The sequence below is a fragment of the Clostridium sp. CS001 genome, from assembly GCF_020443565.1.
GTDB lineage: Bacteria > Bacillota > Clostridia > Clostridiales > Clostridiaceae > Clostridium_AD.
In genome coordinates this window covers 1-43,837 of the sequence record NZ_JAIZZN010000033.1, presented here as the reverse complement: position 1 = coordinate 43,837, position 43,837 = coordinate 1, and the positions used below count along the sequence as shown (strand labels likewise).

General features: G+C 33.1%; 40 protein-coding genes, 3 pseudogenes and 1 other annotated feature. Of the genes and pseudogenes, 22 read left to right on the top strand and 21 right to left on the bottom strand.

The features are described 5' to 3' along the window. Positions 1–108: 108 nt before the first annotated feature. A pseudogene (locus LGK97_RS17095) lies at positions 109–972 on the bottom strand (reverse transcriptase domain-containing protein); the annotation flags it as partial. Positions 973–2,135: 1,163 nt separating this feature from the next. On the opposite strand from LGK97_RS17095, the gene LGK97_RS17090 reads away from it, so the two are divergent. Then, positions 2,136–2,399, top strand: a complete 264-nt coding sequence (locus LGK97_RS17090; protein ID WP_226260996.1) for a hypothetical protein — start codon at positions 2,136–2,138, stop codon at positions 2,397–2,399. An 866-nt stretch (positions 2,400–3,265) separates the two neighbouring features. On the opposite strand, the gene LGK97_RS17085 is transcribed toward LGK97_RS17090, so the two are convergent. From LGK97_RS17085 to LGK97_RS17050, 8 genes are all read right to left on the bottom strand, one after another. Then, positions 3,266–3,622 carry a hypothetical protein gene (locus LGK97_RS17085; protein WP_226260994.1) on the bottom strand — a complete coding sequence of 119 codons (357 nt, stop codon included), beginning with the start codon at positions 3,620–3,622 and terminating at the stop codon, positions 3,266–3,268. Positions 3,623–3,678: 56 nt separating this feature from the next. After that, positions 3,679–4,659, bottom strand: a complete 981-nt coding sequence (locus LGK97_RS17080; protein ID WP_226260992.1) for a hypothetical protein — start codon at positions 4,657–4,659, stop codon at positions 3,679–3,681. 195 nt (positions 4,660–4,854) lie between these two features. After that, the gene (locus LGK97_RS17075; protein ID WP_226260990.1) at positions 4,855–5,388 is read right to left on the bottom strand and encodes a sigma-70 family RNA polymerase sigma factor; all 534 of its coding nucleotides are present in this window, start codon (positions 5,386–5,388) and stop codon (positions 4,855–4,857) included. Positions 5,389–5,699: 311 nt separating this feature from the next. After that, positions 5,700–8,051 (bottom strand): VapE domain-containing protein, encoded by a 2,352-nt coding sequence (locus tag LGK97_RS17070; protein WP_413228446.1) that lies wholly within the window; start codon positions 8,049–8,051, stop codon positions 5,700–5,702. A 99-nt stretch (positions 8,052–8,150) separates the two neighbouring features. Continuing rightward, complete coding sequence (locus LGK97_RS17065; RefSeq protein ID WP_226260988.1) at positions 8,151–10,103, bottom strand: DNA polymerase; 1,953 nt, start codon at positions 10,101–10,103, stop codon at positions 8,151–8,153. Positions 10,104–10,220: 117 nt separating this feature from the next. Next, complete coding sequence (locus LGK97_RS17060) at positions 10,221–10,742, bottom strand: DUF2815 family protein (protein ID WP_226260987.1); 522 nt, start codon at positions 10,740–10,742, stop codon at positions 10,221–10,223. Between the two features lie 14 nt (positions 10,743–10,756). Then, entirely contained in the window at positions 10,757–11,125 is a 369-nt protein-coding gene (locus LGK97_RS17055) for a hypothetical protein (RefSeq protein WP_226260985.1), read from the bottom strand. A 71-nt stretch (positions 11,126–11,196) separates the two neighbouring features. Next, positions 11,197–11,403 carry a helix-turn-helix domain-containing protein gene (locus LGK97_RS17050; protein ID WP_226260983.1) on the bottom strand — a complete coding sequence of 69 codons (207 nt, stop codon included), beginning with the start codon at positions 11,401–11,403 and terminating at the stop codon, positions 11,197–11,199. A gap of 140 nt (positions 11,404–11,543) precedes the next feature. Here LGK97_RS17050 and LGK97_RS17045 point away from each other — a divergent pair, with 140 nt between their 5' ends. The 10 genes from LGK97_RS17045 (at position 11,544) to LGK97_RS17000 (ending at position 17,447) form a co-directional block, all read left to right on the top strand. Next, entirely contained in the window at positions 11,544–11,978 is a 435-nt protein-coding gene (locus tag LGK97_RS17045) for a helix-turn-helix domain-containing protein (protein ID WP_226260981.1), read from the top strand. An 85-nt stretch (positions 11,979–12,063) separates the two neighbouring features. Then, positions 12,064–13,032, top strand: coding sequence for an ImmA/IrrE family metallo-endopeptidase (locus tag LGK97_RS17040; protein ID WP_226260979.1), 969 nt, complete (start codon positions 12,064–12,066; stop codon positions 13,030–13,032). 147 nt (positions 13,033–13,179) lie between these two features. Further along, positions 13,180–13,341: a YvrJ family protein gene (locus LGK97_RS17035; RefSeq protein ID WP_226260977.1), complete on the top strand. Its 162-nt coding sequence runs from the start codon at positions 13,180–13,182 to the stop codon at positions 13,339–13,341. Between the two features lie 107 nt (positions 13,342–13,448). Continuing rightward, positions 13,449–13,670 (top strand): DUF1659 domain-containing protein, encoded by a 222-nt coding sequence (locus tag LGK97_RS17030; protein WP_226260975.1) that lies wholly within the window; start codon positions 13,449–13,451, stop codon positions 13,668–13,670. A 54-nt stretch (positions 13,671–13,724) separates the two neighbouring features. Then, entirely contained in the window at positions 13,725–13,961 is a 237-nt protein-coding gene (locus LGK97_RS17025) for a DUF2922 domain-containing protein (RefSeq protein WP_226260973.1), read from the top strand. A 299-nt stretch (positions 13,962–14,260) separates the two neighbouring features. Next, positions 14,261–14,767, top strand: a complete 507-nt coding sequence (locus tag LGK97_RS17020; RefSeq protein ID WP_226260971.1) for a hypothetical protein — start codon at positions 14,261–14,263, stop codon at positions 14,765–14,767. A gap of 99 nt (positions 14,768–14,866) precedes the next feature. Continuing rightward, positions 14,867–15,121: a hypothetical protein gene (locus tag LGK97_RS17015; RefSeq protein WP_226260969.1), complete on the top strand. Its 255-nt coding sequence runs from the start codon at positions 14,867–14,869 to the stop codon at positions 15,119–15,121. A gap of 159 nt (positions 15,122–15,280) precedes the next feature. Then, positions 15,281–15,865: a hypothetical protein gene (locus tag LGK97_RS17010; RefSeq protein WP_226260967.1), complete on the top strand. Its 585-nt coding sequence runs from the start codon at positions 15,281–15,283 to the stop codon at positions 15,863–15,865. Between the two features lie 159 nt (positions 15,866–16,024). Then, positions 16,025–16,519 (top strand): hypothetical protein, encoded by a 495-nt coding sequence (locus tag LGK97_RS17005; protein WP_226260965.1) that lies wholly within the window; start codon positions 16,025–16,027, stop codon positions 16,517–16,519. A gap of 439 nt (positions 16,520–16,958) precedes the next feature. Beyond that, the gene (locus LGK97_RS17000; protein WP_226260963.1) at positions 16,959–17,447 is read left to right on the top strand and encodes a hypothetical protein; all 489 of its coding nucleotides are present in this window, start codon (positions 16,959–16,961) and stop codon (positions 17,445–17,447) included. Positions 17,448–17,556: 109 nt separating this feature from the next. On the opposite strand, the pseudogene LGK97_RS16995 reads toward LGK97_RS17000, so the two are convergent. The 3 genes and pseudogenes from LGK97_RS16995 to LGK97_RS16985 all read right to left on the bottom strand — a co-directional run. Further along, positions 17,557–17,748 (bottom strand): annotated as a pseudogene (locus tag LGK97_RS16995) (KilA-N domain-containing protein); the annotation flags it as partial. A gap of 341 nt (positions 17,749–18,089) precedes the next feature. Beyond that, positions 18,090–18,341 carry a hypothetical protein gene (locus LGK97_RS16990; RefSeq protein WP_226260961.1) on the bottom strand — a complete coding sequence of 84 codons (252 nt, stop codon included), beginning with the start codon at positions 18,339–18,341 and terminating at the stop codon, positions 18,090–18,092. 2 nt (positions 18,342–18,343) lie between these two features. Further along, complete coding sequence (locus LGK97_RS16985) at positions 18,344–18,487, bottom strand: hypothetical protein (protein WP_226260959.1); 144 nt, start codon at positions 18,485–18,487, stop codon at positions 18,344–18,346. A gap of 256 nt (positions 18,488–18,743) precedes the next feature. On the opposite strand from LGK97_RS16985, the gene LGK97_RS16980 reads away from it, so the two are divergent. After that, positions 18,744–19,226 (top strand): hypothetical protein, encoded by a 483-nt coding sequence (locus tag LGK97_RS16980; RefSeq protein ID WP_226260957.1) that lies wholly within the window; start codon positions 18,744–18,746, stop codon positions 19,224–19,226. A gap of 26 nt (positions 19,227–19,252) precedes the next feature. On the opposite strand, the pseudogene LGK97_RS16975 reads toward LGK97_RS16980, so the two are convergent. Continuing rightward, positions 19,253–19,414, bottom strand: a pseudogene (locus tag LGK97_RS16975) (pirin family protein); the annotation flags it as partial. 378 nt (positions 19,415–19,792) lie between these two features. Between LGK97_RS16975 and LGK97_RS16970 the strand changes: the two are divergent. Both LGK97_RS16970 and LGK97_RS16965 read left to right on the top strand, forming a co-directional pair. Further along, positions 19,793–20,038, top strand: a complete 246-nt coding sequence (locus LGK97_RS16970; protein ID WP_226260955.1) for a hypothetical protein — start codon at positions 19,793–19,795, stop codon at positions 20,036–20,038. Further along, entirely contained in the window at positions 20,038–20,427 is a 390-nt protein-coding gene (locus LGK97_RS16965) for a retropepsin-like aspartic protease (protein WP_226260953.1), read from the top strand. The genes LGK97_RS16970 and LGK97_RS16965 overlap by 1 nt, the downstream gene beginning before the upstream one ends. Positions 20,428–20,850: 423 nt before the next feature. Here LGK97_RS16965 and LGK97_RS16960 read toward each other — a convergent pair whose 3' ends face one another. The 5 genes from LGK97_RS16960 to LGK97_RS16940 all read right to left on the bottom strand — a co-directional run bounded on the left by LGK97_RS16960 (position 20,851) and on the right by LGK97_RS16940 (position 27,521). Beyond that, on the bottom strand, positions 20,851–23,220 hold the full coding sequence (locus tag LGK97_RS16960) for an ABC transporter permease (protein ID WP_226260951.1): 2,370 nt from the start codon (positions 23,218–23,220) through the stop codon (positions 20,851–20,853). Position 23,221: 1 nt separating this feature from the next. Then, the gene (locus LGK97_RS16955) at positions 23,222–23,980 is read right to left on the bottom strand and encodes an ABC transporter ATP-binding protein (RefSeq protein WP_226260949.1); all 759 of its coding nucleotides are present in this window, start codon (positions 23,978–23,980) and stop codon (positions 23,222–23,224) included. Positions 23,981–24,102: 122 nt separating this feature from the next. Beyond that, complete coding sequence (locus LGK97_RS16950) at positions 24,103–25,368, bottom strand: sensor histidine kinase (RefSeq protein ID WP_226260947.1); 1,266 nt, start codon at positions 25,366–25,368, stop codon at positions 24,103–24,105. Positions 25,369–25,377: 9 nt separating this feature from the next. Continuing rightward, entirely contained in the window at positions 25,378–26,052 is a 675-nt protein-coding gene (locus LGK97_RS16945; protein WP_226260945.1) for a response regulator transcription factor, read from the bottom strand. 170 nt (positions 26,053–26,222) lie between these two features. Then, positions 26,223–27,521: an MATE family efflux transporter gene (locus LGK97_RS16940; RefSeq protein ID WP_226260943.1), complete on the bottom strand. Its 1,299-nt coding sequence runs from the start codon at positions 27,519–27,521 to the stop codon at positions 26,223–26,225. A gap of 524 nt (positions 27,522–28,045) precedes the next feature. Between LGK97_RS16940 and LGK97_RS16935 the strand changes: the two genes are divergently transcribed. From LGK97_RS16935 to LGK97_RS16925, 3 genes are all read left to right on the top strand, one after another. After that, positions 28,046–28,843: a TrmB family transcriptional regulator gene (locus LGK97_RS16935; protein WP_226260941.1), complete on the top strand. Its 798-nt coding sequence runs from the start codon at positions 28,046–28,048 to the stop codon at positions 28,841–28,843. 85 nt (positions 28,844–28,928) lie between these two features. Then, a complete protein-coding gene (locus tag LGK97_RS16930; protein WP_226260939.1) occupies positions 28,929–29,801 on the top strand; it encodes a sulfite exporter TauE/SafE family protein in 873 nt (290 codons plus the stop codon). A 25-nt stretch (positions 29,802–29,826) separates the two neighbouring features. Next, a complete protein-coding gene (locus LGK97_RS16925) occupies positions 29,827–30,816 on the top strand; it encodes an ornithine cyclodeaminase family protein (protein WP_226260937.1) in 990 nt (329 codons plus the stop codon). A 195-nt stretch (positions 30,817–31,011) separates the two neighbouring features. Here the strand turns inward: LGK97_RS16925 and LGK97_RS16920 are convergent, their stop codons facing one another. Next, the gene (locus LGK97_RS16920) at positions 31,012–32,928 is read right to left on the bottom strand and encodes an NAD(P)/FAD-dependent oxidoreductase (protein WP_226260935.1); all 1,917 of its coding nucleotides are present in this window, start codon (positions 32,926–32,928) and stop codon (positions 31,012–31,014) included. Positions 32,929–33,305: 377 nt separating this feature from the next. Here LGK97_RS16920 and LGK97_RS16915 point away from each other — a divergent pair, with 377 nt between their 5' ends. Further along, complete coding sequence (locus tag LGK97_RS16915; protein ID WP_226260933.1) at positions 33,306–34,112, top strand: IclR family transcriptional regulator; 807 nt, start codon at positions 33,306–33,308, stop codon at positions 34,110–34,112. A 120-nt stretch (positions 34,113–34,232) separates the two neighbouring features. Here LGK97_RS16915 and katG read toward each other — a convergent pair whose 3' ends face one another. Then, a complete protein-coding gene (gene katG, locus LGK97_RS16910) occupies positions 34,233–36,428 on the bottom strand; it encodes a catalase/peroxidase HPI (RefSeq protein WP_226260931.1) in 2,196 nt (731 codons plus the stop codon). A 440-nt stretch (positions 36,429–36,868) separates the two neighbouring features. On the opposite strand from katG, the gene LGK97_RS16905 reads away from it, so the two are divergent. From LGK97_RS16905 to LGK97_RS20045, 4 genes are all read left to right on the top strand, one after another. Next, on the top strand, positions 36,869–38,371 hold the full coding sequence (locus LGK97_RS16905) for a phytoene desaturase family protein (protein ID WP_226260929.1): 1,503 nt from the start codon (positions 36,869–36,871) through the stop codon (positions 38,369–38,371). 168 nt (positions 38,372–38,539) lie between these two features. After that, positions 38,540–39,796, top strand: a complete 1,257-nt coding sequence (locus LGK97_RS16900) for a hypothetical protein (protein WP_226260928.1) — start codon at positions 38,540–38,542, stop codon at positions 39,794–39,796. 243 nt (positions 39,797–40,039) lie between these two features. Further along, positions 40,040–40,966: a DMT family transporter gene (locus tag LGK97_RS16895; RefSeq protein WP_226260927.1), complete on the top strand. Its 927-nt coding sequence runs from the start codon at positions 40,040–40,042 to the stop codon at positions 40,964–40,966. A gap of 51 nt (positions 40,967–41,017) precedes the next feature. Next, on the top strand, positions 41,018–41,182 hold the full coding sequence (locus LGK97_RS20045; RefSeq protein ID WP_226260926.1) for a DUF2935 domain-containing protein: 165 nt from the start codon (positions 41,018–41,020) through the stop codon (positions 41,180–41,182). Positions 41,183–41,364: 182 nt separating this feature from the next. Here LGK97_RS20045 and LGK97_RS16885 read toward each other — a convergent pair whose 3' ends face one another. Further along, entirely contained in the window at positions 41,365–43,356 is a 1,992-nt protein-coding gene (locus LGK97_RS16885; protein WP_226260925.1) for a methionine--tRNA ligase, read from the bottom strand. Positions 43,357–43,426: 70 nt separating this feature from the next. Then, positions 43,427–43,672, bottom strand: a binding site (T-box leader). Positions 43,673–43,837: the final 165 nt, after the last annotated feature.

Below are 43,837 nucleotides of genomic sequence, written 5' to 3'. Positions count from 1 at the left end.
AAATCTCCACCTGCATGGCGATTTCGGAGGGCCTTCCTCCATCATCTGTATAGCACAGCTATATTAAGCCACTCTTACGAGTTGCTTACCACGCTTTCGTGGCGCACAGTCATCAGCATAACGAACTATGTACATTTCTTTTAATCTACTTTTCTTCAATGCTTTTATTTTGCTACAATAGTTTGAGCTTCCTTTTGTTTTCACACCTCTCCATTGACTATCTATCCACCAATCTAGTTCATTTAACACTATATTAGATAATATCGGAGATAAAATCCCACCTTGAGGGGTTCCCTTATCTGGAATTCCAATACCTTCAATCTCAGCTTTTAGCATTTTTGATATTATACTAATTAATGCTTTATCTTTTATTCCCAAAGTCCACATCTGTTTTAAAAGTTTTCCATGGTTAACATTATTGAAAAAGCCCTTAATATCAATATCTACAGCATAGTGAAGTTTATTTATATTAACCAAACTATTTACTTTTGCGATAGCATTTTCAGCACTTCTATCACACCTAAATCCATAACTTCCATGATAAAATTTTGCTTCTACAATCGGTTCTAGTATCTGCTTAATACATTGCTGCACCATTCGATCTTCTATAGTAGGTATTCCTAGAGGTCTAATTCCACCGTCAGGTTTTGGTATTTCAACTCTTCTCACTGACATAGGAATGTAATTTTTGAATCTTTCTTGTATATACTCTACCCATTCAGATATTTGATAGTTTTCTATATGTTTTATATTAGTTTCGTTAACTCCTGCCGTTTTACTGCCCCTATTATTTTTGATATTTCTATAAGCTAAAAGTATATTTCTTTCAGTGATTATTTCAGAAACCAAATCCTTAAAAACGTAATTTTCTTTGCTCTTTCTATAAAGTATATCTTGTATTTCTTGACTATCATAGTATTCGTTATTTCTTAGTTTTTGCTTCTTTAATAATGGTTCTTCACTTGTCGTCATTAGTCAGCCTCATTTCAAATGAATTTGGCTTCTTTTAGTCTTAATCGAACCTAACGATTATCATATGATTTTATATTTTCTTAACACTGACTTGTGGCTATCCCTCCATTTATTTTCATAAATTTCTTCGGTACTATGCCACTACTTTCACTGATATAAAAACAAGTTATAACTTAAGTCTTTCCTTGCTACCACTTCAAAAGAAGTAAGTCCTCCATGTTATCAGCTTCCCACGTTCCAATAACTTTATCTTTACATATATCTTTAGGTAACTCTTATGAGCCTGTGTGCTTGATACTACCTTTAATAGTATATGGTTTTTCATAATGGGAATTTTTACTAAACCATACACACACTACAACTTTGGTAGTTACATCATTTCTGATGTATCTATATTTAGACCCGTACATTCAGAGTTTCGTCAGTCCACCTTTGGACATTCTTACCATGGGTATTTTACAGACTCCCGGCCTATACCACCCTCGACTACCTCTAGTTCGCATTTCCTCAGCTAATCTGTTAGGAGGTGACCTCAGCCGACTTCACCGAGCTTATAACAAAACTTAACTTACTTATAGCTTCGCTATTCGGAGTATCAGAGAAAGCCCTTTAAGGCGTTACCCTATCATTTGACTTTTCAAGTTATTAGTTCTCTTAACCTTACGGTTAATGGCTAATCGTTTAAATTAGCAACGTGTCGCACTCCCATTATAGACATTATCTGCTGTATCTAATTTTTATTAATTATATAGTACAACTTACTATTTTCTCTAACATTTATCATATATTAATTCAACATTAACCGATCTTTCTCCTGCAATATTTGTAAGAACAGGTAAAACAAAACTCTGAGTTGCCCAGAGCTTCTTTAAATGTTATTTAATTTTATAAATAGCAAATAAAACTTACCAATCTTTGTTAACATCTTTGAGATAATCTCAGAAAATAGTTGATATTAAAACGCCATTTTCTGATTTCTAATACTTACTGATTAATCTTCTAATCTTATTATCCTTGGATTTATCTTTGTAGGAACTTTATACTATATCATTAATTGTTTTTCATATTTCCAATTATTCTAATAAATAGGTTTATATATCATATTAAGGATGATATAATTAAAATATATAATTTTGAAAAAATATTTTTATAGGAGAAAAGAAATGGAACGCATTTTAAAAAACACTAGAGAATATTTCAACGAATTAATAAAAGATTTTGATACTTGGAAAGATCACCTAGACTCTAGCGAATTAGCAATTGTTGAAATGTGGCTAAGTGGAAAGGCAAATACATCTATTGGTTTACAAATAGGATGTAGTACAGAAAGAATTGGCCAAATAATTAGGGGTACAAATAGATTTGGAAAAGGAGGCATTATTGCAAGAATTAAACAAAAAAAGACTTTAGGAAAACTTAATAAGTAGAAAGTAGCAACTTTGTTCCCACTAGGGTGACTTTCACTATCCGATATTTGTAAGAAAATTAGCAACAAATCTTGTCCGTTCCACTTCCAATCTTTGTAATGGGTCAGGTACCTTACAAAAGCTGGAACAGTTTTTATTGCTTTAATCTAAATTTATTTGAATTGCGAGGTATCATTAATGAAAAACAAAGCACAGATGATAACATATTTAATTACTGCAATATTAATAATTATCTCAGGATTATTCTTTCCAAATATAAAGTATTTAAGGCCTATAATTATATTTATTTTTATCATTAGTTTATTAATATTTAATTATAAAAGATTAAGTACTACTAAAAATATTTTTCTTATATTAACATTAATACTTATGGCATCATTCTTTGTATTACGTACTTTATTTATCCAAAATATTTTTAATGATAATACTACGTTAATTATTCTGTTAATTATTAGTATTCTATGTGTAATAGTGGCAATATTTGGAATAATACTACTTATTAAAGAGAAACATCAATAGCGCATATTCAGATAGGGGTGCAGCCGACATACATGCTTTAAGAACCACATGTTGGATATCAGTTCCAGTATGTGGCCGGTTTTTACACGTATGTCAGCTGTACCCGAATCGTTGCCGTACCCCAAAATCACAAATCGAGTAGGAGGTAGATAATTAATTTATCTACCGACCTCTCACACCACCACGCATACCGTTCGGTACGTGGCGGTTCTATAAGAACTAACAAGTTCTAAGATAATATTTTAGCAACAAAGCTTGTCCGTTCAACTTCCAATTTTTGTAAGGGATCAGGCACCTTACAAAAGCTGGAACAGTTTTTGTTGCTAATATATTAAAAAAGACACCAATCATAAGGTGTCTTCAGTAGTAATATCATAAGTCTTTTTAATTCTATCCAATATTCCTTCTATACTAACCGCACGTATACCAAGATTTTTTAAGTCTACCTTCTCTTCAGTAATTTTCTTCAAAAATATAGTAATATCATTCTGTATTTCATCACTTACAGAAACTTTGCTAAAAGGTGATATGTTAATTACCAATCGAAATATATCATTTTTATGCTTGTTTATATCTCTGGAATCTATATGCTCACTATTTTCTTTCCTTTGCAATAAATCAAGCCATGCCTTCATTTTAAAAAGTAGGATATACTCAATAGAAAGTACAGAGTATCCATCTACTATGGTTTTCCCTTGAACCAATAAATCGTAATAGGAATCGTTTAATAAAATAGCTGATAAACTTGCAACACTTTCGCTTAAATGTATTGACGCAAGCCCTGTCTCAAACTTTCTTCTATTGCAATTTCTACTCTTTCATCATTACTTTTATCAATTGACATAATTAAAGAAACTAAGTCAACTACATAATTTTTAGATAAAATCTTAGGATCGTACTCCCATAGTTGAAGTTCTATCAAATCCATATCTGCAATTTTATCCTTGTTCGTAACAATGTGTTCCTTAATATTTTTTATATATTGTTTAGCCATAGCCCTTACAGGTCTTTTAGGTGGATTCAACATTGATTGAGTTGATAACGCTTCTAATCCTGCCACCGGCAAATCATATGCACTATCCTTATCAACATATACAACCTTACTTACTGGATTTTTTAAATATTTACTACCTCTATCATAATAATAAGTATCATCAATGCGTTTATACCTTTTACTTCTTCCAGTTTTTCCACTCACCTCATAAGTTAATAAGCCCAGTAAATATAAGTCGTTTAATGCTCTTGATGCAGTCATTTTTGAAGCACCTATTTTTCCAGCTAATTCAGTTGTATTTATGAGTAAATCCTTATTATACAAAAAGTGTAAAAACACCAATTGAGTTGAAGATGAAAATTTTTCAATAACTTTAACATTTTCATCTTTGGTCATCTTTATATCCATACCTAAAAATGGAAGATACATTTGCCCATTCTCTACAACAAAGGGAATGCGACTTTCGATTAAAGTTTTTCTCCTAAAAGCTGACAGAGTCTTAAAGAAAAACACCAATTTATAATCAACACTCTTGCTTATTTGCTTAATATGTTTTTTTATAAATTCAATTCCCGGAATTTCACTGTTAATTTCTATTAGCAAACAAGACTCACCTAATATATTCATTCTGTAAAATGTATATATTTCTGATAAAAATATTGGTAGATATTCTTTCTCATTCCAAGGCCCGATGATTACATTTGAATCAATCTGTTCCTTTAAATAATACTCAAGTGTGTTTTTCACTTTTAACACCTCTCCAATGTAACATATCATACTTTAAATATAACATGTATTATGTTACATTGTAATTGTATTGTTATATTTTTTTAATTGTTTGCTATTTCATAAAGTTCATTTCCAATTCTTCAAAGGAGCCAGTCATCTCTAGTGTATTAGAAGTAAATTGAGTAATATCTGCTGTTAAGTAAGTATATAAATTCACATAAGCAATCTCAACTTTTCCAAAGCCTTCTTCTTAATCCTTGCAAATTGATAATAACTTTTATCGCTACCACAAGCTATTTCTCCTAAGGGCTGGTTCAGGATATAATATCTTTCTATGACCTCCCGTTCTAAAGGCTCAAGCGTGTCAAGAGCAGCATATACTTTTTTAACTTCTGTATAAGCGATCACTTCATCCTCTAAGGTAAACTCATAATCTCCTGCAGCACCAAGATCTATCATTTCATTGCTTGGAACTTCCCTGAAATGCTTTATCTGCCCTTTTAACAGAGCTTTAAAATTCGTTTTTATAGCTGTAATGCAGTATCCATTAAAACTGTTACTACCAAGCTTGTACATAGAAATGGCTTTGATGACAGAAAGATAGCCATGTTGAATTAGATCTTCTAGCTCATATCCTGGAATATGGTACTTTGTCGCCTCCTTAAATATTAGGTATTTGAATTTTTCTATTATCTGTTCTGTAGCGTTGTCTTCACTCGCTTTAGCCTTTTCAACTAATTTTTCCACAATAAGCACCCCTTTTTATATTTTATAAAATATCTTCACCTGCTGCTTTTGCTGATATGTCCCCTTTGTCCTGCATGAGAATGGCTTATTTACTAGGCTTCATGTATTTTTGGGACAAGTGGACAAGATTTTCTTACGCGCTTATGCGTATTAGGCATACACACTCTTATTATTCTACCTAATTTACATACCTCTATAGGTAATTCTTGTCCAGGCTGTCCCAAAGGTGCTCTAAACCTTGATTGCATAAAGGTTTGTGTGCGGGGACAAGGTACGGGACAAGGTGTGGACAAGCTAAAACTTGTCCCGCACTATACGGGCGATTCTCTTGTAAACATTCTTTGTCTTCCGTAAATAGGTAAGATAACTCTATCATTAATGTTCACCCAACCTTCAATTTTTCTCATTATTCCACCAATCTCATGAGAATCTATTTTTCTTATTGTACTTGCCTCTTTTTCAAAGAGTTCGCACCACACCTCTATTGTAGAAACCTGTTGCCGCATTTCTGTTCCAATGGCATTTGCACCTAATTCACCCTCCCCCCTCAAAAATTCTCTCCTATCATTTAAGCTCATATCCTTCCAACTACTTGGTAGTAGTTTATCTAAATAATCTCTAACTAGGCCCTCCCTTTCATCACTTTCAAAGGCATCAATTTGCGCAAGCTCCGCAGCTTCAGTCAGTGAATTGTCCAATATTAAGGATTCTCCTTTGTGGTACACCATTAGAGCCTCTGCCCAGATTTGATCTATATCTTTTAAATCCCAAGGTTTAAATTCAGACCTGCCATTAACTCTTACAGGCCAAAATCTTCTACCACCCGTGGTGTCTCTTAAAAAGCCCGCTTCCTGATTAGTAGTTCCCACAATAATGCACTGCCTTGGGTGTTCCTCCACTACTCGTCCATAGCTTGCTCTAAATTTATCATCTTGTCTTGTTAAAAAGGATTTTAATGTATCCTCATCAACCTTTCTAATCCCCGCTAATTCCCCGATTTCTAGAATCCAGCTCCCTTGCAATTTTTCTGCTGCAGTCTTATCATGCATATCAGCTATGCTTAAAGCATCACTAAAAAACTTTCCAGCAAGCTTTGAAAATATAGTACTTTTACCTATTCCCTGTGGTCCATTTAAAATAAGGGTGGTATCAAATTTAATTCCAGGCTGCATAACTCTAGCTATGGCGCCACATAAGGTCTTTCGAGTAACAGCTCTAACATATTCACTATCTTTAGCACCTAAATATTTAATAAGTAATGTATCAACCCGTGAAATATTATCCCACTGTGGTAGATCATTTAAGAATTGTTTTACTGGGTGGAAAGACCTTTCTATGGAAACCTTTAGTAAGGCATCCTGGCATTTGCTGGGGCTCCAAAGCTTATAGTTTTTTTCAAGATAACAAGACAAACTGGCATCGTCTCCAGTGGACCATCCTGGCTTTAATCTTTTCCAAGGTACTTCCTTTAAGGTTTCTATTCTTTCACTATGCTCATTATAAGCAATTCCCAAAAGGGCAGGGTCATTTCTAATTATCAATACTAGATTTGTTAAAGTTTCCTTATAGCCACCTTTAGCATTGATCTCTAATTGTTCTGCCCAATTATTTTCTATATTAAAATCCTCACTAGCCTCACCCATATGCTCCCTTGCTATCTTTCTCTTCACCTCATTATCCTTCATGGCAAGGTCCTGCATAGCCTTAAAGGAAGGCATTTTATTCATGGGCGTTCCTTCCTTCATTTCATCATCCAAAGCACCAAATTTATGAAGCCTTACTAAATCAAAAGAATTACAAAGTTTTCCGGATGCTGGATCTGTTCCATGATGGGAATAAGCAAAGTCACCCTTTTCATAAACAACTAGTCCTCCTGCAGTAGACCCCTTTATATAGGTGTATCTATTTGCTTCAGAACATTTGACATACACATCACTTAAAAATTTATCTATAACATCAGTAACGCTATAGGTTCTACAAAAGGCGCCTACTACTCCACTCTTTTCACTTGGGTTTCCTTGCTTATCTGCCAGCTTCTCCCTACTTTTTATATTCCTTGAGGACTCTGGCCAAGAACTTGTGTCTCGCCAATTTTCGTATCTGCTTAAAATCTCATCTGGATTTAACCACTGGCCATCCATGTATTTAAAAATAAATTCTCCGTCCTGAGAGGTTGAGGGCCAATACATAAGCCTTGAAGGTTCATAGGTGGTATCATCAAAGTAGTCTATTCCTAAATCCTCTGCAACTTTTCTAGATATAGCTCCATATTCTTCAGGGCTTACCCCTCTACTTAAAGGAATGACAAGCCTAAGCCTTGGATTATCTTTGCTATGTTTATGAGTTGTATACATTGCACATCCAAAGTCAAAAAGCATTTCAATAGTATCCCATAGGCCCTCTTGTCCATAATCGGCATCCAATGTAATGAGGCATCTACTTAATACTGAATCCCCTTTCCTTTTGCCCTCTTTTAAAGCACCACCTACAAAGCCTCCAACATCCTTAAGGTTATCTTGCTCAAGCTTTGGCAATCTTTTATATTCCTCATAGGTTTCATAGGTTCTTGTGGTTTTACTAATTCTCTCTAAAAATTGTGACCACTTCATAGGAGTATTTTTCCATTTTAACTCTTTGCGGTTCCTTCCCGTAGCAATTGTAATAATGCCATCCTTTATCAATGCTGTTCCCCTCCAAAATTCACATGTAAAATTATACTTTTTTCGTTAATCATTATCTTCGATGCTGTAATATTAATGTGGTTAATCCTTCTTATAATAATCGGTTTCAAAGCCAGCTGCTTTTAAAGGAAGATTTGGAGCCCAACAAATAGCTTGTCCCATAATTTCATTCACGGACTCTAATGATCCAAATCCCTTTGGCACCTCTAAAATAACTTCATCATGAACATGAAATATTATTTTATAATCTGCTTTATCTAGTCTTATCATTGCCTCACCTAAACAATCTCTAGCAATAGCTTGTACTATATTTTCAGTAAGCTTTCCTCCAAAGGTACTGATTCTTCCCCATTGTTTTGTTCCTTGCTCTGTGCCTTCATAAGTTAATTTTGGTTTGTTAAATCTAACATCCATTTCAATTCTAGGTCTTACATAAGCAAGACTTCTACCTGAGGGAAGCTTAATAAATAGTACCCTACTTCTACAGGAAAACTGTATTCCCTGACGTATTTTCACTACCCTATTTTCTGACACTGCCTTTATTGCTGCATTTTCAATTTCCCTCCAAAGCTTTACAATGTTTGGATTAGATTTTCTCCAAGCTGCAACAATTACTCGTAGCTCTTCTTCCTTTAGTCCCATTTTGAGTGCTCCCATAGCTACCAGGGCACCAGTACTTCCCCCAAAGCCACAGGCTAAAGTTGCTATTTTCCCTTTCTGCCTTAATTCATAAAGAGGATTGCCCTTTACTATGCTTTCAAGGGGTACTCCAAACATCTTACTGGCAGTCATCTCATATATCTTTCCATGACTTTTAAATGTATCAAGAATCCACTTTTCACCTGCAAGATACGCTATAATTCTAGCCTCAATGGAACTAAAGTCTGATACAATCAGTCTGCAATTCTTTGATGGAATAAAGGCCGTCCTTACAAGTTGTGATAATACATCTGGCACACTATGAAAAAGTAGCTCTAACATTTCATAATCACCCTCTTTAAGCAGCTGCCTTGCATAATCTAAGTTGTCCATGCTATTTCTAGGAAGGTTGTGTATTTGTACGAGTCTTCCTGCCCATCGCCCCGTCCTGTTTGCACCATAAAACTTCATAAGTCCACGTATCCTATCATCAACACATATTGCCCTTTCCATAGATTCATATTTTTTTACGGAGGTTTTAGATAATTCTTGCCTAAGCTCTAGTACTCTTTTAACCTCACCATCCGCCACTTCTTCTATTAAGTCCTTCACCTTTTCTTTGCATAGACTTGCAGCTTCTGTTCCCTTCTCTTGTAGCCAAGCTTTTAACTGAGCTGGACTATTTGGATTCTTAAGGCTTGTTAAAGCCATGGCTTCCTTTGTGATTATCTTTTTATAAGCTTCATCACAGTTTATAGCATTATGAACTAGTCTTCTATCAACTAACACTCCACCATCATTTATCTTTTGATCTAGTACCCAAAGCTCCCACTCCCTATCTGTCATGGAAAACTGTTCTAATCTCTTTCTTATGGCTCTTTCAACTTCTACATCTTGTACACAATAATTTTTAAATATCTGCCACTTATCCACATCTTCCTGGGATAGGTTATGATTCCTTCGACCCTTAGTGTCACTTCCTTTGCAAGGCATTGAAAAATATCTAATAAGAGATTTGCCTTCTCCCATTTTCTGCTGATCCAAGTTCAAGCACTTAGCCACCCCAGAAAGATCCAAGGGAAGTCCTAAACTTAAGGAATAAACAGCACTACATCTCCATTGATTAGCGGGCATAGGTTTATTTAGATACTTAGATAGACAGGTTCTTTCAAAGGAAGCATTAAAGGCTGTCTTAATAACCCCTGGATTGTTTAAATCCTCTATTATATTTTGCGGTAGCTTTTCTCCAGAAGCTAAATCTATAATTTTTACTTTCTCTTCATCATAAGCATAGGCAAATAATAATATTTCAAAATCCTCTGCCTCTGTATAGGCATGGACTCCACATTTTGTAATATCGCGGCTTGAATAGGTCTCTATATCAATAGCTAACAAATTATCATCTCCTAAAGATAAGGAGAAAAATTTCTATAATACACCAGAAACTTTTCTCCCCTAAAGTAATTTACAAGTAAAACTTGCCACTTGCCACGTGAGTGGCACTTCTTTAATTTAATTTAAATAATCTTCTTCCATGTCCTCAAAATCCTCCTGGGCAGTGCTATGTCCACAAAGCATTTCTCCATCTTCTAGCTTTTGAATGTTTTGTAGTCCACAGGCTATACCTTTGTTCCCCTCTGCATTATAAGCATAAAACACAAGGCTAGCTCTTCCATAACAACCACTGTAGAACTGACTTTCCTCTGTTATAGCTTGTACACTTCTATCCACAATACCAGGCTTTATAATGCTATGTGCATTAATAAAATAGCTACCTGCATAGGTTTCATCCTCTGCTCTATCCACATCCCCATCCCGAAGAGGTGTTTTAAAGTTATTAAGTAGTTTATCTCCAAATTTTACTGTGCCCTCATTTTTAGCAGCTTCAATGGCAAGATTTATTTTTTTAAGGGTTTCCTTATCTGTCTTTGGAATTATAATACTCACAGAATACTTAGGTTCACCTCCATTAATGCTCTTTGGTTCCCACACATTTACATAACAAAATCTAACTTTCCCTGTAATTATTTTCATGAATAAATCCCCCCTTAATTTATAAACTCTACTTCGCTTAAAAGCTGCTCATACTTTTCTTTTGGAATTTCTGTGAGTTTGCTAACCCCAAACTTTTTTATAAGTGCTTTTACTTCTGCTCCCTTACCATTCTTTGAAAGCTGTGCTAGAATACTTCGCACTTCTTGTAGCGTTATCTCTTTAACTTCTTGGTTTGATATTTCTATCTTTTCTTTAGGTGCCCCTACTTCTTTGCTTATTATATTAACTTCTTCTTTAGGACCTAGGACCTTTGGATTTACATTGAAAATAGGAACTGCATTATGAAGAACTGCTGCCAGGCTTAATAGAGAATTGGTTATTTCCTCTGAAGCTATTAAATTGATATCAATGCTTATGTTCATACTTTTTACCCCCTTAGTCTTTACTAGTTTATAGTTAGTTTTCAATTTTTATATTTACTCCCCTTTGGTAGCTATTTAGGTAAAAGAAATAGTTTGTCCAAAGGCTCGTCTGGAAAGGCTTTGCGTATTCCCAAAAATGTACGAGTTCCGGCTCCCCTTTTACCAGTAATTATGCGTGAAATTGTAGCAGGAGACAGTCCTGCTCTCATTGCAAGTTGCCGTTCTGACCAACCCTTCTTCTCAATGAGTTCTTTAAGAAACTCTATATTTAAAAACATATTCCCCCTCCTCCACAGCTACCATTTGGTAACTAATTTTATGGTAACATTTGGGCATACCCTTTGTCAACCAATTATTGTATTTTCTATTGCCATTAGGTATCACTTTATATATAATGGGGGTGAAGGGTTGTGTTGTCATGAATTTTGGTGAATTTATAAAAAATTTAAGAAATGAAAATAATCTATCTCAGCGAGATTTAGCTCTAAAATCAGGGGTAAGCAATGCTGAAATCTCAAGAATTGAAACTGGTGAAAGGCAGAAACCATCCCCAATGGCTCTTAAAGCTTTTGCTCCTCACTTAGGTAAAACCTATGAGGAATTATTAAAACAGGCTGGTTATATTGAAGAGGTTATAGATCATGAAGGATACTTAGAAAATATATATAGAGATGATAAAGGACACCTTGTAGATATTGTAAGACGTGCTAAGGATATGTATGAAAAAGATAGCAAATGGGCTAACCTTGCCTACAGAGTCACTGCCGCAAATCTTTCAGATTCAGAAAGAAACATCATAAAAGCTCAAACTGAAGCTTTACTTGAGCAATTTATAAAAAATAAAGAAAAATAATATGTAAATACTTGTTTTATTGTTATAATAATTGTATAATCTTCTTATGCAATGTACGAACATACGTTCAGGAAGAAGGTTATATATGATGAGTATTTATAATAAGAAATATTATACTATGGATCTTATACCACAACATAGACATGAATATATCAACTTGAGACTGCAATGGTTTATTGATCTATTTGACTTAAAAGCCACTGATTGGCCACTTGATTGCACTCTACTCATAAAAAAAATGAAAGAACTACAACTCATACCATTTGAATATGGTTTTTTTGAGTTGCCTCCTATATATGACGCATTAACTGAATATAATTATAAATACAATGTTTATCTAATGCAGATAAATAAAAATAAGGCTAAATATCCTTATGAGCATTCACATGAAAGAAGATTAAATTTTACTCTGGCTCATGAAGTAGCCCATATTATCTTAGACCATCTTAAAATTCCTCGGGAAGCAAAAACAAGCGAAGAAAAAATCTTAGAAGAGCTAGAAGCTGACGAACTTGGTGGAATACTTCTCATGCCAAAACACCTTATTTTATCCTGTAATTACCCTTCTCTTAAATCAACTTCCGAATTTTTTATTGTATCTGAAACAGCACTATGGAAAAGATTAAATAATATGAAAAGACTAGATCTACTTACCTCAAGAAAAATATCCACATGCATTACCTGTGGAAATACTTGTTTTTCAATATTTTCAGAGTTTTGTGGGATTTGTGGTAACCCTGTGCGTAATAGCCTAAATGGATTTAAAAGAGTTTATTATACGCAGCAAATCAAACTAGATAAGTACAGAAGAGTCCTTGAATGCCCTTTATGTAAATCTGATGTAAAATATGCAAAAGATGACCGTTGCACGATTTGTGGTACACATATTTTTAATTACTGCTCTAGTTATTTTAAAAATATTGATGACTGCCCATCCAACCCTAGTAATAATAGATTCTGTGAAATATGTGGTAACCCCACGTATTTTTTTGAAAAAGGTTTTTTAGATCCATGGCAAGAGGAACTTAGAGAGAAATTCCCTTTGCGCTCATAAAACCCCTGCTCTTCTTTGCTCTTTTCTTTCTTAAATAAATTCTTTAATTGACTATTATATGGAACTAAAAAATTTTTTTAGAAATTCATAGAAAACAACTAGGATAAGCATATATATTAGCTGTAACGGTGAGGGGAGGAATGTTTCATGTATGATACATTTATCAAGCTGGTTAATACAGTTGGCTTCCCTATAGGCGTGAGTATATACTTGCTTGTTCGATTTGAGAAGAAAATTGAGGATCTCAATAAATCTATCTCTGAATTAACTGCAGCTATATCCACCGTTATAGAAAAACCCCAAAAATAAGGGTACCAACTTAGGTATCCTTATTTTTTATTTTCATAAAATCTGCAAAAACTTTTAGAAGAGCATATATATTCAGTGAAAAGAAAAAAAGAAAGGAGTGATTCATTATGGCAGTAGAATCTACAAAGGTAGCAAGTGTATTAAAACTTACTATGAAAGTAGGCGTTGACAGCAAAGGCAAGGATAAGGTGGCAGTAAAAACACTTGGTAATCTAAAAGTTATGGCCTTGGATGAAGATATTTTCGCTGTTGGCGAAGCAATATCTAACATCAAAACATACCCATTAGTTTCCATAAACAAAGAAGATCAGTACAGCTTATCTAAATAATAGTTTAATAGCTTAATAGCTATTAGCTAAATAATTAAAAGGAGGACAAATAATATGCATAAATTAGTTATGAGATTTTTAACATCTGTAGAAGGTAAATACTTTACTTTAACTGTAGATGACATTAAATCTGATGAAAACGGCATGGCAACTATAACAGAAGCACAGGTAAATACTCTTATGGATTTGGTCATTGCAAAAAATATTTTTGCATCAGTTAATGGTGATTTAACTGGCAAGAAAGATGCTAAGACGGTTTATACTGATAGTAATGTTGTTGAAATAGCATAATGAAAATGGGGCTATCTCGAAATAGAAAGTAATTTCTATTTTGAGATAGCCCTTTTTCTTCTTTAAATCATCATCTGCGATAGTGCAATATTAACGACTTTGGAAGCAGACTTGAGGCTTCCAAAATGTTGTATTTTTCATAAGATAGTGAGGCTCCAAGGATAAGGTCTTTTATTATTTAGGAAAGTATACTTATTGTGATGATTATAAGCTTACAGAAGTAGTATATAGTGGTATAATATTCTTAAAAGTTGTTTCATATTGGTAATTAAGTACGAATTAATAGAAAGGATGATTGTATGAAACCTAAAGTAAAATGGCTTTTTCTTATAAGTATCATTCTTGTGGGTATTATCTTTTTATCTTGGAGTATGAAATTAATTGGTAAATCATCTACAGGACTTACTACATACAACTTAGATGAATGTTACTATTTATCCTATAATTTTAAAAGTCAAGGAATAATGAATCCTAAAATTAAAGATATTGTTCTTCTTGATGATAATTATAAGCCTATCACTTATGATAATAATGCCTTTAGTTATGATTTCTACATAGACGAAAATAAACATACAGGTGTTTTAACTGAAGAAAGTGCTTTATCAGAAGAAATTAAAATGGGGTATAAGGAGATTAAAGGGTATAAGATTAGGGAAAAAGATTTTCAGGTTGTTTTAGTAATTAATTTTCATAAGAAACTGGAAACAAATTTTCAACCATATATAAAAATTACCTATGATAATTTTGGCATAAAAAGAAGTTTAGAACAGAAGGTAACAGTTATAAGTTCCGTTCAGACAAACTAATAAATGGAGTAGATGACTATTATAATGTTTTGCTCAATTCATGTTCTTCATATTTTATGCAACGGTATTTTATTATATAGTTAGGAGGTGTTTTCTAAGTTGAGAAAAAAAGAAGTTCTTAAAAAATTCATATCAGTATTCATTGTTATAGGATGTTTTTTGTTAGTTTTAGGCTTGTTAAGTTTATTTAATATAGTTAATATGGATGCAATGCCACCTATATTGCTTTCAGCAGGTATCTTTAATATAACAAATGGGTATTACCTATATATTAAAAATAAAAAATCAGCAATTTTTTTAATTTCATCTGGTTTATTTTCAGCCATTGTTTCTGTATTTATTTTTTTTAGGTGATTCATAAGTATGATTTTTAGTAACATGCTACGCATTTTGTATATCACACAAGATTCGTATATTTTTTATTTGTTGCAAAACTACGATTGATGAGCAATAGTAAAAAAGTGCGCTGTTAGAGTTATGTAAAAAACATAAAATTTTGTTCAGGAGGGTAACATGTATTTATATCATTTTTTTGAGAAAGAAAGAGGTCCTTTTCTAACATTATCAGATTTGCCTGATGATGAAGTGCAAAAATTGTTAAGTCAATATCGAAAAGAAAGCATTATTTCCGGGGAAAAAACCGTTGTCGGTAGTGTTTACAGCGATGATAATATTGTTATACGCCGACGTCAGGAAAACATGACCCGAATAACCTTTATAGAAAAAGGCGGTAAACCTGTAAGGCGGGTTCCTATTTATATGGTATTGGTAAATGATTCATCATACGAAAATGCATTTTTGCATTATTATCATGATAGGGATTACATTAAAATTCCAGTAAATGATTTTGATATGACTGCTGTATCATTTACATATGGCGACCAATGTCAAACTGTTGACCCAAGAGAATTTGATAATTTTGACATTGGCAAATATCGACCGCCTGTATATACATTTGATGGAATATTAGAGATTATAAATCAACGCGGTTGGATAACTTATGAAGGTTATGATAATTTTAATTTTGATTGGAATCGTCCATGGTACATTGAAGCTCAGGTATGGAGTGATGATAGAGTTCTTAACAAATACCGATAATAGCATTTTCTACGTTACGAAAGGTTGTAGACATACACCCTTCATAACCTGAATGCTAGTTCATATTTTTCTTAAAAGACCTACTAACTTAATTATTTAGTTAATGGATATTTGTTAAATGTTACGAAGAATTTTCATCAAATAAAAGGGGATGATATTTTGAAAAAAACATTTATTTTTATTATTCTTTTTTCCTGTCTAATATTATTATATACTGGATGTTCCAAACCAGAGAGTGGAGAACCGATAAAGCCACTTAATGATATTCCAATAAATTTAACTAAAAGAATCGAATTTTCTAATCTTACAATTACGAGTAGCGAAAAAGAGTTGGGCAGGAGCAAAATGGTTACTGACACACAAGATATGCAAAACATAGCCAAGTACCTAAAAACAATAAGTTGCATAGAAAGCAATCAAAAAGAAAAAGAAAAAGAAGCAGACTTTAGCATATCCTTAATTGATAATACAGAATTTGCAAAGAGTTATATATATCAAATAGGTGTATCTAAAAAACAAATTTTTATATTCAAATATAAAGAAAATGAAACAACTAAATTTATATATAAATACACAGACACAAAAGTTATCGAGGAATTAAGAAAATTATATAATAACATGAATTATAAAGAGGAATTTCTTATGAAGAAGTAAATTTAATATATTATTAAATTCATGTGCTTTTCAAAACATAGTGATATGACAAATACAGTCAGAACATTATTATATCGTTCAACAATTGTTATGGAGCAAAGACCATATTCTAGGATATCTGGGGTAGGTCTTGCTCAAAGTCTAGTTACTAAACGGCCTATAACAAAATGTTGCTATTCGCCTTGGCTGGTGAGTACTTTTAATGGGTCCAGTTTAGTATTCCTGTATACCTTTTAAATTATGAAACTCTTGAACTCATCGCCAAGGCACATTCCTTCACCAAGCGCGTCGCTCTAGGCTTCTCAGGCATCTTGAACACGAAACGTTATAGATCATTTGTAACAAGAAAATTATTGCTCTAATGTTATTTGGAATTGTTTTTTAAGACACAGTTGTATTTTATTATGTAATAATTAGAGTTTTAAAGGGGGAGATATTAATGAAGGGTAAAACAAAAAGAAATTTAATTTTAACATCAATAATGATTATTCTATTGTTAATTTCATTCGCAACATTTAGACCTGAAAATACTAATTCAAATAAAGAGTTAGTAAAAAGAGTAATTGAAACGGCAATAGTGTATGGTAAAATACCCGATTATAATCTTATTAAAGACAAGGAAAATATAATTATATCATCAGAAATTATTGATTCTAATCTCTTACCAGTGTTACCGAATATTAAACTCATTGTATTAAGCCCCACAGAAATAAAGAAAAAAGCAAATCAAGAAGGAGATTTCCTGTATCCTAATTTTAGAAAAATAGATATTAATAATTGGAATGCTAAGCTAACATTAGATAATACCTGGGCAGTGTCTGATAATAGTAAAGGGGATTATTTAAGCGGTGGTGGAATGACAATAAAATTCTATAATCTATTTGGTAAGTGGTTTCAAAAAAAATCAATTGAAATGTGGATATCTTAAAAATTGTCACAATTAAATTGTTACAAAAAATAATAGACTTCAAACTACGACACACTTTTCTTATATTATACAACAATTGTTATGGAGTATATATGCTATTCTAAGATATCTGGGGTAGGTCTTGCTCAATAAAATTAGCATTCATATTCTCAATATTAACCAGTACAATAAGCTGTTCTATAGTTGCATAATCTCTTATATTACCCTTTAAATCTGAGTTTTCATCACCTTTTAATCTTTGATAATCCTTTATGATATATAATTTAATTTCTGGTGAAACCCACGAAGCAAATTCAAATGCATTAGCACCAGCTTCATTTAGTGTTTCTCAATTGTCATGTTTTGATAAACGCAATTGTATGAATTCTACTCTTTAGTAAAAACTTTCACCTTTAAGTAGTGAAGATTTCTTGTCTTTCACCCTTTTTAGTTCACCTTTTTATTTTTAAACATATTTTCAAGAACAAATAATTCTGCCAATGAACGCGTAATTAAAAGAAAACCGTTTAAGAATGGAAAGTTGCATGAATAAGGGTATATCTAAGATCTTTTCTTAAATATACCTTTATTTTATGCGTTGTCTCGAATAGAATTTAAAATGTTTTGATGTTCAAAAGAATTACACACAAGATAATTCTTTTACTAATTTCTATAATTAACTTTACTTAAATCAGATGTGTGGTCAAAATTACAAACACCATTATTATATAAAAATCTGACACCATCTATCCATTGTTCTTTATGTTCCTTTTGTAGCATTGTTTCAATCAACGTAACAGAAGTAACTTTACCACCCGTTGAGCCTTGAAAATACTTTCTTGCCCATGTATTTCCCGTTAATTTTATTTGTTCTTTTATTCCTTCATTCTCTTTGCTTTCATTTAGATTTATCATCGCTATTTTTTTGTTAGTTCTGTATTGTTAGTAACATAAGCATATACCCATGTCTCTTTTTCGTATGTGTCTGAATTTGCTGTGTAAATTGGATATATATTGTTTTTATTTTCATTCTTAATTTCACTAATCTCTTTTTTATTCATAAGAATCCCCCTTATTTAAATGGCTTTAGCACCGTTCTATTATACATTTATGCTTTAATAATTATATCATAATAATACTATAATGACACAATATGTAGACAACCTACATGTTTTTGTGATATACTAGTATAGTTACAGAAGAATGCGTCTTATGCGCAAAACAATTTTATCAATAAATTAAGATATTATTTGACTCTTGTGATTTTTATTGCAAGAGTCTTTTGTTTTTTTGTGGTAACAGAAATCAGGAGGAAAAATGGAAATTTTAATAGTATTTTTACTAAAACTGCTCGACAACACTCTAGGTACAATGAAGAATATATATCTAGTCCGCGAAAAGTTCTTCTTTTCAAGCTTGCTGGCAGCTTTATCTACAACTATATACATGATTGCTATTGTGAGGATGGCAAAGTCAAATGGAATACTTAGCATCATGGCGATATGTGCCGCAACATTTATCGGAACTCTAATTCCAGGGCTTGCCGTTAAAAGGTCTGAGAAGGAGAAGCTTTACATCTTTGATATCACAGCAGACAACCTGCACAGTGGCAAAGAGTTTGCAGATATTTTAAGAAGTGCGAACATTGCCATAAAAACCAGCGTTGTCTATGACAAAATGATGATAAAGACACTTTCCATAAAGGCATACTGTGCCAACAGGGAAGAAACCAAAATGGTTAATGAAGTCATATACCCGGCTTTCAAATACAATGTTTATGCACCAATGAGCTTGGATTAATCTGGGTAGCAAATACCTTTTTTTCCTTACTTACTCATCTCTACTATAATAAAATGTGAAAGTAAATCTGCCTTTATTTCTATATTCTCTTCAACAATTTCCATTGCATCTCTTTCATCTAGCGTAATACCGTTAATACTTGATCTTCCTTCTATTTGAACTAAGTAAGCTTGTCTGCCTACTTTAACACGATGTTCTAATGGCAGAAACTAGCAACAAAGCTTGTCGGTTCCACTTCCAATCTTTGTAAGGGGTCAGGTACCCTACAAAAACTGGAACAGTTTTTGTTGCTACCACTCCTTTTAACTTTTATTGGGTATAATAAGATTATTGACCGGAGTGGTCTTGTCTATAAAGATACTAAAGATAATTTTTAATTTATATATAAAACAATTAGATTAGCACTAGCCAGCTACCGCAGTAGCGGTTTGGTTCAACAAAATGTTGGCAACATGAGACGTTAGATGACATTTTGCAAGTACTATATTTGCTAATATTGTTTAATAACCGAGGTAATCTGTTATAATATATATAATAAATGATTCACGATAAGGAAGGTGTTTTACATGAAATGGGAAGAGGTAAGAAGAACATATCCAGATAAATTCGTAAAGCTTCAGATACTAGAATCACATATGGAAGGCACCAAAAAATACATTGATGATATGGCTATTATAAAAGTTATAAACGATAACAAGGAAGCAACAAAAGAGTTAGTTCACTCAGGCGATAATACAATAGTTTATCATACAGGTAATGAAAGTATAGTTGTTGAGGTAAAGAACATAAGAGGATATAGAGGTGCAATCTAATGAATATTGAATATAGAGACGGATTGATATTTACATCCATAAAGATTTCTTACAAAGGTAATTCCAAGATAGTTAATAATGTAGTAATTGATACTGGGGCTGCAGGCTCAATTATTTCACCTGATGCAGTAGACGATATTGGAATATATGCTGAGCTAGGCGATAGAATCATGGAATATTATGGTGTTGGAGGTAGTTCACATAATGCTTTTATAAAGAAACTTAACGAAATTAAATTAGGTTCTCAAAGCATAAATGATATTGAAATAGACTTTGGTATGATTGATACAAGAGGTGAAATAAATGGCCTAATCGGACTGGATATTCTCATGAAAGTTGGAGCAGTAATCGACTTAAAAAACTTAAATATTGATGTAAGTAAAACATAAGAATAACTTATAATACAGACAATTAAAATGGTTGTCTGTATTTTTAAATACTTATCAGAAAAATATGTATATAATGGGTCCTTTAGTATAACAACGTCTAACAAAATCTTGCCATTCGCCTTACCTGGAAAGCTCTCTTACGAAGCATATTTTATACAAAGAATGCATATCTCAAACTAAGAAAATCAAAACCAACGCCAATGCACATTCCTTCACCAATCCCCTCGCGCTAAGGTTCAGGAATGTCGGCAACAAGAAACGTGCGTGCCATTAGCAACAAAGCTTGTCAGTTCCACTTCCAATCTTTGTAAGGGGTCAGGCACCTTACAAAAACTGGAACAGTTTTTATTGCTAACGATTATCCCATGCAGACTTCGCTCGCAAAGTCTGCATGGGATAATCACACTTGCCACGCAAGTGGCACTACTCACTAACCAATCCATATGCAGATATTTTGCGAATGCTATACGTAATAAGCATGGAAGTAATGTATGATACCATTACAATAGCAACTCCAAACAAAGCTATCCAAACAGGAGTTATAATAAAACTCGCTTTCATAATACCCATCCCTTTTTGTGCAGCTGACATTATAACATTTGTTTGTGTAATCCCTATTACACATCCAATACATACCCCTATTATTATAGGAGTAAGAAAACTCAGTGAAAGTTGATTCATAAGTTGAAGCGTAGTAAATCCAAGCGCCTTTTGAATGCCTATTTCACGTTTTTTTCGTACAACTGATGAATTAATTACAAAATACAATACAAGGATAACAACAGCTATGGTGACAATTAAAATTACAATTCCCACCTTTGAAACAATTGATGCGTAGACACCGGCTCCAACTTTCATACTTTCATCCATATCCAATGTTGTTGCTAGCGAATCACCATAAAGATTTTTAAGTCTTTCTACAAATTCTCCGGCATTTAGATCTTTCTCTAAATATATCTGCAGACTTTGCCTCTTAAAGTCCGGATTGAGCTTTATAATACTGTCAGTTCTAATTGATGCATTCATTCCAGCCATGTAGGCCCCTTGGGACAAACCGGTAATTAAAAACTCTGATTGAACATCTCCCAGTTTTAAAGTTACACTGTCCCCAATGTTTTTTTCAATTAGGTCTGCTAAATGCCCAGCAATTACTATTTCATTGCTATGAAGTGGATATCTACCATCATAAACCGTGTTAGTTTCTTTCATAGAATAATCATCCATAACATAGGTATTTACTTCGTTGTTATCTATCCTAACCACTACTTCATCAATAAATTGAGCTTTTCTCACACCACTCATATTTTTAATATTTTCTACAAGTCTTTTATTATCAGCATCTGGCTTTAAAACAGCTAGGACATTTGAAAGTTCAACTCCAGGTGTTTCGATAAACGCCTTCATATCAATTGTTGTGTTATAAAACATTACAACTGCAAATGTTCCGGCAAAGGATACAGCCGTAAGAATTACTACTATCATGATGCTTTGCTTCATATTTTGCAATATTGATTTGAAAGCAAGAACAATTGGTAGGCTGCCTTTTGTAGTGCTAAGTGGCAAATGATTTTTACTAAAATTATGAGTTATTATCCCACCACGCATAGCAACAATGGGATTAAGCTTATTTATGCGTCTGGCAGTAATCATCGCTACTATAATTACAATTAATATAATTATAAACAGAGTAATACTGCTGATAAGACCATCAAACCCTTGCACCCACATAAGTCCTGATTGCTGCGCAAAAACATCTGATAGCATTGGTGTAATTGAATAGGATAGGGCTATGCCGACTATGCTACCAATAAAAGCTATCATAACAAACTGCATTACTATGGAAGAAATGATTTGCCTACTTGTGTACCCTATGGCTTTTAGTGAGCCTATCTTCGTCATATCATCTTCAATACTGTTTCCAATTCTAAATCTTACAACCATTAGACATACTCCCACGATAATTGTAGCAAAAGCTACCATCATTATGGAAACCATACCCGCCATCATTATACGTGACATTTTTACAAGCTGTAAATCCATGCTAAAAATTGCATTTGTGGTGTCTTTTGATGCAGATACTAGGTCTGCTTTTGTTATTTCTCTTATTCCCGTTTCAACCTCTTTATTTATTTTTTGTAAATTTGCAAAAACAACTTTTGTATTATAAGTGTCTCCTAATTTACTAGACACCTTTTGATACGTATCATGTGGCAAATAAGCCCCTATAAAACCTGTTTCTAATGAGCTAAAGAAGACATCTTCTGTAAAACCCTTTATTGTAAAAACAAATTTTACATCCTTAAAGGACATTTCAAATTTATCGTTTAACTTATAGCCACCGTCTTCTTTGTATAAATATGGTAAATAAATGGGCATCTCATCTAGAAGCAGTTCGCCACCTACCTGTAAATGCTCTCCTACGAATTTCCACTTAGACATATCTCTAGATTTATCCGCATCATTTATGAGATAAAACCTCTCACGGGTGTCGTTTTTATACTTAGTTGTGGCAACCCCCCATAAAGAATCTTCCTTTTGCATTTTCAAAACATTATTGTCCTTTGTGATGTAATCATCAACCTGATTATTGTATAAATGGCTTGGTACAAGGTAATAAACATTAGATGCGTTAAGTTCCTTTATTGTCTTTTCAAAAAAACCACCAAAATTAGTAAAAACCAGTAGCCCTGCATTCAGTAATAATGCTGCTATAAAAAACATCATAAAAAGTGAAACTGTGTTTCCTTTACTCTTTCGAATATTTGCAAAAGTTAGCATAAATAACTTCTTCATACTACCACCCCATTTCATCAAGGAAGGCTTGAAGCTTAACATGCCGTTCCATGTCTCCGCTTGTATATTTTCCCAAATCACAAATACCATGGATAACCCCATCACGCATATATAGAATCCGATTTCCTCGTCTTGCTGATTTTAGATCATGGGTAACCATAATAATGTTTTGGCCTTCATTATTAACCTGGGTCAAAACATCAAGAGCTGCTTTTCCAGCTGCGGAGTTAAGCGAGCCTGTAGGTTCATCTGCAAAAACCACTTTTGGATTATTAATTAATGCCCGCACTATAGCTGCACGTTGAGCTTCTCCACCAGATAATTGTGTGGGGAATTTTGTCCAAATCATCTCATTTAAGCCAACCTGTGCAAGTAATTCTTTTGCTTTTAATGCAATTGCTTTTCTATCATTACTAACAAGTAAGCCACTTATTAAGATATTATCAAGTATACTCATGTTATCAAGCAGAAACATTTGTTGAAATATAAAACCACAGTTTAATCTGCGAAAAAACGCTAGTTTATCATTAGATAGTTTTGCTATTTCTATATCAAAAAATTTAATTGATCCAAGTGTTGGTTTATCCATACCGGACAAGGCATATAGAAGTGTTGACTTTCCTGCTCCGGAGGAACCCATTATTACAGTAAAATCCCCCTGAAATATTTCGATATCTAGGTTTTTAAGAACATGTTGTTGCGTTCCTCCATTGGAAAAGGTTTTGCAAAGCTTTGTTGTAGTTAATATTGCATTATTCATAATAAGATCTCCTTCCATAAAAAATAAGACTTTACCTTGTATGTAGCCTTATTATAACTCTGCATTCCTTAACAGGTCTTTAACCACTTCTTAACCAATCCTTAAATCTTTTATTTAACTTATTATGCAATGAGTAGATTTAGTATTATAACAAAGCCATCCTTTTGATTTTTGCATTGAATACTCCCTGACATTTTGTTCATTAAGAATTTTGATATATATAACCCAAGACCTGCGCCACTTTTTCCTACTGAGTTTTTAGCACGATAGAATTTATTAAAAAGTAGCGGTGTTTCTTTAATATCAACACCTACGCCATAGTCCTTGAAGGCTATCTCCAGATATTTACCTTTAATATTCGATGATGCTTCAATTGATGTTCCTGCGTATTTATATGAATTACTTATTAAATTATCAATAACCTGCGCTAGTCTAAGCTCATCTACCACTACAATACATTCAGGAATCCTTTCAATGGATACCTGATTATTATAATCAGCATTTTTAATAAGATTATACAATAACTTACTTGATTGCTCTGTAGTTGTAACCTTGAGCTCTTGTAATTCTTCTAGTGTTGCATCAAATAAATTTGTTATTAAGGTATTTATTTGGTCAGCTTTTGAATTAATAACTTCTAGTTGACTCTTTTGGATTTCATCACTAGATTTAACATGCATTAGATCACATACAGCTTTTATTGAGGCCACTGGTGTTTTAATATCATGGCTTAATGAAGCAACTAGCTCCTTTTTGCTTTGATTTGCCATTCTTTCATTTTCCCTTGCTATGTTTAGTTCTTCTCTCATTAAGTCAAAGCTTTCTGTAAATGCGCCAAACTTATTACCTTTGTCCATTTCAAGAACCGCATCCAATTTACCCTCTGCCACATTACGAGCAAAGCTCTGCAGTTTTCTAAATGGGCGAAAAATTGATTTATCAATATATACTGCATAGGCAAGACAGATTATTGCAATTAAAACCATTAGAAATACAGAAAATTTAAATAAATATTTTCTATGCTGCTTCCATATGTTAGTTGTATTATTGTAAATAATTAATTTACCTAAAACTGTATTATCAAGCTTTATATCTACAATAGTATCTTGATTACTTATGGCAGTATTTAAACTATTATTAAGCGAATTTCTTGTTGCTATAATAAAATTGTTATGGCTGTCTATAACAACGTAATCTAATCCATACTGCAAGCCTGGAAGTTCATCCTTTTGCAGCTGACCCCAATGTTTTGCCAGAGCCTGCGAAATATCATTTACTGCCACCACATCAATTTTAGCTTCATTCCTATCAAGTAAAATATAGTAAAGTCCACCAATGAAGACTGCTAAAGTTATAATAATTAAAATGGTTATCCTTTTAATATTCATATCATGCACCTATATCTCAAATACATAGCCTGTACCCCATATCGTTTTAATATAACATGGTTTATTCGGATCTTCTTCGATTTTTTCCCTAAGTCTTCGAATGTGTACATTTAAAGTTCCGTCTCCTGTTATTGCATCTCCCCAAACTTTTTGGAACAATTCAACTTTTGTAATAGTTTTGTTTTTATGCTGAGCTAAATATGTTAACAATTTGTATTCCATTGCCTTTAATTTGATCTCACTATTGCCCTTTGTAAGCTTTTCCGTTTTTAAATCAATTGTAAAGTTCCCAAAACATATAACATCCTCAATATCCCCCCTATATCTTTTAAGAACTGTTTTCACTTTTGCCATTAGAACACTTAGAGAATAAGGCTTTTGGATATAATCATCCCCACCAATATTTAGTGCTAACAGCACATCGTCATCACTTGTTCTTGCACTTATAAATAAAATAGGTATATCCATGGAACTTCTCAGCTTTTTACATATTTCAAACCCTGATGATTTCCCTAGATTAATATCTAATAGAATTAAATCTGTTTTGTTTTGAGCAAAAAAATCAAAGCAAGCCTTTTCATCTGCTACCCAAAAGGTTTTTATTCCAAACATATTAAAGTATTCGCAGGTACTTTGCGATAGAGCTTCCTCATCATCTACGATTAAACAGTCGTATTTAAACATTTCCAATTCCCCCATAAATATGATTAGTATCCTAAATACATTATAGCATTTTGCGTAGCCTATCGGGGGTAGCAAGCAAAATTTGCCGCTTAGTTTCCAACATTTGTTATAGTGTTTGTTACAAGTATCTTTGAGTAGCATATTAGACAGCTTACGCTGAAATTAAGATATTACATTACTTCTGATCTCTTTGTAAGAAATACAGCTGCAATTAATGTTAATATCTCTGATAGCGAAAAACTCAGCCATATGCCAATCATTCCAAAGAGATACGATAGTAATAGAGCTAATGGAACAATAATACAACCACTACGTAAAATTGAAATGGTGAATGCATGCTTTGGCTTATTTATAGAACTTAATATACCTGAAATAATAATATTAATTCCTGCAAAGAAGAAACCGGAAAAGTAAATGATCAAGCCCTTCGATGCGGTTTTTGAAAGAATTTCAATATGATCTCTATTGAATATTTCCACAAACTGATAATTAAAAATAGCAATGAGAACATATAAAATAGTTGAAATTACAAGTGATACAAGTATTTCATATTTAAATAGATGTCGAATGTTTTCAATGTTTCCTTGTCCGAAACTTTTACTAAGTAAAGGCTGTGTTCCATAAGCAATACCTGCAAAGATAGACGTTGCCACCAATGCTAAATTTGCTACAATACCATATGCTGCCACACCTATATTTCCAGCAATACTTAGGATAAGTAAATTGAATACGATAAGAATAATACCAGAAGCAATCTCTGCGATGAAGTATGATCCACCTAAACTACAAACACGAGTTACTTGCTTTATTGCTAATTTTGATTTGTGAAAATGGAAACGATTTTTCTTTTTAATACAATGTATCATTAGAATACACATACTAATGATAGGTGCTAGTCCTGTTGCAAAAGCTGCTCCAAACATTCCCCACTGAAGGAGGAAAATAAAAACATAGTCTAAAATAATGTTTGAGAAACTTCCAATTAGCATTCCCGCCATTGATAACTTTGGATTTCCATCATTTTTAATAAAAGCAATGAAAATATTATTAAGAATAAAAAATGGGGCAAAACATAAAATGGTTTTTAAATAAATATTTGTCATATCAAATGTGTTTTCATTTGCCCCCAGTAAGCTACTAAGCACTGAAGACCCAAAGAGGCCAATTAGTAAAAAAATCATACCTGCTAAAATACCCATTTTGATTGAGTTTGTAAAAGTAGTATTTGCTTTGGTATTCCTATTCTGCGCCTGATAAATGGAATATTTTGTAGCGGAACCTATGCCAATCATGAGTCCAGTTGCATTAATAAAACTATAAATAGAAATAGCTAAATTCAGCGATGTTAATCCATCTGCCCCGAATTTTTTAGATATAAAAAAAGTGTCTGCTAAAATATAGCATGAAAGCCCAATCATCCCTATAATATTTGTGAATACATACCGTAAAAATGTTCTTTTGATACTCATTTTCATAACTCCTCTCAAAATAAACATAAAAAAATACCTAATATTTATTCCTACAAAGACCTAAAGGAATAAAATTAAGTACCGTAAATGAGTTGCCCGGTGGCAACGCAATAGTATTTATTATTAAGTTTTTTTAAATGATATCATAGCAAGTTAGCCATTGTCAAGAAAATAAGTTTTTGAAAGGTGTCAGTCACTTTACAGATAAGGACCCAAGAATATATTAAGCATGGAACTGGAGAGCACGGAATAGATTATCAATTAAGTAAAAAGCTAACTCATTCTCAAAATCATACACCTTTCAGTTTTTTTTAAATATTTATGTTAATTTATTGACAAACTAATTTCTCTCAATTATAATAGTTACTAAAGGTAGCTACTAATTAAATTCTATTATTAATCTATTACAAAACACTTTTTTATGTTATTATTTAGCATGGAATAGCTTATTTCTTGAAAATATACATTAAGTATAGAGAAAATAGGACTGGACTCATAAATAATAATAAGGAGTATGATAAATTATGGACAAACTCCTCACTTCACTTAAGAAGTTTGGTTTCACTGAATCAGAGACAAAGGTATATGTGGCTTTACTTCAAAACGGTTCTGGCACTGGTTATGAGATTAGCAAAAATTCTTCTGTACCAAGGTCAAAGGTATATAATATTCTAGAAATGCTTATGCTTAAAGGCTGTGTAATAGTATCTAAAGAAGATAAACCTGTTAAATATGCTGCTATACCTGTAAATGAATTAGTTGCAAATATTAAACACAATATGGATACAGTTATTGAGGATATAAAAGAAGAACTTTATACCTATAATAATAAAGTTGACTCAAATGAAATTTGGTATATAAGAGGCTATGAAAATATTTTCAATAAATGCAGGCATATGATTTCAAATGCTAAAAAAGAAGTCTATATTCAGGTTTGGGGAGAAGATTTATCCGAAATCGAAGCTGAACTTAGCGTTATTGAGGAAAAACTTCAAGATGTTGTCATGATTTTATACAGTATGCAGCATGACTATTCATCAAAAGTTAAAAACTTTTATAAGCATGGCTTTGAAGAAAGTAAGTTTCAAGAAATCGGTGGCAGATGGATATCCTTAGTGGTTGATTCAACCGAAATGATATTTGGTAATATTCAACATGAAAAAAATGCAGAAATCATATGGACACAAAGCTCACCTATTGTATTTTTAGCAAAGGAAAATATTAAGCATGATGCTTATTGTTTAAAACTAATTGATTCACTGGGTGATGATTTAAAGGTAAAGTTTGGAGAAGATTTATCAGGTGTCCGAAAAATATTTTAATAGTTATATAATCTCTTAATAACAGAGAGATTATGCTTGCATTGTTCGCAATATTCAGACTTTATATTAATGGAGGTTAATTTATATGATCAAAATAGTTTTAGCTTTAATAATACTAGTAAATGGTTACTTTGCTTTTAAGTTAGTTCAAGATTTACTTGCAAATAAAAATGAGTTTATGAAGGAACCAGGAAGCAATATATTCCTTGCAATATCCTCTGCTGTTATATTCTTTCTATCAACTTTTGGTATATCAGACTTTGCTATATCAACCGTTCTATACAGAAAGAAAAAATTAGTTACAGATAAAAAATTACCTGGTACATTAAATGCTCAATGTGTTATACCTGTAGCAGTTATGTCATTAGCATATATATCTTCTATAAAAGTCGAGCCTCTTACATTGATTGTATGTATACTTGCCCAAGTTATTGGTGCTTACATAGGACCAAGATTTGTAGTAAAGCTCGAAGCTACAGTAATAAAAAAATTTATTTCAGCCGGATTATTAGTAGCAGCCTTGTTTATACTTGCAGGTAAATTCAACTTAGTTCCATCTGGTGGAAATGAAGTTGGCTTACATGGTATCAAGCTTGTTATTGCAGCTGTTACCATATTCATATATGGTGCATTAAACAATATAGGTATAGGTTCATATGCATTAACTATGGCAACAGTATATGCTCTTGGATTAAATCCAGCTATAGCCTTCCCAATAATGATGGGTGCTTGCACTTTTGCAGTTCCAATTGGAAGTATGCAATTTATAAAGTATGGCGAGTATGGAAGAAAAATACCTTTCTTCACCTCTATATTTGGCGTAATAGGAGTCTTATGTGCTGTTTATCTAGTTAAATCTCTGAATGTTTCAATGCTACAATGGGTTGTGGCAGCAGTATTAATTTACAGCAGCATAAGTATGATATTAGAAGGCAGAAAAAAAACTCAAGCGATTTAAAATAAATTTATTTGGAGGAATTTAAATGCTATTATTAACTAAGAATGACATAATGAAGGCTTTTACTATGAAAGAGGCAATTGAAGCAGACAAGGAAGCCTCAAGAATGTATAGCGAAGGCAACACTGTAGTTCCATTAAGATTAAATATTGATATTCCAAAATTTGAGGGACAAACCCTGTTTATGACAGGTTATGCAAAAGAACTTGATATTACAGGCGTAAAAATTGTTTCTGTGTTTCCTAAAAATATTGATAAGGGCATCCCTTCCGTTCCTGCACAGATGCTGCTTGTAGATGGAAAAACTGGACAGGTGTTATGCATAATGGATGGAACATACCTAACTCAGTTAAGAACTGGTGCTATTTCTGGTGCCGCTACAGATATACTAGCAAATAAAGATGTTAAAATAATGGCGCTTTGTGGCACTGGGGGTCAAGCTCCAGCACAACTTGAGGCTGTTTTAGCTGTAAGGAACATTGAGCTTGTGAAGGTGTACGACATTAATAAAGAAAGATCTGAAGCCTTTGCTGCACAAATGCAAATTGAACTTAATAAATATGGTGCAAGAATAGTAGCTGCTGACAGCATTGAGGATGCATTAGAAAATGCTGATATCATTACAACAGTTACAACAACCAAAACACCAGTAATCCTTGGAAGTTTAGTAAAAAAGGGCTGCCACATTAACGGCATAGGTTCCTATACACCAGACATGCAGGAATTAGATTTAGATTTAATTAAAAAATGTGATAAACTATATGTTGATACTAGAAATGGCGCCTTATCAGAATCTGGTGATTTGATAATACCAATAAACAAAGGAATTATAAGTGAGAATGATGTTGATGGCGAACTCGGTGAGGTTATACTCGGAACAGTTCAAGGAAGAGAAAGTGAAGATGAAATTACCATATTTAAATCTGTAGGAAGTGCTATATTAGATGTAGTTGTTGCCTATAAAATATATGAAAAAGCAAAAGATTTAAATATTGGGTTTAATTTCGAAATATAATAATGGTGGCTGAATTGAAAAGAAAGATGCTAAGACGGTTCATACTGCTAGTAATACTTTGAGATAGCATAGTAAGAAGATTTCACTAAGGATTAACTTAGTGAAATCTTTTTTTATATTTATTAATTTGTCGGCGCGACCCCATTATAAAATATGGAAGCGTATGCGAACGGGTTTTACTTCTTAGGGTTTCTCTTAATCAATTGCTAATACTGCATCATAAGCTTCCTGAACAGTATCTAATACCTTTCTAACCTTGACACTATCACCAATATTAACGATTTTAATTTTATCCTTTAAAGCGTTATAAAGTTTGCTGTTTGGTGAAAATCCCATAGCAAGTACAACACTATCGCAAAGTAATACCTCTTCCTTTTCTGCTGTTTGAATTGTGATGTTGTCATCCTGAATACAAGTTAACTTAGCCGATGTTTTAAAGCTAATGTTAGGATGTTCTAACAATTTATTTAACATCATTGCATTTTGAATAAATACAGGCTCTGGTAATATATGGTCAGCCATTTCAATCATTGTAACCTTTTTGCCTTTATTGGCAAGTACAACAGCAGTCTCACATCCAACGAGACCAGCTCCAATAATTGCTACACTCTCCCCGATATATACTGTGTTTTGTAATGCATCGGTAGCTGTAACAACATTCGCTTTATTAATTCCAAGAATGGACTGAGGTTTTAAAGGTGTTGCACCGGTTGCGTTAATCACAATCTCCGGCTCATATGCTAAGACAGCTTCCTCAGTAGCTTCCTTACAATATTTAATACTAATACCTAAGTTATGAATAGCAGTACGATAATAATCAATTACTTTATTCCCATCTCTTTTAAATGACGGTAAACAAGCGTTATAAAAATTACCACCCATATGATCCTGCATTTCCCAGATCTCTACATCATGACCTGCTTTTGCTGCTTCTATAGCTGCTTCACATCCTCCAGGACCTGCACCAATGATGAGTACTCTCTTGCTATTTTGATTTTTTTCTATTTTTTTTATACTTTCGTAACCTGTCTCCGGATTAACTGCACATTTTATACTTGTACCTTCGCAGACACTTTTAATGCACCCTTCATTACAATAGATGCAATAACGAATTTCATCTGATTTATTTTCAAGGATTTTATTTGGAAAATCTGGATCTGCAAGAAATTGTCTACCTACAGCCACGATATCCAAGCATCCGTTTTCTAGCGCTGCTTCTGCTTTTGAATAATCACCGAGTCTTCCATTTGTTATAACTGGAAGTGATGTTACTTCTTTAATTTTTCTTGCTGCCATAATTTGTGGAACTGCTTCTTGCTGGTAAATAGGCGGCATCGCCATATACCAATTATCATGACACCCTGTGTCAATATGTAGTGCATGTACACCATTTTGTTCTAACATCTTTGCAATTTCTAAACCTTCTTCCATAGCTCTATATCCATTTTCAGATGGTAGGAAATGGCACGGTGTAAACTTCACAATCGTAGGAAAATCTTTACCGCACTCCTCTTGTAACCCTTTGATAATTTCATTAAGAAATCTCATTCTGTTTTCAAAACTTCCACCGTATTCATCTGTTCTAATGTTCCATTTAGGAGTCATAAACTTATCTGTCAGATAACCACCATATGCATGAATTTCTACTGCATCTGCTCCTGCCTTCTTCGCTAAGCTTACTGTCTTAAATACCTCACCTTGAATAAACTTTATCTCTTCTTTTGAAAGCTCATCAAATGTAATATTAGCACCAGGATAAAGTGGCAATGCAGAAGCACTGGCTGGTTTCACCCTTCCCTCTGCTTTCCCTCCAAGACCCACTCCAGGCATGATTTGAATACATACTTTACAATTATATTCATGTGCTTGATTCACAAGACTTCTAAATCCTTCAAAACTTTCTTCAGTTAGTGTAGAGGAAGGTCCATGTCCATCAATCGCCTCAGTAGCAAGAACATTAATCAGTAGCATTGAAGCTCCACCTTTTGCTCTACGTACAAAATACTCAACTGTTCTTTCATTAAAATTACCTAATTCAGGTCCCATAGCTGCCATTATAAAACGATTTTTCAATTCAAGATTTCCTATTTTAATAGGTTGGAAAGATTTCATTTAATGTACCCCCTTAAAATTTGATATTACTACTATATTTTACTTCACAGTTCTACTGTGCGCAACTATATTATAAATATATTTTTATCAATTTACTATATTAAAGGGTTCTTATTACTTATTTAAATAATATTAAAATAATATTGAGTTCTACTCAGTAGAATTATTACTATTTAAATATTATCTACATCACTTGTAAAGCGATGGATTTGCTCTTATGATAAATGTATTCGCCATCTGTTTATAATTTAAAGTACTTTTCATTGTTGGATTAAAAAATATGCTATGATATAATACATTATGAAAATGCATTTAAATATAAAAAATTACAGATAAATTCGGAACTATACTATGAATAACAGAAAGAGGAAATAGCTATGTCATCTATAAAATGCTTGGAAAGAGCTTTAGATATTCTTAACTTAATGTACCAAAATGGAGGAAAAATGACTTTAACAGAGATATCAAAGGAGCTATCCCTGTATAAAAGCACCGTCCATAGAACCTTATTTACATTAGAAGAAAAAGACTTTATACAACGTGATAAATTATCAGGCATGTATACTTTAGGATCTAGAGTATTTATGATGGGATTGGTTGCTGCCCGGAGTGTTCCTATAAGCAAGATTGCAAGACCACATCTTTCCTATCTATCAGAAAAATACAATGAATATGCTGATCTAAGTGTATTAGACAATGGTATTCAAGGTAATGGATCCTCAGCAGTAAATAATGATTTTGTTGTGGTATTTCAACAATACCTTAATGATACTTATACCAAGACACTTATTACTCCAGGCCAATGCGAAAGCAGTGAAGTTTTTCTTCCTGCAGTATACTTATGTTTTATTGCATTTGGAAAGGATATCGACGAAATAGAATTAAAGCAACACTATTTAAAAATTAATAATAGATGTCTTAATAAAAAATGGAGTTTTGATGAATTTCGTCAAGCGATCAATGAAGTTAAAGGTCAAGCCTATTCTTATCAAGAAGAGGATGTTAAGAAGGGATACGTCTGTATAGCCGCTCCTATATTTGATAAAACCAATACCTTAATCTCTGTTTTAAGCATACGTTGTGCTAAAACTAAATTAAGTAAATTCACAATTGAAAATGTGATTAATGATATTGTAAGTACAGCTAAAATAATTTCCGAACATTGCTCATTGAATCAGATATAAGTAACTACTACATTCGCCTAATAACAAGTGGGTTTTATCAAAACACAAAAATTCCTTAATCTATTTTCTGCATGAATTTAGATTAAGGAATTCTATTTTAATGTATATATTAATTACTTGCTAACACTCTTCAACATCAAAACGGTCTGCATTCATTATCTTATTCCATGCAGCTACAAAATCTTGTATGAACTTTTCCTCATTGCCACTGGATGCATATACCTCAGCAACTGCGCGAAGTTGTGAATTTGATCCAAATACAAGATCAACTGTTGTTGCTATCCACTTCCTCCTCCCTGTTTCTCTATCAAAACCCATAAATTTTCCCTTATATTCAGGTAACTCCTTCCACAGGATATTAATATCAAGAAGGTTTACAAAGAAATCATTTGTAAGACATTCTTCCCTCTTTGTAAACACCCCCTCCTTTGATCCTTTATAATTAGTGTTTAACACACGCATACCACCAATTAATACTGTCATTTCTGGAATAGTTAGTGTTAATAATTGTGCTCTATCAATTAACATTTCATCTGATGTTACTGCATATTTATCTTTTATATAGTTTCTAAATCCATCTGCCTTAGGTTCAAGAACACTAAATGACTTTATATCTGTTTCCTCTTGGGTTGCATCAGTTCGCCCTGGAGTAAAAGGAACAGTAATGTTGTACCCTGCATTTTTTGCAGCTTGTTCGATACCAACACATCCACCTAATACAATAATATCAGCCAAAGAAACCTTCTTCTCCTTTGAATGTGACCTATTAAAGCTCATTTGAATTATTTCTAGGGTATTTAAAACCTCGCTAAGTCTTTCCGGCTCATTAACTTGCCATTGTCTTTGTGGCTCTAGGCGTATTCTTGCCCCATTTGCTCCTCCACGCTTATCTGAACCACGAAATGTTGATGCGGATTCCCAGGCTGTTGTAACAAGCTGCGATATTGACAAGCCTGAATCTAAAATCTTTTTCTTAATCTCTAAAATATTCTTTTTATTAATCAAGTTATAGTTAACTTTTGGCACTGGGTCTTGCCAAATAAAGCTTTCTGTTGGAACTTCTGGTCCAAGATACCTTGATATTGGTCCCATATCTCTATGGGTTAATTTAAACCAAGCTTTGGCAAAATCCTGGGCGAATTTTTCTGGATTTTTTAGATAATTCTCTGCTATTGGTTTGTAAATAGGATCATAAATAAAGCCCAAATCTGCTGTGGTCATCATAGGTCTATGCTTTATTAATGGATCATGGGCATCAACTACCATATCCTCTTCATCTACATCTTTAGCTAACCATTGGTATGCTCCTGCAGGACTTTTAACTAATTCCCACTCATATTTAAATAATGTCTTTAAGTAACCCATTGTCCACTTTATAGGCTCTGCTTTCCATGCACCTTCAAGCCCACTACTTATAGTATCTGGTCCCTTACCAGTTTTATAGCTATTTTTCCACCCAAGCCCTTGCTGCTGAATAGGTGCAGCTTCTGGCGCTGGTCCAACATAGGTCGGTGATGCAGCACCATGACATTTACCAAAAGTATGTCCCCCTGCCACAAGAGCAACAGTTTCTTCATCATTCATTGCCATACGAGAGAATGTTTCCCGTACATCCTTGGCTGATGCCTTAGGGTCAGGGTTTCCATTTGGTCCCTCTGGGTTTACATAAATTAAGCCCATTTGCACAGCAGCAAGAGGATTTTCAAGTTCTTTAGCATCTTTATTACGCTCATTTCCAAGCCATTCTTTTTCACTACCCCAGTAAATATCCTGTGGTTCCCAAACCTCCACTCTGCCTCCACCAAAACCAATGGTCCTTAGTCCCATAGATTCTAATGCGCAGTTACCTGTCAGTATCATGAGGTCAGCCCAAGATATTTTATTTCCATATTTCTTTTTAACTTCCCAAAGTAAACGACGTGCTTTATCTAAACTTATATTATCTGGCCAGCTATTAAGTGGTGGAAAACGTTGCAATCCTTGCCCTCCACCTCCTCTACCATCACCGATTCTATAAGTTCCAGCACTATGCCAAGCCATACGAATAAAGAATGGTCCATAGTGACCATAATCAGCAGGCCACCACTGCTTAGAATCTGTCATCAACTTGTATAAATCATTCTTTAGTTCATAATAATCTAATTTTTTAAATTCCTGAGCATAGTTAAAACCTTTAGACATAGGATTGCTTAGTTCTGAGTTTTGACGAAGAACATTAAGCTTAAGCTGATTTGGCCACCAATACTCATTAGTTGGTCCCCCACCTGCTACTTCTTTGCTTGTTCTTCCTGTCACTGGACATTTTCCTTCTAACATAACACTATCTCCCTTACCATTCTTCTTTACCTATCCTCACACACACCTACATAGTTTATATATACAGAAAGGTATTGTAGCCTTTCTAATATAAATACTACTGTAAATTATATAAATATATGACTAGTACTATGAGTGAATTGATAAATAATACTTAGTAAGTCTTGGTAAACAACTTTTCTTTAAAATCCGTTAATCTAATTTACCTTTATATATCCAACTTTAGTTGTTAGCAAGAAGTTGCCTTACACAAAAGCGATTGATTTTAGAAAAAACCACCTTTGAGAATACAAAGGTTGATAATAGTGCCTAAAGTGACTGCCTAAAGATATTTCATATATTTAGTATATTATATATAAAATAGATAAAAATAAGATATAGTCAACTACTACCAGTTTAGAAGTGGTTAAGAATTTGTTACAAAGTAGGTGAAAGTTACCATGGGTAAAAAAGTTATAATTGTAGGAGCTGGAGTTGGAGGGCTCGCAACGGCAGTGAGACTACTCAGTAAGGGATATAAAGTTAAAATTTATGAAAAAGAAAAAAGAGTTGGTGGAAAGGTCAATATTATAGAGACGGATAGTTTTACTTTTGATTTGACAGCATCTATTTTAATGCGCCCTGAGGAGTATAAAGAAGTATTCAGCTGGGCACATAAAAACTGGGAGGATTATCTTGATTTTATCAGATTAGACCCTATCTATAGAGTCAATTATGCTGATGGCAGTAGTTATGATTTCTCTAGTGATCTTGTTAAATTAATAGAGACTTTGGAATCTATTTCTAAAGCGGACAGTGTAGGATATTTGAAATTTTTAGGGGACTCCTATGAAAAATTTCTTATTGCTAATAAGTATTTTTTGAATAAAGCTTTTATAAACCCCATTGATTTTTTTAATCCACTTACTCTGAGCATGGCTATAAAGAGCAAAACTCTTTCAAATACCTACACTTATATTTCAAAATATATAGATAATGAAAAACTTCGTGAATTCCTTTGTTTTCAGGCATTATATGTAGGCATTTCTCCTTTTAATGGTCCCAATATTTATACCATTGTGCCAACTATATCAGAACTATACGGTCTATGGCATCTTAAAGGTGGTATGTATGCTTATATAAAAGCTCTTGAAAAACTTATATATGAATTAGGCGGTATTATAGAAACAGAAACAAATATTGAAGAAATTTTAATTTCAGATGGAATTGCCACTGGTATAAAAACCAGTAATAGAACTGAAAAAGGCGATATAATTATATGCAACGCTGATTTCCCATATGCGGTGACAGAGCTTATCAATGATGAAAAAGCCAAGGATGACTATAATAATGAAAAAATATCTAAAATGAAATATTCTTGTTCTACGTTTATAATATATCTTGGTCTAAATAAAAAGTATCCACAGCTCCAAGTACATAATCTTTTTTTAGCAGAGGACTTTAAAAATAATATTGAAGCCCCTTTTAAAGGAACATTGCCAGAAAACCCTTCTATATATATTTATTGTCCAAGTAAAATTGACGAAACTATGGCGCCTAAAGATAAAGAGAGTTTAAATATCATGGTACGTGTACCAAATTTGTTATTTGATGAAATTCATTGGGATGCAAAAGATATAGCATCACTTCGAAACCAAATTTTTGAAACCCTACGCAGGATAGATGGATTAGAGGATGTAGAAGAAAATATCATTTACGAAAGTTATCTGACACCTATAGATTTACAAGAATCTTTTAACTCCTATGGAGGCACAGCATTTGGATTAAGCCACACACTAAGTCAAACCAATTACTTTAGACCTCATTTGAAATTGAGATTAGTTAAAAACCTTTATTTTGTGGGAAGTTCAGTTCATCTCGGCACTGGTGTATCTATGGTCTTACTTTCAAGTAAGTTGGTTACAGAAGAGATTTTAAAAGATGACATAAGTCGCTCTAAGTAGCTTCACATCTGGGCTATATTACACCAGTTCAATATGGAAATGTAGTGCATCAAAAATCTTTACCTTAAAATAGTTTAACATCCAACATCTGGTATGGTATAATTAATTGAGTGTTTTCTATCCACTCAAAAATGAAGTTGAAGAAACAACTTTAAGGAGGAGCTATTATTGATGATAAATAAAAACTTAAAAATCAAAAATGTTAAAGCTTCCATTCAAGAAAATATAGTCCCAATAATCTTTGCCGTTATTGCTCTTATTGGACTATTCCTTACAAAAGAGGCGCCACTGTCCATTATGAATGGACTGATGCAAGGCTTTATTGGCAACGCCCTTTTGGTACTTGCATTACTTATCCCTGTAATGGCGGGTATGGGTTTCAACTTCAGTATTGTCGTAGGAGCTATTGCGGGTCAAATAGGCATAATCATGGTAGTCAACTTTGGATTAACTGGTTTTGGTGGTTTACTCGCTGCAGTTGCTTTTGCAACACCATTTGCCATTCTATTTGGGATACTAGCAGGTGTGGTACTCAATAAAGCCCGTGGCTACGAGATGATTGCCTCACTGTTTGTGGGGTATGTTGGAACTGGAATATACCAGTTCATTTTACTCTATCTTATGGGTAGCGTTATTCCCATTACCTCTTCACTTTTACTCACAAAAGGTTCAGGACTCAAAAATGCCATTTACCTTAATCATACACTGGGTCAATCAATTGACGGATTGCTCCAAGTGCCATTCTTCTTTCTGCTTATGGTGGCAGGACTTATTTTGCTTGGATTAATCATTTATACTATGAAGAAAGAAATGATCAACTATAATAAAACGCGGGTTCATTCCAGCATAATCCTAACAGTTGCGGTCATTATCATCAGTGCTCTGATTATGTATATAGACGTCCTTCCAAAGGGGATCAGCGCTCTAAAAGATATGAAATTTCCACTCATCACAGGGTTACTTATCGGTTTGCTCGCCGCACTCCATTTATTGATTACACGCACCAAAATGGGGCAAGCTTTTCTTAAAGTTGGTCTCAATGAGAAAAATTCAAAAGACTCTAAGGGTCATGTATCCAAAGTTAGAATCTCCGCCATCGTATTTTCCACTGTTATTGCAGCGTGGGGTCAAATCATTTTTCTCCAAAATACAGGATTTCTAAATACCTACAGTTCTCACATGAATATAGGTATACTCGCTACATTTTCTCTAATTGTAGGTGGTGCTTCAATCAACAAAGCAACCGTTAAAAATGCCTTTCTTGGCATCTTGCTCGTTCAAAGTTTCATGATTATAACACCTCTATGGCTAGAAAAGATTGATCCAAATAGTTTTGAGACTGTCCGAGTTATCATTTTTAACAGTGTGTTCCTTTATGCCTTTGTAATGTCTAAAGGCAAAAAATACAATTCTGACAGACTATAAACTAAACGCCTACCATAAGTCATCTGGGGATAGTCCGTTTTCTTTTCTTTGCACAGCACCTCTGTCCCCAATTATCAAATTACATTAATATTATTAAATAATTTATCATAGAAAAAATGCCTTTCTATGATTTAAATCAATATTAAAGTAAGGTATAATCAAGGAGGTCTATATTAAAATATAAGTCTAGTATGTAATTGTACTAATAATCAAAAGATTAAAATGAAAACTGGGGGAAATTCTATGCAAAGTAAAACAAATATTTTACCAATTCTATCTGGAATACTTACATCATCAATATTTGGTTTAAGTTTTTTATTTTCAAAAAAAGCGCTAAATATTGTAGAACCTTTTACCTTATTATCTTTTCGATTTCTTGTGGCCTTTTTAATCATGTCCATGCTTATATTTGTGAAAGTAATAAAGGTAAACTATAAAGGCAAAAATATAAAGAATTTGTTTTTTCTTGGCTTAATGCAGCCAATAATTTATTTTATTTTTGAAACCTATGGAATTCAATTTTCATCTTCCTCTCAAGCTGGTCTGATGATTGCTCTTATTCCTATAGTTGTAACCATTTTGTCTGCTTATGCCTTAAAGGAAACCCCTTCAAAATTACAATGTGCTTTTATATTTCTCTCTGTTAGCGGAGTAATTTTCATTGTGCTTATGAATGGATCAAGCTCTTCAGGTGGAAGTTTATTAGGTATATTATTACTTCTTGGGGCAGTGCTTTCTGCTGCGGTATTTAACATATTATCAAGAAAGTACTCTGAAAAATTTAGTCCAATGGAACTAACTTATGCTATGATGGCCATGGGCGCAGTATTTTTTAATTTTGTTTCAATTTTGAATAATATTAGAGCTAATACTTTAACCCAGTATTTTTCTCCTCTAAAGAATAGTGATTTTCTAATATCTCTTGGGTACTTAGGAATATTATCTTCAATAATTGCATTCTTTTTAATAAACTTTACTCTATCTAGAATAGAAGCTTCTAAAGCTGCAATTTTTTCTAATTTATCTACCATTGTTTCAATAATTGCTGGAGTTATATTGCTGCATGAAAATTTTAAGTTGTACCATTTTATTGGTTCTATACTCATATTGGTAGGTGTATGGGGTACAAACTACTATTCAAAAAAGAGTGTTCTTATGGCAGATATATAACAGGTTGTCTTTATAATTTCTCCTTCTCTTTAGCATTGAAAGTATAATCAAATGGTTATTAAAGAAACTAAAGCCCTTGAAGCATTTAAATTAGAACTATATGAGATAGTAAAACGTTGTGTGGCCGTTACAACTGCGTCACCACTTTTATTAGTGCATATTGCAAACGAAGCACATTGGCTCTGGGAAAACTTAGAGGCGATGGTTATTTTATAACATAGCTATCAAAATTATATCCAAACTTAAACCCCCTGATTTGGTCCGAGGCTTACGGATTCAGGGATTTTTGTTTAATTTACGGCATATGTTTTTGAGGGAACAATTAATTAAATTAAAAACGAAAAGTAGCAAATTAAAATAAGAATCCCTATCATCAAAGGATTCTTATTTTTATTGTATTAAAAAGAAATTTGTGATTCATGTTTTTTAAAAAAATCCACCTGTGGTTCTAAATATTTTAATTTATGTGTTAATGTATCTTCTATTAATGTATAGATTGGTTCAAAGATAAAATCCCAACTCCAAAGTTGTTCATTTACATTTAGATATTCTCTTACCATTTCACAACTACTTGGTGCAATAGGGTGAATTAAAGTAATGGTAGTTCGTACAGCATGAAATGCATCTACTAACACTTGTCTACGAAGAATATTGTCATCGCTAGTTTCTGCAAGTTTCATATTATTTACCCAATACTTATTCATATTACGAATATAGCTATCTAAAACATAAGTTAAGCTATGGAATTCGTGGTTATACATGTGTCTTTCATATTTGAGAATAGCTTCATTAGATTCTTCTAGAATACTCTTACTAATTTCACCTACAGGTATAGTACCATCAAAATATTTCTGTGCAGTATAAAAACAAGAACGAACAAGCCTGTTAAATACATTAGTCAGTAAATTACCATCTTTTAAAACCGTGTCTGCCCCTTGCTTATCTTCTTTATCCATAAACGCTTGAGGTGCAAAGCTAACACTTCTCTTTGAAAGTCCTAGACTTAAGAAATGCATACGTAATTGCTCTGCTGTATAGTGCTCTAATAAATCCTTTGCCATAGGTGGCTTAATAGTACTGCTGCTACTTGCCTTTTTATCCATAAACAATAGGTGGCTATTGGCTATGAGGTGAGGAAGATTAATATTTTCCCAGTCTATTGTGTCTTCACTATTAATGCCTGATAAAGCCATAAATAATGCCATTTCCGCAATTCCATAAAAATAAATATTATCTTCTCCAATAAATTGATATACCTTTGAATCTTTAGAATGCCACCACTGTGTCCATTCATCAGGGTTTTTGCCCATAGATTCAAGATATGTTTTAACAAAGGAAATAGGTGCCCAAAGGGATTCAGGCCAAACCCAAAATGTTAAATTTTTAAGTTCTTCCTTTTCTGGTACTTTGATACCCCATTCAACGTTTCCCGATAATCTAAAAGGTACTAGCGTTTTACCAGTTCGAAATCGAATTCCCATCCCATCGAGCACTTCCCTAGCAGTATCTCTATCATGTAGAGTTTCAAATACAAAAGTAATAGAAGGTTTCTTTTCTTCATCAATAGTTGTGTGTTTTGGTAATCTTTCTTCTAAATCTGCAATACCCTCTAATTGTTTGCGTTTTACATAAATAACTGGTGCCTTTAAAAATTCTTCAATAGTATTTAATAAATTCTTACGCCAATTGGAATGTGTTCTTAAATACTTTACTTTTTCATTTAAAAGATTGTTATACTCTTCTAGTTTAAAATACCAATTTGTCACATCCCTTAATTCTGGTGTTTTGCCCGATAAAATGCTCTTTGGCTCAATCAATTCATTTGGCATATATTGATGTCCTAGTGCACATTCATCAGCATATGCTTTATCTGAGCTACATCCTTCAATAGGACATTTACCAACTACTTGTCGACCATTCAATAGTACTTTAAAATCAGGGTCATAAAACTGTGGTGAGGATAGCTTTACTAAATAGCCACCTTCATATAATTTATTGAATATTTCATCTGACACTTCTTTGTGTATTTCGCCAGCTCTATCTAATCCAGAAGCTGCATATAAATTTAGGCTCACTTCATATTTATCTAATGCTTCCTTTTGTTTTTCATGATTTGCACGAACATAATCTTGCACCGTGCCTTCATATTGATTTTCTTCTACAAGTTTTAAATAGCCTGCTGAAATAGGTGAACCATAACAATCTGTTCCTGATACAAATATAACATTCTCATGGCCAATTCTATCTCTTAAAAATCTTGCAAAAGTATCAGCATGCACAAACACACCACCTATATGACCAAAATGTAATTCTTTATTACCGTAGGGCATACCTGCAGTTATAACAGCTTTTTTAGGAAATATGGGTCTATTTATTTTTCTCTCTTCCATAACGATCACTCCTTAAAATAAAATATGTTTTTACATAAAAAACGTAAAAAAAACACCTCCTACAATAATTTGTAGGGGCGAATGTGTCGCGGTACCACCCTATTTCATTAGCATGTCGCCATGATAATCTTGTCGAGTACAAAATTATACTCTAGTTCTGTAACGTGAACAAACGTCATAGCATCACCTATTCCTTAAAATAAGATCCGTATGCAGCTTAGAGCCTTGTTTCGTTAAATTCTCCACTGTTCCATCTCATCAACAGGAACTCTCTGTAAGCATCCAAAATAACTACTCTTCTCTTCATTGCCTTTATTTTTCTAAAGTATAATAAATGAATAGGATTTTGTCAAGGGTATTCAGTATGAATTACAGGGCAAACGCATGAATATTTTCTACAAAACAAAATCATTTTACAGACTTAAAAAAACTGCCATGAGGGCTCTTTATGTGGTGGGAAAATATTTTATGCGGAACCCTG

Excerpts from the sequence above, each read along its gene's own strand:
- LGK97_RS16950 (WP_226260947.1), bottom strand. The coding sequence starts at position 25,368 with ATGAATATTAAAAGGATAACCATTTTAATTATTATAACTTTAGCAGTC.
- LGK97_RS17000 (WP_226260963.1), top strand. The coding sequence starts at position 16,959 with ATGAAGGGTAAAACAAAAAGAAATTTAATTTTAACATCAATAATGATT.
- LGK97_RS17060 (WP_226260987.1), bottom strand. The coding sequence starts at position 10,742 with ATGAAAATAATTACAGGGAAAGTTAGATTTTGTTATGTAAATGTGTGG.
- LGK97_RS17010 (WP_226260967.1), top strand. The coding sequence starts at position 15,281 with ATGTATTTATATCATTTTTTTGAGAAAGAAAGAGGTCCTTTTCTAACA.
- LGK97_RS16955 (WP_226260949.1), bottom strand. The coding sequence starts at position 23,980 with ATGAATAATGCAATATTAACTACAACAAAGCTTTGCAAAACCTTTTCC.
- LGK97_RS16915 (WP_226260933.1), top strand. The coding sequence starts at position 33,306 with ATGTCATCTATAAAATGCTTGGAAAGAGCTTTAGATATTCTTAACTTA.
- LGK97_RS17055 (WP_226260985.1), bottom strand. The coding sequence starts at position 11,125 with ATGAACATAAGCATTGATATCAATTTAATAGCTTCAGAGGAAATAACC.
- LGK97_RS20045 (WP_226260926.1), top strand. The coding sequence starts at position 41,018 with ATGGTTATTAAAGAAACTAAAGCCCTTGAAGCATTTAAATTAGAACTA.
- LGK97_RS17020 (WP_226260971.1), top strand. The coding sequence starts at position 14,261 with ATGAAACCTAAAGTAAAATGGCTTTTTCTTATAAGTATCATTCTTGTG.
- LGK97_RS17050 (WP_226260983.1), bottom strand. The coding sequence starts at position 11,403 with ATGTTTTTAAATATAGAGTTTCTTAAAGAACTCATTGAGAAGAAGGGT.
- LGK97_RS16965 (WP_226260953.1), top strand. The coding sequence starts at position 20,038 with ATGAATATTGAATATAGAGACGGATTGATATTTACATCCATAAAGATT.
- LGK97_RS16990 (WP_226260961.1), bottom strand. The coding sequence starts at position 18,341 with ATGATAAATCTAAATGAAAGCAAAGAGAATGAAGGAATAAAAGAACAA.
- LGK97_RS16985 (WP_226260959.1), bottom strand. The coding sequence starts at position 18,487 with ATGAATAAAAAAGAGATTAGTGAAATTAAGAATGAAAATAAAAACAAT.
- LGK97_RS16925 (WP_226260937.1), top strand. The coding sequence starts at position 29,827 with ATGCTATTATTAACTAAGAATGACATAATGAAGGCTTTTACTATGAAA.
- LGK97_RS16930 (WP_226260939.1), top strand. The coding sequence starts at position 28,929 with ATGATCAAAATAGTTTTAGCTTTAATAATACTAGTAAATGGTTACTTT.
- LGK97_RS17030 (WP_226260975.1), top strand. The coding sequence starts at position 13,449 with ATGGCAGTAGAATCTACAAAGGTAGCAAGTGTATTAAAACTTACTATG.
- LGK97_RS16920 (WP_226260935.1), bottom strand. The coding sequence starts at position 32,928 with ATGAAATCTTTCCAACCTATTAAAATAGGAAATCTTGAATTGAAAAAT.
- LGK97_RS17025 (WP_226260973.1), top strand. The coding sequence starts at position 13,725 with ATGCATAAATTAGTTATGAGATTTTTAACATCTGTAGAAGGTAAATAC.
- LGK97_RS16940 (WP_226260943.1), bottom strand. The coding sequence starts at position 27,521 with ATGAGTATCAAAAGAACATTTTTACGGTATGTATTCACAAATATTATA.
- LGK97_RS17035 (WP_226260977.1), top strand. The coding sequence starts at position 13,180 with ATGTATGATACATTTATCAAGCTGGTTAATACAGTTGGCTTCCCTATA.
- LGK97_RS16905 (WP_226260929.1), top strand. The coding sequence starts at position 36,869 with ATGGGTAAAAAAGTTATAATTGTAGGAGCTGGAGTTGGAGGGCTCGCA.
- LGK97_RS16945 (WP_226260945.1), bottom strand. The coding sequence starts at position 26,052 with ATGTTTAAATACGACTGTTTAATCGTAGATGATGAGGAAGCTCTATCG.
- katG (WP_226260931.1), bottom strand. The coding sequence starts at position 36,428 with ATGTTAGAAGGAAAATGTCCAGTGACAGGAAGAACAAGCAAAGAAGTA.
- LGK97_RS16885 (WP_226260925.1), bottom strand. The coding sequence starts at position 43,356 with ATGGAAGAGAGAAAAATAAATAGACCCATATTTCCTAAAAAAGCTGTT.
- LGK97_RS16895 (WP_226260927.1), top strand. The coding sequence starts at position 40,040 with ATGCAAAGTAAAACAAATATTTTACCAATTCTATCTGGAATACTTACA.
- LGK97_RS16970 (WP_226260955.1), top strand. The coding sequence starts at position 19,793 with ATGAAATGGGAAGAGGTAAGAAGAACATATCCAGATAAATTCGTAAAG.
- LGK97_RS17040 (WP_226260979.1), top strand. The coding sequence starts at position 12,064 with ATGATGAGTATTTATAATAAGAAATATTATACTATGGATCTTATACCA.
- LGK97_RS17090 (WP_226260996.1), top strand. The coding sequence starts at position 2,136 with ATGGAACGCATTTTAAAAAACACTAGAGAATATTTCAACGAATTAATA.
- LGK97_RS16935 (WP_226260941.1), top strand. The coding sequence starts at position 28,046 with ATGGACAAACTCCTCACTTCACTTAAGAAGTTTGGTTTCACTGAATCA.
- LGK97_RS16960 (WP_226260951.1), bottom strand. The coding sequence starts at position 23,220 with ATGAAGAAGTTATTTATGCTAACTTTTGCAAATATTCGAAAGAGTAAA.
- LGK97_RS16980 (WP_226260957.1), top strand. The coding sequence starts at position 18,744 with ATGGAAATTTTAATAGTATTTTTACTAAAACTGCTCGACAACACTCTA.
- LGK97_RS17045 (WP_226260981.1), top strand. The coding sequence starts at position 11,544 with ATGAATTTTGGTGAATTTATAAAAAATTTAAGAAATGAAAATAATCTA.